At 46.3% G+C, this 57,051-nt stretch carries 55 protein-coding genes, 1 tRNA gene and 1 pseudogene (2 of these 57 only partly in view); 22 read left to right on the top strand and 35 right to left on the bottom strand.

Translation table 11 applies throughout. The features are described from left to right. From NIES593_RS01030 to NIES593_RS01015, 4 genes are all read right to left on the bottom strand, one after another. On the bottom strand, positions 1–132 hold the 5' end (the start) of the coding sequence (locus NIES593_RS01030) for an ABC transporter ATP-binding protein (protein WP_073597806.1). It extends 951 nt beyond the left edge of the window; 132 of the gene's 1,083 nt are visible here — the first part of the coding sequence; it begins with the start codon at positions 130–132; its stop codon lies beyond the left edge, outside the window. Between the two features lie 45 nt (positions 133–177). Beyond that, positions 178–1,290: a non-hydrolyzing UDP-N-acetylglucosamine 2-epimerase gene (gene wecB, locus NIES593_RS01025; RefSeq protein WP_073597805.1), complete on the bottom strand. Its 1,113-nt coding sequence runs from the start codon at positions 1,288–1,290 to the stop codon at positions 178–180. Between the two features lie 141 nt (positions 1,291–1,431). Continuing rightward, positions 1,432–1,806, bottom strand: coding sequence for a hypothetical protein (locus NIES593_RS01020; protein ID WP_015145943.1), 375 nt, complete (start codon positions 1,804–1,806; stop codon positions 1,432–1,434). Positions 1,807–2,184: 378 nt separating this feature from the next. Beyond that, positions 2,185–3,372: a TRC40/GET3/ArsA family transport-energizing ATPase gene (locus tag NIES593_RS01015; protein ID WP_073597804.1), complete on the bottom strand. Its 1,188-nt coding sequence runs from the start codon at positions 3,370–3,372 to the stop codon at positions 2,185–2,187. Between NIES593_RS01015 and NIES593_RS25040 the strand changes: the two genes are divergently transcribed. Next, positions 3,356–3,487 carry a hypothetical protein gene (locus NIES593_RS25040; RefSeq protein ID WP_281250687.1) on the top strand — a complete coding sequence of 44 codons (132 nt, stop codon included), beginning with the start codon at positions 3,356–3,358 and terminating at the stop codon, positions 3,485–3,487. The genes NIES593_RS01015 and NIES593_RS25040 overlap by 17 nt on opposite strands. Here NIES593_RS25040 and NIES593_RS01010 read toward each other — a convergent pair. The 3 genes from NIES593_RS01010 to NIES593_RS01000 all read right to left on the bottom strand — a co-directional run bounded on the left by NIES593_RS01010 (position 3,484) and on the right by NIES593_RS01000 (position 4,745). Then, positions 3,484–3,681, bottom strand: coding sequence for a hypothetical protein (locus tag NIES593_RS01010; RefSeq protein WP_073598037.1), 198 nt, complete (start codon positions 3,679–3,681; stop codon positions 3,484–3,486). The two genes, NIES593_RS25040 and NIES593_RS01010, sit on opposite strands and share 4 nt — an antisense overlap. 212 nt (positions 3,682–3,893) lie before the next feature. Continuing rightward, positions 3,894–4,292 (bottom strand): cupin domain-containing protein, encoded by a 399-nt coding sequence (locus NIES593_RS01005; protein WP_073597803.1) that lies wholly within the window; start codon positions 4,290–4,292, stop codon positions 3,894–3,896. Between the two features lie 72 nt (positions 4,293–4,364). Next, positions 4,365–4,745, bottom strand: coding sequence for a DUF4359 domain-containing protein (locus NIES593_RS01000; RefSeq protein ID WP_073598036.1), 381 nt, complete (start codon positions 4,743–4,745; stop codon positions 4,365–4,367). A 100-nt stretch (positions 4,746–4,845) separates the two neighbouring features. Between NIES593_RS01000 and NIES593_RS00995 the strand changes: the two genes are divergently transcribed. Together NIES593_RS00995 and NIES593_RS00990 are read left to right on the top strand one after the other, a co-directional pair. Beyond that, positions 4,846–4,918, top strand: a tRNA-His gene (locus tag NIES593_RS00995). Between the two features lie 153 nt (positions 4,919–5,071). Beyond that, on the top strand, positions 5,072–5,512 hold the full coding sequence (locus NIES593_RS00990) for a SufE family protein (RefSeq protein ID WP_073598035.1): 441 nt from the start codon (positions 5,072–5,074) through the stop codon (positions 5,510–5,512). A 126-nt stretch (positions 5,513–5,638) separates the two neighbouring features. Here NIES593_RS00990 and NIES593_RS00985 read toward each other — a convergent pair whose 3' ends face one another. The 3 genes from NIES593_RS00985 to NIES593_RS00975 all read right to left on the bottom strand — a co-directional run bounded on the left by NIES593_RS00985 (position 5,639) and on the right by NIES593_RS00975 (position 7,398). After that, a complete protein-coding gene (locus NIES593_RS00985; protein ID WP_015145937.1) occupies positions 5,639–6,181 on the bottom strand; it encodes a ferric uptake regulation protein in 543 nt (180 codons plus the stop codon). A 97-nt stretch (positions 6,182–6,278) separates the two neighbouring features. Beyond that, on the bottom strand, positions 6,279–6,515 hold the full coding sequence (locus tag NIES593_RS00980; protein ID WP_073597802.1) for a hypothetical protein: 237 nt from the start codon (positions 6,513–6,515) through the stop codon (positions 6,279–6,281). A 67-nt stretch (positions 6,516–6,582) separates the two neighbouring features. After that, positions 6,583–7,398: a spherulation-specific family 4 protein gene (locus tag NIES593_RS00975; RefSeq protein ID WP_073597801.1), complete on the bottom strand. Its 816-nt coding sequence runs from the start codon at positions 7,396–7,398 to the stop codon at positions 6,583–6,585. Positions 7,399–7,543: 145 nt separating this feature from the next. Here NIES593_RS00975 and ychF point away from each other — a divergent pair, with 145 nt between their 5' ends. After that, the gene (gene ychF / locus NIES593_RS00970) at positions 7,544–8,635 is read left to right on the top strand and encodes a redox-regulated ATPase YchF (protein WP_073597800.1); all 1,092 of its coding nucleotides are present in this window, start codon (positions 7,544–7,546) and stop codon (positions 8,633–8,635) included. Between the two features lie 225 nt (positions 8,636–8,860). After that, positions 8,861–9,322: an Hsp20/alpha crystallin family protein gene (locus NIES593_RS00965; protein ID WP_073597799.1), complete on the top strand. Its 462-nt coding sequence runs from the start codon at positions 8,861–8,863 to the stop codon at positions 9,320–9,322. 75 nt (positions 9,323–9,397) lie between these two features. Here the strand turns inward: NIES593_RS00965 and NIES593_RS00960 are convergent, their stop codons facing one another. Beyond that, a complete protein-coding gene (locus NIES593_RS00960) occupies positions 9,398–10,192 on the bottom strand; it encodes a phosphate/phosphite/phosphonate ABC transporter substrate-binding protein (protein ID WP_245817205.1) in 795 nt (264 codons plus the stop codon). 162 nt (positions 10,193–10,354) lie between these two features. Between NIES593_RS00960 and NIES593_RS00955 the strand changes: the two genes are divergently transcribed. Next, the gene (locus NIES593_RS00955; protein ID WP_073597797.1) at positions 10,355–11,296 is read left to right on the top strand and encodes a Tll0287-like domain-containing protein; all 942 of its coding nucleotides are present in this window, start codon (positions 10,355–10,357) and stop codon (positions 11,294–11,296) included. A gap of 30 nt (positions 11,297–11,326) precedes the next feature. Here NIES593_RS00955 and secA read toward each other — a convergent pair whose 3' ends face one another. Together secA and pdhA are read right to left on the bottom strand one after the other, a co-directional pair. After that, positions 11,327–14,137: a preprotein translocase subunit SecA gene (gene secA, locus NIES593_RS00950; protein ID WP_073597796.1), complete on the bottom strand. Its 2,811-nt coding sequence runs from the start codon at positions 14,135–14,137 to the stop codon at positions 11,327–11,329. Positions 14,138–14,513: 376 nt separating this feature from the next. Next, positions 14,514–15,548: a pyruvate dehydrogenase (acetyl-transferring) E1 component subunit alpha gene (gene pdhA, locus NIES593_RS00945; protein WP_073597795.1), complete on the bottom strand. Its 1,035-nt coding sequence runs from the start codon at positions 15,546–15,548 to the stop codon at positions 14,514–14,516. 425 nt (positions 15,549–15,973) lie between these two features. Between pdhA and NIES593_RS00940 the strand changes: the two genes are divergently transcribed. Next, positions 15,974–18,274: an IMS domain-containing protein gene (locus tag NIES593_RS00940; protein WP_073597794.1), complete on the top strand. Its 2,301-nt coding sequence runs from the start codon at positions 15,974–15,976 to the stop codon at positions 18,272–18,274. A gap of 75 nt (positions 18,275–18,349) precedes the next feature. Here NIES593_RS00940 and ruvC read toward each other — a convergent pair whose 3' ends face one another. Further along, positions 18,350–18,967 (bottom strand): crossover junction endodeoxyribonuclease RuvC, encoded by a 618-nt coding sequence (ruvC, locus tag NIES593_RS00935; RefSeq protein WP_083602258.1) that lies wholly within the window; start codon positions 18,965–18,967, stop codon positions 18,350–18,352. A 5-nt stretch (positions 18,968–18,972) separates the two neighbouring features. Between ruvC and NIES593_RS00930 the strand changes: the two genes are divergently transcribed. Both NIES593_RS00930 and tsaE read left to right on the top strand, forming a co-directional pair. Then, entirely contained in the window at positions 18,973–20,349 is a 1,377-nt protein-coding gene (locus NIES593_RS00930) for a gluconeogenesis factor YvcK family protein (RefSeq protein WP_073597793.1), read from the top strand. Between the two features lie 63 nt (positions 20,350–20,412). After that, positions 20,413–20,937 (top strand): tRNA (adenosine(37)-N6)-threonylcarbamoyltransferase complex ATPase subunit type 1 TsaE, encoded by a 525-nt coding sequence (gene tsaE / locus NIES593_RS00925; protein ID WP_073597792.1) that lies wholly within the window; start codon positions 20,413–20,415, stop codon positions 20,935–20,937. A gap of 48 nt (positions 20,938–20,985) precedes the next feature. Here tsaE and petG read toward each other — a convergent pair whose 3' ends face one another. After that, a complete protein-coding gene (gene petG, locus NIES593_RS00920) occupies positions 20,986–21,102 on the bottom strand; it encodes a cytochrome b6-f complex subunit V (RefSeq protein ID WP_015144708.1) in 117 nt (38 codons plus the stop codon). A gap of 285 nt (positions 21,103–21,387) precedes the next feature. Between petG and NIES593_RS00915 the strand changes: the two genes are divergently transcribed. Continuing rightward, positions 21,388–21,762 (top strand): c-type cytochrome, encoded by a 375-nt coding sequence (locus tag NIES593_RS00915; RefSeq protein WP_073597791.1) that lies wholly within the window; start codon positions 21,388–21,390, stop codon positions 21,760–21,762. 94 nt (positions 21,763–21,856) lie between these two features. On the opposite strand, the gene NIES593_RS00910 is transcribed toward NIES593_RS00915, so the two are convergent. After that, on the bottom strand, positions 21,857–22,630 hold the full coding sequence (locus NIES593_RS00910; protein WP_073597790.1) for a PEP-CTERM sorting domain-containing protein: 774 nt from the start codon (positions 22,628–22,630) through the stop codon (positions 21,857–21,859). Between the two features lie 295 nt (positions 22,631–22,925). On the opposite strand from NIES593_RS00910, the gene NIES593_RS00905 reads away from it, so the two are divergent. The 3 genes and pseudogenes from NIES593_RS00905 (at position 22,926) to NIES593_RS25720 (ending at position 25,860) form a co-directional block, all read left to right on the top strand. Then, positions 22,926–24,059, top strand: coding sequence for a quinone-dependent dihydroorotate dehydrogenase (locus NIES593_RS00905; RefSeq protein WP_073597789.1), 1,134 nt, complete (start codon positions 22,926–22,928; stop codon positions 24,057–24,059). Between the two features lie 268 nt (positions 24,060–24,327). Then, positions 24,328–25,257, top strand: coding sequence for a beta-carotene hydroxylase (gene crtR / locus NIES593_RS00900; RefSeq protein WP_073597788.1), 930 nt, complete (start codon positions 24,328–24,330; stop codon positions 25,255–25,257). Between the two features lie 70 nt (positions 25,258–25,327). After that, positions 25,328–25,860 (top strand): annotated as a pseudogene (locus NIES593_RS25720) (acyl carrier protein phosphodiesterase). 238 nt (positions 25,861–26,098) lie between these two features. Here NIES593_RS25720 and bioU read toward each other — a convergent pair. After that, positions 26,099–27,094, bottom strand: a complete 996-nt coding sequence (gene bioU, locus NIES593_RS00890) for a (S)-8-amino-7-oxononanoate synthase BioU (RefSeq protein ID WP_073597787.1) — start codon at positions 27,092–27,094, stop codon at positions 26,099–26,101. 294 nt (positions 27,095–27,388) lie between these two features. Here bioU and NIES593_RS00885 point away from each other — a divergent pair, with 294 nt between their 5' ends. From NIES593_RS00885 to NIES593_RS00875, 3 genes are read left to right on the top strand one after another with little or no spacing between them, the layout of a single operon-like run. Continuing rightward, on the top strand, positions 27,389–27,604 hold the full coding sequence (locus NIES593_RS00885; protein WP_073597786.1) for a DUF2997 domain-containing protein: 216 nt from the start codon (positions 27,389–27,391) through the stop codon (positions 27,602–27,604). 56 nt (positions 27,605–27,660) lie between these two features. Beyond that, positions 27,661–28,047: a DUF1257 domain-containing protein gene (locus tag NIES593_RS00880; RefSeq protein ID WP_073597785.1), complete on the top strand. Its 387-nt coding sequence runs from the start codon at positions 27,661–27,663 to the stop codon at positions 28,045–28,047. Beyond that, complete coding sequence (locus tag NIES593_RS00875) at positions 28,047–28,472, top strand: ferredoxin (protein ID WP_073597784.1); 426 nt, start codon at positions 28,047–28,049, stop codon at positions 28,470–28,472. Before NIES593_RS00880 ends, NIES593_RS00875 begins: the two co-directional genes overlap by 1 nt. 97 nt (positions 28,473–28,569) lie before the next feature. Here NIES593_RS00875 and NIES593_RS00870 read toward each other — a convergent pair whose 3' ends face one another. Next, positions 28,570–28,848, bottom strand: a complete 279-nt coding sequence (locus NIES593_RS00870; RefSeq protein WP_015144698.1) for a YiaA/YiaB family inner membrane protein — start codon at positions 28,846–28,848, stop codon at positions 28,570–28,572. A gap of 267 nt (positions 28,849–29,115) precedes the next feature. On the opposite strand from NIES593_RS00870, the gene NIES593_RS00865 reads away from it, so the two are divergent. The 4 genes from NIES593_RS00865 (at position 29,116) to NIES593_RS00850 (ending at position 32,640) form a co-directional block, all read left to right on the top strand. Further along, complete coding sequence (locus tag NIES593_RS00865) at positions 29,116–29,982, top strand: shikimate dehydrogenase (RefSeq protein WP_073597783.1); 867 nt, start codon at positions 29,116–29,118, stop codon at positions 29,980–29,982. Between the two features lie 76 nt (positions 29,983–30,058). After that, a complete protein-coding gene (locus NIES593_RS00860) occupies positions 30,059–31,267 on the top strand; it encodes a cysteine desulfurase family protein (protein WP_073597782.1) in 1,209 nt (402 codons plus the stop codon). A gap of 81 nt (positions 31,268–31,348) precedes the next feature. Further along, positions 31,349–32,098, top strand: coding sequence for a DUF1995 family protein (locus NIES593_RS00855; RefSeq protein WP_073597781.1), 750 nt, complete (start codon positions 31,349–31,351; stop codon positions 32,096–32,098). Between the two features lie 149 nt (positions 32,099–32,247). Next, positions 32,248–32,640 carry a metal-sensing transcriptional repressor gene (locus tag NIES593_RS00850; protein ID WP_073597780.1) on the top strand — a complete coding sequence of 131 codons (393 nt, stop codon included), beginning with the start codon at positions 32,248–32,250 and terminating at the stop codon, positions 32,638–32,640. A gap of 129 nt (positions 32,641–32,769) precedes the next feature. On the opposite strand, the gene NIES593_RS00845 is transcribed toward NIES593_RS00850, so the two are convergent. Further along, positions 32,770–33,201, bottom strand: coding sequence for a hypothetical protein (locus tag NIES593_RS00845; RefSeq protein WP_073598033.1), 432 nt, complete (start codon positions 33,199–33,201; stop codon positions 32,770–32,772). A gap of 142 nt (positions 33,202–33,343) precedes the next feature. Further along, entirely contained in the window at positions 33,344–34,348 is a 1,005-nt protein-coding gene (galE, locus tag NIES593_RS00840; RefSeq protein WP_073597779.1) for a UDP-glucose 4-epimerase GalE, read from the bottom strand. A 98-nt stretch (positions 34,349–34,446) separates the two neighbouring features. On the opposite strand from galE, the gene pap reads away from it, so the two are divergent. Next, positions 34,447–35,937: a polyphosphate:AMP phosphotransferase gene (pap, locus tag NIES593_RS00835; protein ID WP_073597778.1), complete on the top strand. Its 1,491-nt coding sequence runs from the start codon at positions 34,447–34,449 to the stop codon at positions 35,935–35,937. 15 nt (positions 35,938–35,952) lie between these two features. Here pap and NIES593_RS00830 read toward each other — a convergent pair whose 3' ends face one another. From NIES593_RS00830 to NIES593_RS00820, 3 genes are all read right to left on the bottom strand, one after another. Continuing rightward, complete coding sequence (locus NIES593_RS00830) at positions 35,953–36,324, bottom strand: HetP family heterocyst commitment protein (RefSeq protein WP_073597777.1); 372 nt, start codon at positions 36,322–36,324, stop codon at positions 35,953–35,955. A 34-nt stretch (positions 36,325–36,358) separates the two neighbouring features. Further along, a complete protein-coding gene (locus NIES593_RS00825; RefSeq protein WP_083602255.1) occupies positions 36,359–38,026 on the bottom strand; it encodes a beta-barrel domain-containing protein in 1,668 nt (555 codons plus the stop codon). Positions 38,027–38,666: 640 nt separating this feature from the next. Next, positions 38,667–41,780 (bottom strand): peptidase domain-containing ABC transporter, encoded by a 3,114-nt coding sequence (locus tag NIES593_RS00820; protein ID WP_073597776.1) that lies wholly within the window; start codon positions 41,778–41,780, stop codon positions 38,667–38,669. A 467-nt stretch (positions 41,781–42,247) separates the two neighbouring features. Between NIES593_RS00820 and NIES593_RS00815 the strand changes: the two genes are divergently transcribed. Beyond that, on the top strand, positions 42,248–43,765 hold the full coding sequence (locus tag NIES593_RS00815) for an ammonium transporter (protein WP_073597775.1): 1,518 nt from the start codon (positions 42,248–42,250) through the stop codon (positions 43,763–43,765). Positions 43,766–43,770: 5 nt separating this feature from the next. Here NIES593_RS00815 and NIES593_RS00810 read toward each other — a convergent pair whose 3' ends face one another. From NIES593_RS00810 to NIES593_RS00755, 12 genes are all read right to left on the bottom strand, one after another. Then, the gene (locus NIES593_RS00810) at positions 43,771–44,907 is read right to left on the bottom strand and encodes a roadblock/LC7 domain-containing protein (protein ID WP_073597774.1); all 1,137 of its coding nucleotides are present in this window, start codon (positions 44,905–44,907) and stop codon (positions 43,771–43,773) included. Between the two features lie 86 nt (positions 44,908–44,993). Beyond that, a complete protein-coding gene (locus NIES593_RS00805; RefSeq protein WP_073597773.1) occupies positions 44,994–45,776 on the bottom strand; it encodes a hypothetical protein in 783 nt (260 codons plus the stop codon). 152 nt (positions 45,777–45,928) lie between these two features. Further along, a complete protein-coding gene (locus NIES593_RS00800) occupies positions 45,929–47,056 on the bottom strand; it encodes a hybrid sensor histidine kinase/response regulator (RefSeq protein WP_245817197.1) in 1,128 nt (375 codons plus the stop codon). A gap of 241 nt (positions 47,057–47,297) precedes the next feature. Continuing rightward, entirely contained in the window at positions 47,298–47,897 is a 600-nt protein-coding gene (locus tag NIES593_RS00795; protein WP_073597771.1) for a low-complexity tail membrane protein, read from the bottom strand. Positions 47,898–48,056: 159 nt separating this feature from the next. Then, a complete protein-coding gene (gene infB / locus NIES593_RS00790; RefSeq protein ID WP_073597770.1) occupies positions 48,057–51,077 on the bottom strand; it encodes a translation initiation factor IF-2 in 3,021 nt (1,006 codons plus the stop codon). A gap of 190 nt (positions 51,078–51,267) precedes the next feature. Then, the gene (locus NIES593_RS00785) at positions 51,268–51,537 is read right to left on the bottom strand and encodes a YlxR family protein (RefSeq protein WP_073597769.1); all 270 of its coding nucleotides are present in this window, start codon (positions 51,535–51,537) and stop codon (positions 51,268–51,270) included. Positions 51,538–51,569: 32 nt separating this feature from the next. Then, the gene (nusA, locus tag NIES593_RS00780; protein ID WP_073597768.1) at positions 51,570–52,754 is read right to left on the bottom strand and encodes a transcription termination factor NusA; all 1,185 of its coding nucleotides are present in this window, start codon (positions 52,752–52,754) and stop codon (positions 51,570–51,572) included. 61 nt (positions 52,755–52,815) lie between these two features. Further along, the gene (gene rimP / locus NIES593_RS00775; protein ID WP_073598031.1) at positions 52,816–53,271 is read right to left on the bottom strand and encodes a ribosome maturation factor RimP; all 456 of its coding nucleotides are present in this window, start codon (positions 53,269–53,271) and stop codon (positions 52,816–52,818) included. 211 nt (positions 53,272–53,482) lie between these two features. Continuing rightward, positions 53,483–55,054, bottom strand: coding sequence for a hypothetical protein (locus NIES593_RS00770; protein ID WP_083602284.1), 1,572 nt, complete (start codon positions 55,052–55,054; stop codon positions 53,483–53,485). A gap of 67 nt (positions 55,055–55,121) precedes the next feature. Then, on the bottom strand, positions 55,122–55,808 hold the full coding sequence (locus NIES593_RS00765) for a response regulator transcription factor (RefSeq protein ID WP_073597767.1): 687 nt from the start codon (positions 55,806–55,808) through the stop codon (positions 55,122–55,124). Positions 55,809–56,001: 193 nt separating this feature from the next. After that, positions 56,002–56,724: a DUF4079 domain-containing protein gene (locus NIES593_RS00760; RefSeq protein ID WP_073597766.1), complete on the bottom strand. Its 723-nt coding sequence runs from the start codon at positions 56,722–56,724 to the stop codon at positions 56,002–56,004. Positions 56,725–56,930: 206 nt separating this feature from the next. Next, a protein-coding gene (locus tag NIES593_RS00755) for a hypothetical protein (protein ID WP_139253596.1) crosses the window boundary here: on the bottom strand, positions 56,931–57,051 show its final stretch. 548 nt of this gene lie beyond the right edge of the window; the window shows 121 of its 669 coding nt (coding positions 549–669); its start codon lies off the right edge, out of view; its stop codon occupies positions 56,931–56,933.

Here is a 57,051-nt window from a genome sequence, read left to right as displayed (position 1 = left end):
TGACTTGCCGCATCCAGATGGTCCCAGCAGAGTAAGAAACTCTCCATCCTCGACTTCAAGGCTGATATCTTTAACGGGGACAATATTATCTGCATACTGTTTGCGTAAATTGTGTAATTCGAGTTTAGCCATAATTGGTAGGGGCGCACGGCTGTACGCACATACAGTTATTTGTGGTTACATTAAATAATCTTTAACAATTTTCACAATTCTCTGAGAGGCTTTCCCATCGCCAAAGGGATTAATCGCATTCGCCATCTTCTGATAAGCCTCAAAATCGCTCAATAACTGACTAGCAGCCGCAGCAATATCGGACGGTCGAGTTCCTATCAGTTTAGCCGTTCCCGCTTCAACCGCTTCCGGTCGTTCGGTAGTTTCTCGCAATACCAATACGGGTTTTCCCAAACTAGGGGCTTCTTCCTGTATGCCGCCAGAATCCGTCAGCAGCAAGTAGCACCGTTGAATTGCTCCTACCAGTTGGGCATAATCTAGAGGTTCTGTTAAAAAGACTCTAGGATGGTTTCCTAAAGCATTTTGAATGGGTTCTCGAACGGTAGGATTGCGATGGAGGGGTAAAAGCAAAGCTGTATCGGGAAATTTATCTAAAATCAGGCGAAATCCTTCAATAATGTCTTTTAGTGGTTCTCCCCAGTTTTCTCGCCGATGCACGGTTGCTAATAGAACGCGATATTTTCCCCATTCCAATCCAGGAACGGGACATTCAGGGTTGCGGTGGGCAACCGTTAGTAAAGCATCGATAACTGTATTGCCCGTGTGATAAATTTCTCCTGTCACGCCGGAACGCTGGACATTCTCAAAAGCCCGTTTGGTAGGCGCAAAATGAAGTTGCGTCAGTTGGGAAATGAGGCGGCGATTGATTTCTTCTGGATAGGGATTATAAATATTGTCGGTGCGTAACCCCGCCTCTACATGACCGACGAGAATCTTTTGATAAAATGCAGCCAAAGCTGCTGCAAAAGCCGTAGTCGTATCGCCTTGAACGATAACGAGTTGGGGAGAGATTTGCTGAAATACTTTCTCTAATCCTTGCAAACTGCGACAGGTGATTTCTGTCAGACTTTGCTTGGGCTGCATGATTTTTAAGTCTTCATCAGCTTGCAACTCGAATAGTTGCATAACTTGGTCAACCATTTCTCGATGCTGTCCCGTCAACACTACATGAGTCCGAAACTCCGGTAATTTTTGAAACTGTTGGATGACTGGGGCAAGTTTAATGGCTTCGGGACGGGTGCCCAGCACGATGCAAATTGAAAGGGTTGATGGGTTCATTCGATTGCGGATTCGAGTTCTCCTTGTCTATGTTACAGATAATTATTAAAATTACTGGAAAAATTGTGATGAAAAAACCCGGTCGCAACCGGGCTGCACTAGCTTGATTTTATTAATTTTCTGAGTCAATTGTGTTAATTTTTACTGAGTCAGACCGCAGGTAAGCGGACAGGATGCATATACGGAAGTATGCGAAGGGCTTGCTTCGCCGTGCAGCCATGTAAGCCAACTGACTTCGGTTGGATGAATGCCATTAGCAGTCAGAATTGCAGCTCCTATAAATATCCCTAGAGCGTGTGCGCCGACTATGCCGCCCGCTACTAGCAAAACTGCGCTAACAGGCAAGAGGGATTGCAAGATAATTGATAAAAAAGCACCAACGGTAGCCATTAATACAACGACAGGAAATCCGACAACGAGCAAGCAAACCGTCAGCGTGAAACTCCAGATTAAAAAGCTTTTGGCTAGGGTAAATATATAGCTTTTTTCCCAACTTTGTTTTTGAGCTAATTCCATTTTTTTGTCTCCAGAGCAAACCACTTATCTTCCATAAAGGAAGAAAATATTAAAGATAAGTATAGGTAAGCTTAAGAAGATGAGAATCGCCTTTTAAAATAAATTCACATTAATTGGGGAAAGTTAGGTTGTTTGTATCGACTTGTTGCAATTGGGGGTGATTTTGGGTAGATAGCAAAGCAATAAATCTGTCTTATGATAGAGACAAGAAATAAACGATCTTCGTCGATCCCCAATTTAATCTATTTTTGAGCGAGAACAAGCGCCTCAATTGAGTAATACATTAAAATTCACTGCTTAATATTTTGAAATTTTAGGATCTGTAGTCGTTTAAACAGATGCGATCGCATTTTTATATTAAGCATTTATCCGCGAAAACTATACCTCAATCGCATCGGTAAAGCGAATTTTGAGATAATCCTCTTCTATCTTGGCGCCTGCTGGTTTGAGGGCAGCTAAGGCTTGCGGCAAAACTAAGTTGCGTCGATGGTTCCCGATTCTAATATTTAATTCGTCGCCCGTTTTATTTAACTGGATTTGTTCCTTAGGAACGCCAGGTAAATAGAGTTCTAAGCTATAGTTACGATCTTGTTGGAGAACTCGAATCGTGTTTTCTTTGTAATAGACTTGAGCTGGGTCTTCCTCTGGGTAGAGAGTTTCTTTGAGACGTTCTAGCGCAGCTAAACCGCACATCTCTTCGGAAAAAAGCGGAACTTCTTTAACGGGTAGGGGATGAAAATTCTCGTAAATTTCCTGTTTGTATAGCTTCTGATTGTCTTTCCAGTGTTGGAAAAAAGGATCGGTGACAGTCTCAGGAATAATCCGATTGGCAATGACGAGATCGGTAGAGACATTATACAAACTCAAATAAGAATGCGCTCGCAAGGATTCCTTAATAACCATCTTTTCGGGGTTGGTTACTAAGCGCACCGAAGTTTGAGTATTATCGGTTAAAACCTTTTCTAAGGCTTCGATCTTCTCGTAGAATTCGTAAGGAGCGTCCATGACCTCCTTGTCGGGTAAAGAAAAACCTGCGATCGGTCTAAAGATGGGTTCTACTATGGGCCGTAGCGCAGCCGACATTCCTTGTAACGGTTTGTAAAACTTTCTCATGTACCAACCGCCAACTTCGGGAAGACTCAAGAGTCGCAAAGCCGTTCCCGTAGGCGCGGAATCGATAATCAAAACATCATAGGCGCCTTCGTCATAGTGGCGTTTCATGCGCACCAAACCGAAGATTTCATCCATCCCCGGTAAAATTGCCAATTCTTCAGCTTGAACGCCTTCGAGTCCCCGCGCTTGCAAAACTTGAGTAATGTAGCGCTTAACCGATCCCCAATTGCCTTCGAGTTCCATCAGCGCGTCCAGTTCGGCTCCCCAGAGATTGGGACGCACTTGTCGCGGCTCGTGTCCCAATTCTAGGTCAAAACTGTCGGCAAGGGAATGGGCAGGGTCGGTACTCAGTACGAGAGTTTTATATCCTAATTCAGCGCAACGGAGTCCGGTAGCAGCAGCAACAGAAGTTTTGCCTACCCCTCCCTTACCAGTCATGAGAATTACACGCATCGATGCTCGGCTGTATATGAGAAAAATTTACATTACTTATACTTTAGCATTTCGGCACTCGATCGTCGTGACGCGCAATGTCTCTTCAAAATCAGGAGCGATCGGTGTATTTTAGCGATAAATAGCTTTTTGAGCTTGGGAAACTAGACCAACGCTGATAAAACGAGAGTAGTTGTCCAATCTTCCTTGTTGTGCGATTCTGTCCGGTTGGTTGTAAAGTTCGCTAACGAGTATGCCCATCATGGCGGCGGAAGCCAGAGCGAGGATATAATTGCGGATAGCAACTGATTCTTGGCTAGCTGAAAACATAACTAAAAATCTCCTAACTCTGTTGTTTTCTAAGAGTAATTGCGGAGTTTCAGTCATGTCAGTCCCACCCAAAAGGGAAATACTCTCTCTAGAAAGAAAATTGTATTACCCCTAAAGTAGAAAATAGTGGAATTGAAAAGGGATAGGGTTAGGAACCAGAAAATAAAAATTCCTAGTTCTCCGTACGAGCTTTTTGGCAAACTCGCTCCCAACTAAATTTCTGAAAAGCGAATGATGTCATCATCCCCCAAATACTCTCCGTTTTGGACTTCGATCATTACCAGTGGAATTACTCCTGGATTTTCAACGCGGTGAGGAGTATTCATGGGAACGTAAGTCGATTCCTTTTGCTTGAGTAACTTTTCCTCTCCATTACAAATAACTTTCGCCGTCCCAGAGACAACTATCCAGTGTTCGCTGCGATGATAGTGCATCTGGGTGCTAATATGATGCCCCGGTTTGACGACGATGCGATTGATGCGATAGCGAGATCCTTCTTCGAGTACGGTAACGGTTCCCCAAGGAGGAGTTCTAGTAATTTCTTCATGTTCGGATAATTGAAGGACTTCTTCGGTATCGCCGTTCTTAGGATTTTTCGAGTCTTTACTCATCAACTTTACCTTCCCTTCGAGACTTTACCTAGCAATTATTGCGATCGCTAATTAAATGCCATCACCATCAGTCTACAATTCCTCGACTTGGTAGGTATAAAAATTTTCTAAAGCACCAATAGTCTCAAAGTAGTAACCCGGTGCGGGGGCGGGAAGCGACAATTTGGTTTGATAAATACTAAACAACAGATAGTTCTGCCGTTTTGTCTGTTGTGCGATCAGTTGTTTGATTTGAGGTCGTGCCGTATCGACCAAAGATTTGCAAAAACTTTGTACGATCCCGTCTAATTTCTCTGATACTTGCGTACAACCCTCTTCTTTTAGGTAAAGCGTTAGTCTTTCCGTTGCGTACTGTTCATAGGTTTGATTGCTCGGATTGGTAACGACCAGCAATCCGCCCATGCCAACTATCGCAACTCCCCCAACCCAAATTAAGCGCTGCCCAATTTTCATCGTCATGCTCGCTATTGTTACGATCGCTGACTTCCAGATTAACTCAGTTTCCGTTCTCTTAAAATCGAACCTATAATATGCTATAATCATTTAATGAATGGCGAGCGTAGCCAAGCGGTCAAGGCAGTGGATTGTGGTTCCACCATTCGTGGGTTCGAATCCCATCGTTCGCCCTGAATCTAAATCCCTTAACCAAAACTTCGATCTTAATCAATCAGGAAAAGAAGAATGATTGTTCTTCTGGTTTCGAGTTAGCGGAATGTTAAAATTGAATGGGTGCAAGCTGGCAAAAAAAAGACGATTTCCCATCCCAACGCGAAGCGATTATGTCATCTCCCGAAACTTCCTTACCTCCTAACCTCGATCGCATCGTACAGCGTTTTAAGAGCCGCACGGATCCCAAAAAACGCTACGAGCAACTGCTTTGGTATGCCAAAAAACTACAGCCGATGCCGGAAGAAGAGAAAACGCCAGAAAATAAGGTTCATGGTTGTACTTCTCAAGTGTATATCGCTGCTGACTTGAAAGAGGGAAAGGTTTGGTATCGAGGCGATTCTGACGCACAGTTGGTCAAGGGATTGGTGGCATTATTAATTGAGGGACTCAATGGTTTGCCTCCCCAAGCAATCTTACAAGTCACCCCGGATTTTATCGAAGAAACGGGGCTGAAAGTCAGTTTAACTCCTTCCCGCGCCAATGGTTTTTACAATATTTTTAAAACCATGCAGAAGAAAGCCTTGGGATTGGAATTGGGAATGTCGGCTTAAACTGCATAACTGTTCAATTTTGTAAGGGCAGATTGCTTATCTGCCCTCAAGCCTAAATTTGAGCTTTTCCGTTCGCGATCGAATCCAATAAGGTTTAAAAAGCAATCTTTTATCCTTATTCTTTATCTATTCTTTATCTTCATCTTCTGCTACGAGGGATTTCAAGGTTTTGCCTTCAGAAATAGCACGAGTACAAGACCAATTGCTTGGTAAGGTAGAGGGCCATCCCATACGCAATGCTTCCGGACAAATTGTCATTACGGTAAGCTGGCAATCAATTAATTGAAATCCCTCTTTTTCACACTGTTTAAGACTCTGTTTTAAGATCGAATCGTTTTTAAACTCAATTGTTTTATTACACTGAATACAAACGAGATGATGGTGATGATGGGGATAGGGTTGATTGAGTTCGTAATGTTTGTGTCCTTCTGCTAGTTCTAATTCTCGAAGAATCCCCATCCGGGACATTAACTTGACACTGCGGTAAATAGTCGATAAACTAATCCCCTCTTCTCTTTGCTCTAAGAGAGAATAAAGTTCTTCCGCACTCAGATGATTCCCCCGTGGCAAATTCTGAAAAACGTGCAGGATCTTTTCTCTCTGCGGTGTCAAGCGCCAACCTCTAGCATTTAGTTCGGCTTTCAGCGATGTGGCAGTGTAAGGAGGCATACTAACTCCTTTCAAGAAACTCTATCTAATTGACAATGATAGACGCTCTTGCTGTTGATTTGCAACAAAAGCCAGTAATTGAAAATCAATGGCAAAATCATTTTGATGGCGAAGTCAATTCTAGATTATACCAATTCAAAAAATGTTTGCGACAGATAAGGCATTTAGGAGTCCGTTCAGCCAGGAGTTGAGGCAACTTGGTTCTCAGATGCTCCATTAAGATAATGTTGTGAATGTTTGGCGTACCTTCAGTTAACCCAAATGATAGCAAGCGAGCGGCTTCAGGCGCGCCAATGGCAGTATAGATCGAGAGATGGTCGAGTTCAAATGTCATAGCCAGTAACCCTGCCTAGTAACAGCGGACAGTCTTCTACTGTAAAGTCCCGAGCGGCGCTCGAGCGCTAAACCTTTTGATTGATAGATTGAATGTAGTTTACCTCTTCCTGCCAATAGGAAGGCAAACGATTCCAAGGATCGCGATCGCGATCGTCGGGGCTATCGTCGGTAATGTAGAGATATTGGATATTACGGGCTACTGCGATATCGATGTACTTTTTCATCGTTGCCGCATCGGGAACGGTGTGAATCAAACAGGAAAAATGCTTCGCACCGTGGCGCTTAAGGTAGGGTTGAGGTTGATACTTCTCCCAAGCTTTTGAGTAATTCTCAAAGATTACAATAGTGTCTGCTGCCGGACGAGTCAAATAGCCTTCATCAGTCTGAGTTCCTTGGTTGAGGACTACTTTACTTAAATTGGGTTTGGCTTTGATGTAGTTGTAGAGTTCTTGATAGTAATCCAGCTTATCAGCACCGCTAGCCGCTTCGTCGAAGAAAATCCCGTTGATATCGTAGTACTTATCATAGAGGTCGATCTCGGACTCTACCTCAGCCAGATTGCGCTTGCCATAACTGGTAAAAACATAACCCAACAGAGTAACGCCTGCTTTTCGCAAATCGTCGAGACCTCTGGCGTAATCTTTATTTGGCGCACCGGAATCAGGGCCATTATTAGGATTGATAACTGCGGTAATGGGCACTTGACTGGCAGCTTTTGCTACTCTAGTCCATGAATAGGTATCGGGATCGTACCAGGTTGGATAGGAGTAGAGTGGGATGAGAATTTGAAGCTGGGTAGCCTCGACGGGGAATTTCATAACACAAGCAATGAGAGATGCGGTTAATAGAGCAGTAGCAATAAATTTGGCAAGGCGGTACATGCAAGGTTAGTCTTCGATCGCGGTTAGTTTTCTGACTGGTATCAAAATAATCATATAGCGACTCGATCCTCGCCAATCGAGGCGACATTCGCGTTACTCTTAACAAAGATTAAAACTTAGCGATTGACTGATTATTTAACTGACTATGCTTACAGCCGGAATTGTTGGACTTCCCAACGTTGGTAAATCCACCTTATTCAATGCCTTGGTTGCCAATGCCAAAGCTGAGGCTGCCAACTTTCCCTTTTGTACCATCGAACCCAATGTTGGGGTTGTATCAGTCCCCGACGAACGTTTGCAAGTGTTGGCAAAACTCTCCCATTCCGAAAAAATTGTGCCAACGCGGATCGAATTTGTCGATATTGCGGGCTTAGTTAAAGGCGCAAGCAAAGGCGAAGGGCTGGGCAATCAATTTCTTGCCAACATTCGAGAAGTAGACGCGATCGTTCATGTAGTACGCTGTTTTGAAAACGACGATATCATTCACGTTTCTGGTTCTGTCGATCCCGTGCGGGATATCGAGGTAATTAATTTAGAGCTAGCTTTGGCAGATTTGGCGCAGGTAGAACGCCGCATCGATCGCACTCGCAAGCAAGCCAAGAATAGCAAAGAGGCGCAAATCGAACTAGGAGCCTTGGAAAAATTAAGCGCTGCTTTGAATGAAGGTAAATCCGCCCGTCAGGTTGACTTAAGCGAAGAAGAGGCAGAAGCCATTAAATCATTGGGACTGCTGACGGGTAAACCCATCATCTATGCGGCTAACGTATCCGAAGAAGATTTGGCACAGGGAAATGAGTGGGTAGAGAAAGTCAAACAAGTTGCCGCCGCAGAAGGCTCGAAAGTTGTCGTCGTCTCTGCTCAAGTCGAAGCAGAATTAGTCGATCTATCCGAAGAGGAGCGAGCGGATTATCTGGCTGCTCTTGGCGTGGAAGAAGGAGGGCTAAAATCCTTAATCAAGGCGACTTACGAACTATTAGGATTGCGCACTTATTTAACCACGGGCCCACAAGAATCTCGCGCTTGGACGATTCGTGCTGGTATGAAAGCACCGCAAGCGGCAGGGGTTATTCACTCCGATTTTGAGAAAAAGTTTATTCGCGCAGAAACGATTTCCTACGAGGATTTAGTCGCAGCAGGCAGCATGGCGGCAGCAAGAGAAAAAGGCTTAGTTCGCAGCGAAGGTAAAGATTATGTCGTACAGGAAGGGGATGTGATGTTATTCCGAACGGGGGCTTAATCCCCATTGGATTGGGGAATTCGATTGGAAGAATTTTGGTACGGAAATTGCGATCGCTGACGGTCACAAAACCGAACCTACGATACCTAGATTCTCTTGCTAGTTTTGAATTGGGGGCTTGAAAGCGAGCTTCCTGAAATTTAAAAACTTTACCAATTTCCTAGAAGCCAGGAAGTTTGAGATCGAGTCTCCTAAGACAAAAGCTCTAATCTTGGAGGTGTAGTTATGGCACTTATTCGTTGGGAACCTTTCCGGGAAATCGAACGTTGGGAACCCTGGCGGGAAATGGAAAGCTTACAACAGCGCATGAATCGCTTGTTTGAAAGATTGATGCCCGATGGAGAAAGAGCGCTTTCCTTTGGCGTTCCTGCTGCTGAAATGGAAGAAACGGACAGCGAGATTCACCTCAAACTAGAAGTCCCCGGTTTAGAAGCCAAAGATCTCAACGTTGAAGTGACCGCCGACTCGGTTTCGATTAGCGGCGAGCGCAAGTCTGAAACCAAGACTGAAGGAAAAGGAGTTACTCGCTCTGAATTCTACTATGGCAAGTTCGAGCGAACGATTCCGTTACCTGCCCACATCCAAACCGACAAAGTTCAAGCCGAATACAAAAACGGGATTTTAAACCTTACCTTGCCGAAAACCGAAGAAGAAAAACACAAAGTCGTCAAGGTTAATGTCGGTTAATAGATTTAGTTGAGTTAGCCACTCATTGCACCCAACAGGATTGGCAACATAAATTCCCTGCCGATCCTGTTGTAATTATTTTTGTTCGTATAGCGGTGCTGGCTTCTGTCTGATGCGTCCGGCAATGGGAACGACTCGATCGACGACTGCTATGAGATATTGGTAATCTGGGGGAGGAGCGTTGGTAATGTATCCCGCAGAAGATGCGATCGCGGGCGAAACTTTGGATAGCGCCTCGCGAATTTTGTCTTTTTGAGCCGGATCTAGGTCGGACGAGACTAAAACGGCTCCGCTTGGAACTATGTGAGAATCTGTATGGAGAATGCGAAAGCGAACGCCAGGAAACTTGGAGCGATATTGGTTGAATTCCGCTAGCGACATGGCTCCTGCTGCGACTTCTCGATTAGCAATTAATTCGAGGACGTTTTTTGGCGTTGCTGCCAAACGGACTTCGGCTAATGTCAACCCATACAAGTTGTAGATAGGTAAATAATATCCCGTCGCAGAACCCGGTTGACCCAAAGCAATTGTCTTTCCAGCTAGCCGATCGAGGTTTTCGATCGGATTCTCTTTGAGGACAATGATAACCGAACGAGTTTTTAATGCTCCTTCTGTCGGAAACAGAGGCACGTATTGCGCTTGAGAAATCGCGATCGCGGCTAATCCGGGCGGAGCAAAGACGATATCCCAGCGCTTGCGCTTGATTTGATCGAGGGCTTTGAGTTCGTTGTAGGCTGGCTCTAATTCAACTAAACTCCTCAGTGTGCTACCTAAATAATTTTGTAGCTCGGAGTATTGTTCGACCGAGCGATCGCTTTCTTCAAAACTAATGACTCCTATAGTCAATTGTCCCGATGAGGGGGGACTCATCGACCTACACCCTACCGCTAGCATCAGAACCGATAAAAGTAGGAAGCGCTTGAGCAACATATTTAACAAGCTTTAAGAAATGCGATCGGGTCTTTGCGTTTACAATTTTAGGCAGATTACAAATGAACTATTACAATTTTAATTTTTTTCAGGAGTTTATAAATGCTAAGACTTTTTAAGCTCGGTACAAAACTTAATATAGGAACTCAACTCAATCTAGGGACAAAACTCAATTTGCTTTTGGTATTTATCTTTTTTCTCGTCGTTTCTGTCAGCGGATTATTGTTATCGATAATTTTGAATCGAAATGCAGAACAAATTGTTACTGACAAAGCTTTTTTATTAATAGAAACGATGAGTTCGGTCAGGCACTACACTAGTACTCAGGTCAATCCAGAATTAGCTCCTAGACTAGAAACCGAAGACGAATTTTTGCCTCAAACCGTTCCTGCTTATTCGGCTCGCGAAGTTTTTGAACGCCTAAGAACTCGTAAAGAATATCAAGATTTTTTCTATAAAGAGGCGACGTTAAATCCTACAAATTTAAGAGATAAAGCCGACGAATTTGAAACTCAAATTGTGGAAACTTTTCGCACTCAACCCACTTTAAAAGAAAAGACGGGTTTTCGTTCCCTTCCCGGTGGCGATATCTTTTATATTGCTCGTCCTCTCGCTGTTTCTCAGGAGAGTTGTTTGCGGTGTCACAGTGCGCCAGAACTAGCTCCTCCAAGTCAAATTACTACCTACGGCGATAAGAATGGTTATGGCTGGAAATTAAACGAAATTGTAGGAGCGCAAATGATTTCAGTTCCTGCTAGCACAGTTTTTGAAGCGGCACGCCAATTACAGTTTTCGGTCATCGGTATTCTCAGCGTATTTCTGCTGCTAACGATTTTCCTGATTAACCTCTTCTTGAAAAAGACGGTGACTAACCCTCTCAAAAAAATGTCTCAAGTAGCCCAAAGAGTCAGTACCGGCGATTTATCTGGAGAGTTTAAACATCTAGCCGACGATGAAATCGGCATTCTTGCAGCTTCTCTCAACCGCATGAAAGTCAGTCTAGAAATTGCGATGAATATGCTCAATTCAGAGTCACAGCAGTAAGGGCGCACGGCAAGTACGCCCCGAAAGAAGTTATACCGTTTGCGGCTGACCTTGCGGCTGGAATTGGAACAGAGAATAGACGACGTTCCGGCGAATATCGATCATCATCTCTAGGAACATCTCATAGCCTTCTTGTTTGTACTCGATTAGGGGGTCTTTTTGTCCGTACCCACGCAATCCGATCGACTCGCGCAAGGCGTCCATTGCTTGTAAATGCTCGCGCCAGAGGGTATCGATTTGCTGCAAGATAAAGAAACGCTCCGCTTCGCGCATCAGTCCCGGACGAACTTTATCTACTTGGTCTTCCTTGATATCGTAGGCTTTGCGAACTTCTTCGTGCAGGAAGTTTTTGATCTCGCTGACGCTCATGTCAGCAATATCGGAAACCTCGACATCTTCCAAAAGATAGACAAACTCCTTGGCTTTATTTACCAGACCTTCTAAGTCCCATTCTTCGGGAGGAAGTTCGGGATTGACGTAAGCATCGACGATCTCGTCCATCGTCTTCTCGGCGTACTGGAGAACCTGTTCTTTGAGATCCAGTCCTTCCAACACTCGACGACGTTCGGCGTAAATTGCCCGACGCTGATTGTTCATTACCTCGTCGTACTCGAATACCTGTTTGCGGATGTCGTAGTAGTAGGTTTCTACTTTTTTCTGCGCCCCTTCCAGCGATCCGGTGAGCATCTTGGATTCGATGGGCATGTCTTCTTCGACTCGCAAGGCGGTCATCAAACCGGCAACGCGATCGCCGCCAAAGATCCTCAGCAAGTTGTCTTCCAAACTCAGGAAGAACCGCGTCGAACCGGGGTCGCCTTGTCGCGCCGCCCGGCCTCTTAATTGGTTGTCGATGCGGCGAGATTCGTGGCGTTCGGTTCCGATTACGTGCAGTCCGCCCAGTCCTACGACTTCGTCATGTTCTCTACTGGTATACTCTTCGTATTCTCGGCGAATGAGTTTGTATGCTTCCCGCAGTTTTTGAATGACGGGATCGTCGATGGGAGCGTTTTCAGCCGCGATCGCTACTTTTTCTTCGGCTTCCAGTTCCGTTAAACTCTGCTCTCCGTATTGGTCTACTGCAAACTTCACCACATCTTTGAGCAGCTTTTGGGCATCTTTAGATAGCTCGGTGGGAAAAATTTGAGGCGATGCCTTCCAGGTTTTGACTTTCTTGCCGGGAGCAAAGCCTTGAGGACGGTTGCGCCCGCCGACTCCGGGAACGCTAACCCCCAGGGCATCGTCGTCTTCCGGTCGGACAATCTTGGGCATTAAATATTCTCGGATCTTCAATCGCGCCATGTAGTCTGCGTTACCGCCCAAGATAATATCGGTACCTCGACCTGCCATGTTGGTAGCGATGGTGACAGCGCCTTTGCGTCCCGCTTGTGCCACAATTTCCGATTCCCGTTCCACGTTTTCAGGGCGAGCATTGAGCAGGTTGTGAGGAATTTTCTTTTCTTGGAGTAAACGAGAGAGCAATTCTGATTTTTCGACGCTGGTCGTTCCCACCAACACCGGACGACCTATTTTGTGCATTTCTTCGCATTCTTCTGCTACGGCTATCCACTTGCCCCGCTCGTTTTTGTAGACTACATCTGGCATATCGTAGCGTCTAGAAGGTCGGTTGGTCGGGATAACCGTCACCTGTAGGTTATAGACCTTTTCCAATTCAGTTTCTTCGGTTTTGGCAGTACCCGTCATCCCCGACAGTTTGGGATAGAGCAGGAAGAAGTTCTGATAGGTAATGGTTGCTAGGGTTTGAGTTTCCGGTTGAATCTCTACCCTTTCTTTGGCTTCGATCGCCTGGTGCAAGCCGTCGCTCCAACGTCGCCCTGGCAATACCCGTCCGGTGAATTCATCCACAATGACTACTTCTCCATTGCGGACGATATAGTTTACGTCTTTGATAAAGAGTTCTTTTGCCTTAATGGCGTTGAAAATGTAATGCGCCCAGGGATTATTTTGATCGTATAAGTCTTGAACTCCCAATAGTTGCTCGGCTTTTTCAAAACCCTCATCGGTCATGAGAATATTGCGGGCTTTTTCATCGACTTCGTAATCGCCCGGTTGACTTTCATCGACTTGTCTGACCAGTTGTTGGGCAATTTCTGCCGCCTTGAGATATTTTTCTGTCGGACGTTCTATCTGTCCGGAGATAATTAATGGCGTTCGGGCTTCGTCGATGAGAATCGAGTCTACTTCGTCGATGATGCAGTAGTTGAAGGGACGCTGCACCACTTCTGCCATCGACGGCGCCATATTGTCTCGCAGGTAGTCAAAGCCTAGTTCGCTGTTGGTGGTGTAGGTAATATCGCAGGCGTAGTTTCTCTTTTTCTCTTCTGGACTCATTCCCGCTTGGATTAAGCCTACGCTTAGCCCCAGAAAACGATGGACTTGTCCCATCCATTCAGCATCGCGGCGGGCGAGGTAGTCGTTCACCGTCACGATGTGTACGCCCTTCCCCGTCAAACCGTTGAGATAGGCAGGAAGGGTTGCTACTAGGGTTTTCCCTTCCCCGGTTTTCATCTCGGCAATTTGCCCTTTATGCAGGACGATACCCCCAAGTAACTGCACGTCAAAGTGACGCATTCCCAAAACGCGAACGGCAGCTTCTCGAACTACGGCAAAGGCTTCGGGGAGGATTTCGTCTAAGATGTCTTCTAGTTCGCGATCGCTTCTGGCTTTTTCTAGTTTTTGCTTAAACTCTGCCGTTTTCTGCTTGAGTTCTTCGTCAGAAAGCTTTTTAATGTCTTCTTCGAGAAGGTTAATGTCAGTCACCAGGGGCTGAAGTTTTTTGATCTTACGTGCGTTGGGGTCGCCTAATAAACTTTTTAATAGCATGGCAGTTTCTTATCGGGATGTCAGACCAATTAGCAATTGGCAAGGCTCAATTCACAATTACAATCGGCGAGCTTCTCGTCACCGATCTCGACCACTGAATCTTTGATTTCCGTAGGGACATACACCCTCTTGATGGGTGAATAGTAAATTGTGAATTGAGAATTGTTTTGGTCATTCGCGAGAATTGACCGATGACGGAGAATCAATAATTATGGTATCATTTTCTCCCTCTTTCAGGCTTTACGGAAACAGGCTTTACGGAAATCCCAACCTTCTACTAAGTCATCGCCAACGACAAGTAGGGGCGCAAAGCCTTGTACGCCTGCAACAATGCTATAAATTTTTGTCTTGCCTCCGCGATTCTTTCCTTGTCATTCTATTCGTCCTCAGCGAAGACATAGCGGTAAAGTTCGCTGGGGTCTGGTTCTGGGCTTTCTTGCGCGAATTGAACGGCATCGTCTATGATTGCCTGAACGCGACGCTCGATCTCCTTAAGTTCTTCATGCTCGGCTAAGTTATGCTCGAACAGATAGGCGGCAAATTTTTTAATCGGATCGCGTGCTCCCCAAAATTGTTTTTCATCGTGCGATCGCAATTCGTCGGGATCGGCAAGGGAGTGACCTCGGAAGCGATAGGTCAGCGCTTCGATTAGAGTGGGTCCTTCGCCGGCGCGGGCGCGGGCAATGGCTTCTTGAGCGACGCTGCGAACTGCCAAAACGTCCATCCCATCGACTTCTACTCCCGGCATTTGGAAGACGCTGGCTTTCTTATAAATTTCCGGTTGAGAGGTGGCGCGATCGTGCGCCATCCCAATTGCCCATTTATTATTCTCGACAACGTAGATAATCGGGAGTTTCCAAAGGGCAGCCATATTCAAACATTCAAAAAACTGACCGTTATTGCTTGCCCCATCGCCAAAGAAACAGACGGTGACGAGATCGGCGCTCTCATCTCCCATTACTTCTCGTCTATACTTCGATTGAAAGGCAGCGCCCGTCGCGACGGGAATGCCTTCGGCGACAAACGCATAGCCGCCTAAAAGTCGGTGTTGGGCAGAGAACAGGTGCATCGAGCCGCCGCGACCTTTGCTACAGCCAGTTTCTTTGCCAAACAACTCAGCCATGACCTCCCTAGCCGGAACTCCGCAACTAAGCGCGTGGACGTGATCGCGGTAGGTACTGCAAACATAATCTCGATCGCGGCGCAAAGCTCTGATAATTCCGGTCGAGATGGCTTCCTGTCCGTTGTAGAGGTGGACAAAACCAAACATTTTGCCCCGATAGTACATCTCAGCACATTTGTCTTCAAAAAAGCGTCCGAGAATCATGTCCTCGTAAAGAAGCAATCCTTCTTCTTTAGTAATCCGGACTGAAGCCGTATTAAATTCGGGTAGAATGCGTTCGGAAACCATAGAGCCTAAATCTTTAAATCCAGTTAGCGATTGCGATGTTTTTCTAGAATAGAAAGCCTAAAAAATTAAGTAAAGTAAATTCGCCATATTTTACCATGAACTTTATCACACTTTTTCGGATACGGCATCTAGCCCGAAGCATGAATCTATGGACTTTCCCAAAAACTTAGTCTGCGACTGAATCCGACCCAGTTTCGCGATAACAGCACTTTAAGATTAGATGAGGTTTGTTGCGATAGCAGCGGAGCCTTGCTGCCAATAGGATATAAATTTTTAAAGATTTTTTTACCAATCCCGAGTGTTTGAGCTAAAATTTTGCCAGATATTCTGAAATATTCTAAAGCTTGTCGGCTACAGAAACCAAGAAGGAGTAAAATTTTTGTGCAAATTAAATTTTTGATAACTCCCCTCTGAGGAAACTAACCGTGCGAATTCCGCTCGACTACTATAGAATTTTGGGAATACCGGTTCGGATGACGGACGAGCTATTGAATCAAGCTTACCGCGACCGTAACTTGCAGTTGCCCACAAGATGGGAATATAGCAGCATCGCGATCGCTGCTCGCAAACAATTGCTAGAGATGGCATATCAAGTTCTCTGCGATTCCCAAAAACGAGCTGAATACGAGGAAAATTTTCTAGAGAAAGAGAAAACCAACTCAGAAAAAGCGGAAGAAAAATCACCAGCGCAGCAAGATAACGAGTCATCTGTAAATAAGACGGACGAATCGCAAAAAAGTGTCCCCGAACGCCCTGCCCCCTCGATTGAAATTGCCCCGGAGCAATTTGTTGGAGCGCTACTGATCCTTCAAGACCTGGGGGAATACGAGCAAGTTCTCAATTTGGGCTATCCTTTTCTCAATAACCCCCAACAAGTCAGTCCCGACCCGGAAGACCCAAAGACGCTACAGGCAGTTAAGAGCGATATCGTCCTAACCCTAGCTTTAGCCCACTGGGAGTTGGGCAGAGAACATTGGCAGCGAGGAGAATACGAAACCGCAGCGGAATTGGGAAGCAAAGGGCTGGAACTGCTAGAGAAAGAACACCTTTTCCCAGGCGTATGGGCAGAAATTCGCACAGAGCTGTATAAGTTAAGACCCTATCGGATTTTAGAGTTACTAGCCCTTGACGAAGAGAGAACAGCAGAGAGAAACAAAGGGTTGAAACTCCTCAAAGACATGCTGCAAGAGCGCGGCGGAATTGACGGCAAAGGCGACGATCGCTCTGGGTTAGAAATCGATGACTGTCTGCGCTTTATCCAGCAAATCAGAATTTACTTAACCGCCCAAGAACAGCAAGACTTGTTTGAAGCGGAAGCTCAACGTCCTTCAACCGTCGGCAAATATCTCGCTATTTATGCCTTAATCGGGAGAGGATTTGCCGAAAAAAAACCCGCTCTAATCGTTCGGGCTAAAGACCTTCTCTGTGAGTTAAGCGAGCGGCAAGACGTTCATCTAGAGCAAGCCATGTGCGCCCTGCTGCTAGGTCAAACAGAAGAGGCGAGTCGAGCGCTAGAAGGCAGCAAGGAAGAAGAACCGCTAGCCTTTATTCGCGATCGCTCCCAAGGAGAACCCGATCTATTGCGAGGTTTATGCGTCTATGGAGAACGTTGGCTGCAAACCGAAGTCTTTTCCCATTTTCGAGACCTAGCAAACCAAAAAGCCTCTATAAAGCAATACTTTGCCGATAAAGAGGTACAAGAATATCTAGAGCAGTTACCAGCTAGCTCTGGCGAACAAGAGCAGCCCTCACAAGACAACCCTCAACACACATTAGGAGAAACAATGGCGAAAAATCAAGCTGGAAGACAACCGAACTTCCAGCAAAGAAGAACGAGAACCTCCAGATCGGTGCCCAGCCGCGATCGATATTATGGAGAAACGAAGACGCTTGCGCAAACCTCTGGCGGGCGAACGACTGCCGTGTTAGCAGCCAAACCCTCTACCTATGAAAGAGGGGGCTATGCAGAAGAGCCGTCAGAACTCTCCAGAGAGCGATGGGTCTTGACGACGGGTTATCGCCAGCCAACCCTAGAGCCACCCGCTCGTCGCAGAAGACGGTCGAGTCCTCCAAAAAAACGCGATCCAGAACGACAACGCCCGTCCCTTCGTTCTCCACGGCGCAGAAATCGCTCTCGGTTGTCTTCTCGAAGGCAGCGCTTGCTGTTGGGAGCAGCGGCAATTGTATTCGGAGTAGGAGCTTTTGGTTTGGTGTATCAGTGGTTTGAAGCGAGCAGTTCTCCTCTAAATGCTCTCAAAGGAGAACAATTATCGATCGCGCTCAATCGACCTCCAATCGCGATTCCGCCAGCAGACGCACAGGTGGTTATTCCCCCAGAAATTCTAACCCAGCAGGGAGCCGAGCAAGTTATCCAAACTTGGTTAACGGTTAAATCTCAAGCAATGGGGAGCCAGCACCAGGTAGAGAAATTGGACGAGATTTTAACGGGAACTTTGCTATCTCAGTGGCGCGATCGCGCGGCAAAACTAAAAGGAAGTAACAATTACTGGCACTATCAACACCAGATGCAAGTCCGTTCCCTCAAAACCGATACGCAAAACCCCGATCGCGCTACGGTAGAGGCATCGGTTAGAGAAATTGCCAACTACTATCAAAACGGACAGTTGAATCGCGGACAATCCGACGATTACAGCATACGGGTTCGTTATGAATTAATTCGCCAACAGGGTCGCTGGCTGATTCAAAGTAGCCAAGTTCTTAGATAGACAAGAAAATCGCTAGAAAAGCTAGAGAGCGAGACTTATCCGCTCGCGTACCGGGGTATGGGAAGGTCGCTCGCTTCAAAACTGGGAATGAAACCAAGCAGTTAAAGCGACAGCCAAAGCATCAGCAGCATCGTCGGGTTGAGGAATGACGGCTAAATTCAACTCTCGCGCCACGGCTGCCTGAACTTCGGACTTTTTGGCATTACCATGCCCGGTGAGAGCTTGTTTGACTTGAGCGGGAGTAAATTCCACATAGGGAATCTTTTCCATTGCCAGGGCTAGCAACAATACGCCTCGTGCCTGAGCAACGGCGATCGTATTGTTCATACGGTAAAAAAATAGTTTCTCGATCGCGACTAAATCGGGACGACTTTCTTTGAGGAGCGTGCGTAAATCTTCATAGATAGTTGCCAGACGCTCTCCATCCGGGGTGGCAGCAGGAGTCTCAATCGCTCCGAACTCTAATAATCGAACAGGTTCGGGGGAGGGGTGCCACGGTCGAATCTGTCGATTTCTAACGGCAATCGCCCAATTGTCTGCACTCTGACATACAATTGTGCCAAATCCAACAATTGCTATTCCCGGATCGAGTCCTAAAATTCGTTTTTTCATCAAGCCGATTGTTAAAAATACTTGAGAGATTGCTTCAGAGTCAGTTAGAGTCTTTTTGACGACGGTTTTCTCGTTAGTCATCGGTTATGTCAATCGGTCTATTAAAACACGCTTTGCGCAAACTTAAGTCAGATAGGGGAAAGTTGGCTGCTGTTGGCAAACGAACCCCCAAACAATTTAACCGATGGTTCAAGTGGCTATCGCCCGGATTATTGGTCAAGCGTTGGTTGGTCATCAGCGCTATTGGCGTTGTCCTCACCGCTTTAGGATTGGCAATTTGGATCAAGCTGACTCCCATTTATCGCTTGATTGAATTTGTCTCCGCAGTCTTAGGAACTATTACCAATACCGTTCCCAGCTATGTCTCCGGACCGTTTGCCCTCGCCTTGGGACTGTTTCTTATTTTCTGGGGACAAACCCGAACGGTTGGCTCGATTACGGAAGCGCTTCAGCCCGATAGCGATCGCGAACTGGTGGATGTTCTGCTCGCCCATCGTCGCTTGAATCGAGGACCAAAAATCGTTGCTATTGGCGGCGGAACGGGGCTTTCTACCTTGCTCAGGGGTCTGAAACACTATAGCGCCAATATTACCGCAATCGTCACTGTTGCCGATGACGGCGGCTCTTCCGGACGACTGCGACGGGAAATCGGCGTGCTGCCGCCCGGAGATATTCGCAACTGCATTGCTGCTTTGGCAGATGAGGAAAAGCTGCTCACGGAGTTGTTTCAATATCGCTTTCAGGCGGGCGACGGATTGAGCGGTCATAGTTTTGGCAATTTGTTTCTGACTGCTATGACTGAGATCGCAGGAGATCTAGAAAAAGCGATCGCCGCTAGTTCCCAAGTTTTGGCAGTGCGAGGCAAGGTGTTACCCGCTACTCTCAGCGACGTGAGTCTATGGGCTGAGTTGGCTGATGGGCGATTAATTCAAGGAGAGTCTAATATTACCAAAGCTAAAGGACAAATTCGTCAAATTGGCTGTCATCCAACCGATCCTCCAGCCTTACCCGCAGCCATTCGGGCGATCGAGGAAGCGGATTATATTATTATCGGACCGGGTAGCCTCTATACTAGCGTCATTCCCAATTTATTAGTACCGAGAATTCGAGAGGCGATCGCTAATGCTAAAGTGCCTCGCATCTACGTCTGCAATATTATGACCCAACCCGGAGAAACCGAAGGATATACCGTTGCCGAGCATATCCGAGCGATCGATCGCGTCTGCGGCAAACGAGTCTTTGATGCCGTCCTCGTCCAGCGACAATCCCCTTCTCCTCAATCTTTGCTACGCTACGCACAGGAAAATTGCTATCCCGTCTTCTTGGATCGAGAGGAGGTTACTAATTTAGGATGCCGCGTCGTGTTGGCTAACGTTATGGATGAAGATGAAGAAACGGGTTACGTGCGTCACGATCCCCATCGATTAGCTAGAGTCTTGTTGCGGTGGTACGGAGGCAGATAATTCGGCGTTCGGTTATCAGCTAAAGCCGTTATCTTTTGGTATTATCAAGACTAGAAGCACAATATGACTGTTCGGTCAGCGACAATTCTTTTGCCCGATCCTCAAACAACTCGACAGTTAGGCAAAATCTTAGGAGAGTCTTTGCCTGCTGGAAGTGTCGTTTTACTGAGAGGAGATTTAGGCGCTGGGAAAACGACTTTAGTTCAAGGTCTCGGAGAAGGATTAGGCATTAAAGACACCGTACTCAGTCCAACCTTTGCTCTCATTAACGAATATACCGAGGGGCGTTTGCCGCTGTATCATTTCGATTTATACCGCTTGCAGCCAAAAGAAGTTGAGGGACTCTATTTAGATGTCTATTGGGAAGGGATAGAGGTTGCGCCGGGAATTGTAGCGATCGAGTGGGCAGAACGTCTGCTCTACCATCCTCCCAACTATCTCGACATCGAACTAAGCTTTAGGGAAGATTTGCAGCGCCAAGCCAAGTTACGGTTGGTAGGAGAATTAGACTTTGACTTGTCGAGAATGTTGGCGCAGCGATCGCTCTCGAAGCAAATAACCATTAACTGCCAACTGAATGATGAATGATAGATTCTGAATTTTTGTAACTCATCATTCATCATTCACGAGGGATGATTAATCGATCCCAAGCTGATTGCCGCGCTTGTATTGCATATAGGCAGCAAAAAATAGACCAGCCAACGTGATAAAAATTAGACCTAAAACGATTCCCAAAAGCAAGGGTTCGATCACGGTATTTCTCCTTGTATCATAGTTATGCCTGTTTGTCTGTTTCTATCCTATCTGAGAATGTCGCCCAATTCTACTGCGACCTAGCAATCGGATAGTTTGGCGATCGCAGCGCCAATCATTTTGATTTCTTAATGCGATTCTGCGCGATCGCTCTCATAATCTTAAGTTATTTTTATAATATGCAAGACTTTGCTGTCAAACTGTTACATGTGTTTAATAAAAGTAGCATTTGACTCCTAAAACATTGCAAAATGTTAACAGAAGAGCGACCTGTTGAAATGACCAGTGGATAATCAGTTAGCACAACCTAAAGTTTTGGCACAGCGATTGATTTGGGTAGCAGTAGCTTTGGCTTTGCTAGTTATCGGGATCGCTCTGGGAATACACTTCAGCAGGGTTTCCGATCCCTACGTGCTAAAAGTTTTATCCCTTACTGGCGATCGAGATAGGGGTCACGCAATCTTTCAAATCAACTGTGCGGGATGTCATGGATTGCAAGCTGATGGTAATGTAGGACCGAGCTTGCACCACGTTCCCAAACGCAAATCTAAAGTTCGCTTGATCGAGCAAGTCATCAGTGGGAAAACCCCTCCTATGCCAAAATTTCAGCCAAGTACTCAGGAAATGGCAGATTTGCTGAGTTATTTAGAGCAACTCTAACTATTATCCTCTTACCAGCTCTTTTTTTGTAAAAGGCGGTAAGAGGTATGGCTGGTGAATTTTGTCATTGATTCATAGTCCAGATTATTTTTGTTTACTCGCAATTTTTTTTGCGTCTCAGTGCCGAAGTACCAACCCCAAGCGCGCCAACCGCAAGCAGACTTAATGTAGCCGTAGGTTCGGGGATCTCAACCTTGTCTATTTTTACTCTTCGGTTATTCTCCAAGGCAAGCGAAATATTTGCTCCATCTTGCGAATAGGCAGTCCAGGAATTTAAGTTCGTCCGGGCAGTGAAGCGAGCAAACATTGTCCAGTTGTCATTGAGAGAACCAATTGCAAAGCCATCTGTTTTACCAGGTTGCCAATTTTGGGTTGTGGTAAAAGTATCGCCTATTAAAGTCGAATTAGCGCCGTTTATAACGGTACCATTTACAAGATATGTATCGCTTGCATCGTCTCTCACCATAAACGAGGATTTGTTAGGATCTCCTAACAAATCAAATTGCATTCGTGCATTACCACCAGTTCTATCTGAGGCAGCTGGTGAATTATGAACTGAGAAAAGGGCTAAACCATCTTTTGCCTGAACTAAAAAGAGATGCGAGCGATCGTTGACAAGTTGAATATTAGAACCACCAAACGAGGAGTTTTTGTAATTGTAGTACTGGCTAACTGTTTGTGTCGTAACAAAAGGTTTAATATACCCCAAGAGATTGTAGTTGTCGCTGTTGACAGCAGTTTCTTGCGAAACTCTATACAGGGTAACTGCCTCGGCTGCTTTAGGAACAAGCAAACCAGCAATGGCGAAACCAGCCACAGAAATTGCTAGTCTTAGTTTAAATCTCCCTTTCATTTTTTGTTCGATCATTAATTTTAAAGCTGACTATTTTGTCTTAATTTTAGTTTGCCCAATCATTGTTATTATGTCATCCAAGAAAATCATTTTTTACTCAAAAAACATCTTGTCAATAGAAAGCATCGAGGAAATACTGAAAAGAAATCAATAAATTCGGAACGAGTCAATTATTTATCTCGAATATTTACTAAAATAAAAATAGTAAGATCTTAAAGACTTTATAAATCACTGGTTATTTCTACGGAAAAATCTGTGTGAGAATCAGTAAAATTACTAACGATCGATCTCATTTCTCAACTATTCTTCTATGTTTAATTTCGCGCAGCCCTTATATCCACTTATTCTCGCTGCTGCTAAAAACAATCCAGAGGGAGCGCATCAGCAACTCCTCAAAACTCTAAATTGGATAGAGCGATCGCGTCATTCTGTTTGGGGAGGCTGGGTGCTGAAACAATGCGAGCAATCCTTTGTCTACAGCGATCCGCGACTCTCACAAACCTTGTGGGGACTTAAATTTGATAATCCCGTCGGTTTGGCTCCAGGTTGCGATAAAGATGGGGTAGCCGCTGGAATCTGGAGTAGTTTGGGTTTTGGGTTTGCAGAATTAGGAGCAGTAACGCTTCACCCGCAACCTGGCAATCCTCGTCCTCGCTTGTTTCGCCTGCCGTTGGATCGAGCCGTCCTAAATCGCATGGGAGCAAACAATCAAGGGGCAGAAGCTATGTCCAAAACCCTTCGCCAAGCTTGGCAAAGACAGCCCCGTCGCATTCCTATCGGGATTAATCTGTGTAAGTCTAAAATAACTCCTTTAGAGGAAGCAGCAGAGGATTATGTGGAAAGTTTTCGCCATCTGAGGGATTGGGCTGATTATTTTGTCGCGAATGTGAGTTCTCCCAATACGCCAGGGTTGCGATCGCTCCAAGCAGAAAAACAACTCGAACCCATTTTGGCAGCATTGGTTGCAGAAAATCAGGGCAGTAAGCCGCTATTAATTAAGATCTCTCCCGACTTGAATTGGGATGCGATCGCGACTATCCTAGACTTAGCGAAAGCCTATAATTTAGCTGGTATTATTGCCACCAACACCACAACTCGACGGGACGGACTGAAAACCCAAATTCTCGAAGCGACAGGGAAAGATATTAAAGACGAAGCCGGAGGCATTAGCGGCACTCCCGTGCGCCAGCTCTCTACAGAGATAATCCGCTTTATTTGGCACAAAACCCAAGGTAAACTCCCAATTATTGGGGTTGGAGGTATTTTTACCCCCGATGATGCCTGGGAAAAAATTACGGCTGGTGCGAGTCTGCTACAAGTCTATACGGGTTGGATTTATGAAGGACCTTGGATGGTACGTCGCCTTCTAGAAGGATTGGTTACCAGATTAGAAGCACAAGGTTTTACGCATCTTTCGCAAGCAGTCGGCAGCGCGGAAGACTAGGGGAGGGGGAAGATAGGAAGAAACGAATAACCACTAACTACTAACTAATCCCCAATCCAAAATCCGCCGTTTTCCTTGAAGCGGTTCAAGGAGCGTGCGGCGGCTTCGTCAAAATCGAATGACAAAGAACAAATGACAATTAGTAACTTATTTATCTAGCTGCTACATATTAGATGAGATAATGTTACAAATCTTTATCTAATAGCCGTTGTATTGTAAACTACGCGAGGGAAGGATAAACAAAGGATAAAAAGGAGCAACAACAACGATGCAGTCGGCCCAGATGCTGCTGACGGTGCCCAAAGAGTTTCTAAAAGCGCCCGATGGATTAAATCCTACTGCGATCATGTTTTTAGCAGCTTTAGGGCTAATTGTTTTTTCAGTTTGTGGTTATTGGTTGTGGAATTGGTGGGATTGGTGCTGTTTTTGTTTTAATGTTCTGGCTTTGCATTTAGCAGGTACGGTCATTCATGATGCATCTCACAACAGCGCCCATCGAAACCGAATTCTTAATGCTATTCTGGGACACGGCAGCGCGCTGATGTTGGGATTTGCTTTTCCCGTATTTACCAGGGTACACTTGCAACACCACGCTCACGTCAACGATCCCGAAAACGATCCCGACCATTTTGTCTCTACTGGGGGACCTTTGTGGTTAATTGCAGCACGCTTTTTTTATCACGAAATCTTTTTCTTTAAGCGGCGTTTGTGGCGCAATTATGAGTTGCTTGAATGGTTTTTAAGCCGACTGTTTCTTATCACAGTTGTTTTTCTGGGATGCCACTATGGTTTTATTGGCTATATTATGAACTTTTGGTTCGTTCCAGCTTTAGTAGTAGGGTTAGCACTGGGGCTGTTTTTTGATTATCTACCCCATCGTCCTTTTCAAGAGCGCGATCGCTGGAAAAATGCGAGAGTCTATCCCAACTCTATTCTCAATCTTCTCATTCTCGGACAAAATTATCACCTCATTCATCATCTGTGGCCCTCGATCCCTTGGTATAAATATCAAGCTGCCTATTATGCTACCAAACCGCTTTTAGATGCCAAAGGATGCGATCAATCTCTGGGTTTACTGGAGAAAAAGAACTTTTGGAATTTCCTTTATGATGTGTTTTTAGGCATTCGTTTTCATCATAAAAATTCAAAAAAATTAGATGTAGAGACGCAAACCTTGTGCCCTAAAAAGAGTCAATAGACCTTAAATCAATGAATTATTTGGCTCATTTATTTCTAGCAGAAGATACACCAGAACTCGCATTGGCAATTTGCTTGGTGATTTTGTTAAAGGTTCTCTAGAAAGATACAGAACTCATTATAGTGAAAGCATACTCAAGGGAATTAGAACCCATCGACGAGTAGACTTTTTTACTGATACTCACTATTTTTTTAAAAAAAGTAAACAGCGCCTCAGCACAATTCATCGCCATTTTTCTGGTGTTATAATAGATATTTTTTACGACCATTTTCTGGCTAAAAACTGGTCGCAATTTTCAAAGGAAACTTTAGAAGAATTTGTCAATAAAATCTATAAAATCTTAGAAAAAAACGGAATATTTTACCCAAAACATTGCAAAAAAATATCCCCAGAATGATTTCTGAAAACTGGTTAATTTTGTATAAAGAAATCGAAGGGATCGATCTAGCTTGTCAGCGTTTGTCTCGACGGATTCAAAGAGCAAATAGTCTGGCACTAGCTCAAGACGAACTCTTGAAAAATTATGATGAAATCGAGCTAGATTTTCTGAGTTTCTTTCCAGAAATTATTAATTACGTTGAAACTAACCGCCCGTATTTTTAGGCGATCGCACATCTAACTCGATTTTTTCTTCATTAGAATAAATCCAATCGAACAACCGTAATTATAGTACGAGCGTCTTGCTTCGAGTGGGACGCATGCGCTTACGCGAACGCTACGAGAACGCACTACAGATTCGATCTTACCAGACCGAACCTTTAATTATTCTGTAAGTAGTGCAAGCTCCGAACAAGCATACCAGTGTTATGTCGGCGCTCCTAAAATCTAGGTGACTTTCCACTTACTTAACAAACTGAGGCATAACTTCTGCGGCGGTAAACAACCCGTAAATTCCGCGACGGTGCAAAGCAATGCCAGCTTTAAGATAGCCGAAAGCAGGACCGCAAACATTAGCTGCCATGCTGGTTTCGTCGCCTAGCGTAAAGGTATGGGTGGAAATTTTGCCCTCGAATGTCCGTCCCGTTACCTTAACATGGGTGCTGAGTGGCTTTTTGGGATTGCGGGTATCGACGACACCGCCAACCGAAACGCGATCGCGCGAACAAATTCCTGCTAACTCTAACATGATATCGTCGGCATGTTCCATGTTTTCTAGCGCCAGAATTCCATTGGTTTTTTCTAAGAGCATCTCTACCTCAGCATCGCTCATTGCCCTGGCTTTTTCTACGTTATAGCCTGGTAAATGGGCAATATCTTCGCGAATGGTTGCCCGATAAGCTTCCCAGTTAGCGATTCCTACCCCAAAGGTAATTTTAACGCTGTGAATTTCTGCATAACTTTGAGCGGCAAGCGCTGCTGCCGCCGTTAGCAGTCCTGGCGTTGCCCCGCATCCCGTCATGTAAGTAATGCCTGCTGCTTGTAGTTCGCCTCGCAACTGCAATAATTGTTCTACCGCACTGGTACGTTTGAGCGCATCTACCAACACGCCTCGCCAACCGGATTGAATAAACATCCTCGCCACATCTGCCATAAAAGTATTTGGGAGGTTGGGCAAAGCGAGGAAATAACCGTCTGTATTTGCCTTGGCTAGTAATTCTTGAATGCTATTGCTAGCGAGCATTCCGTAGGGTTGTACATATCCCACCGATCCTTTATCCCGACAGGCGGCAATACAAGCATCTCCATCCAAGCCCGTTTCATTGTAAGCATATCCCTTGCGATCGGCAACTGCTACCCATTTCATCTCTATCTTAGGTTCGAGAACTCTGGCAGCCGCTTGTCCTAATCCTCCAAACCCTAAAACCCCTACTCGGATAACTTTGTCTGTGCTCATCATTTCTCTTCTCGTTACCTAGACCGATTTTTATTATCTAAGGCTGCTGCTAGCTCGATCTGTATATTTTTGTTGCAGTCCACATTTTTGAGAATTTTTTGCTCTTGACTGAAATGAAAAGTTAAGCGAAACTTACAAACAATAAAAGTAGATGTCTCAGTAAATATTAAATTTTGCTAAAATCTGATTCATATTGCTACGGTTGCTCAAGATTATTGTATAGGGCTAAGCAAAGCAATATAGTCGTCTCCTAGAAAACAGCAGAGCTAAAAATAGAGGAGTAGGAAGGGATCGAACATGAATATGGAAACCTTAGAGTTCATTATCTATCCCGATGGTCGAGTGAAAGAAACTGTGACAGGCATCGTTGGGTCTTCTTGTCAAGAGGTGACTGCGGCGATCGAAACTCAACTCGGACAGGTGGTTTCCCAGGAGAACACTTCCGAATATTACTCCCAATCCGTCAACCAGTCAGCTAGAGCTACTAATCAGGCTAGTTTTAGCAACTGGTAATTTTTTTCTCAAATTTACCTTTTCTAAAATCCAATTCAATCAAATCGTCTAGGATTATGTCGCACTTTAGCAATATCAAAACCCAAATTCGTAACCTAACCTCCCTCAAAGCTGCCCTGACCGATCTGGGAATTGATTGGAAAGAGGGACCGACGACCGTCAGAGGATATCAAGGCCAAACCCGCACAGCTGAAATTGTAATCGAACAAGACAATAACCACGACATCGGTTTTAGCTGGAACGGAAACGAATATGAGTTGGTTGCCGATTTGCAATACTGGCAGCAACCTTTATCTGTGGAAGGTTTCTTGAGAAAAGTAACTCAGAGATATGCTTTCCATACCGTAGTAAGCGAATCTGTTAAGCAAGGATTCCAGATTGCAGAACAGCAAAAAAATGAAGATGGTTCTATTCGTTTAGTCGTCCAACGCTGGAGTGCCTAATGGCTGACTTTTCCCCAGCCCCCGAACGATCTGGGTTTGAGCCGGAGCTAGGGGGTATATTTCGAGAGGTCCCGGAACGATCTGGATTCGAGCCGGAACTAGGGGGTGCACTGCGGCAAAAAGGCGTTTACGTCGATGAAATCACCTGCATCGGCTGCAAACACTGCGCTCACGTTGCCCCAAATACGTTCTACATCGAATCGGAGTACGGGCGATCGCGAGTTTTTAATCAAGATGGCGATTTGGAAGAAATAATCCAAGAAGCTATCGATACCTGCCCGGTGGATTGCATTCACTGGGTCGATTACAGCAAACTAAAAGAGTTAGAAGAAGAACGAAAATACCAAGAGATCAAGCAACTTGGATTTCCTCAAAAGAATCGCGCGATCGCTGCTAAGAAACTCAAGAAACAAGCAAATCATTAAATTCAATCCATCAAATCGAACAAGATAAAAAAGGCTAATTTACATAGCTCTGCTATTCAAAAAATCCTCAATGGTTTATCTCCATTGAGGTTTTTTATTAAAGATTATTGTGTTCTGCTAATAGTTTTTCGACTTTGGCTTCCTCGATTCTAGACGTGATTTTTTTTGCTTCATGTAAATCTCTTTGAGTTTTTGCCAAACTAATTGTAGAGCCAACCGTAAAAGCTAATCCCATTCCCATAAAGCTTTTTGTCCAACCATCGACGGGTAAATAAATAATTCCAAGCGAGGTAGCAGTTACAGAAATAATAAAAGATAGCCAGGTTTGCATTACCCAAGCCGAACTGTGGTCTTGGACGATGTTATGTTTATTCATTGCTTCTTTGTCCTAAAAAATTCTGCTTGACCAAATTATTTCAATTTTATGAATGGCGGCTTGAGGGGGAAAGGATAAGAAGTGACAGTTTATTAACTGGATTGTTCGATCGATAATGCGATCGTTATTCAAAAGGATAAATAAAATCTTACGCAGAAGCGCTAAGAAAGTTATCTGGACGATGTATGAGTAGATTTTTGTTGTGTTTTTTTGTTGGTTTAGCAATACTAAGATTGTAAACATCTCCTGATGCTTAAATTAATTTAAATGCAACTAATTACAGGTAAAACTAAACTATTAGGAGTTATTGGCGATCCCGTCGAACATTCGCTGTCGCCAGTCATGCACAATGCAGCGATCGCGCATTTGAGGGTTAATTATGTCTATGTTCCTTTTCCAGTCAAAGGAAAGGATTTAGAAAAAGCGATCGCGGGTTTTGAGGCGATCGGAGTCGTTGGGTTTAACATTACTATCCCCCATAAACAAGCTATTATCCCTCTGCTATCGGAAGTTTCTGCGGCAGCGCAACTGGTAGGGGCAGTTAATACCGTTTGGCGCACGGAAACGGGTTGGTGCGGCACAAATACCGATGTAGAAGGGTTTTTAGCTCCTTTAAAAGAATTAGATCGCGATTGGACGCAAGTTACCCCGATTATTTTAGGCAATGGGGGTGCAGCGAGAGCTGTTGTGGTCGGATGTGCAGAGATAGGATGTCCAAAAATTCGCGTTGTAGGACGCGATCGCGCTAAGTTGGAAGAATTTAAACAAAGTTGGCAGAATTCAGCTCTCAAAGCCGACCTAGAAGTTCATGAATGGTCGGAATTAGCCGGACTGGTATCGGATACAAAGTTGTTAGTGAATACAACTCCTGTAGGAATGTATCCAAAAGTGAATGAATCTCCAGTAGATGCAGCGGTGATGGAAAAAATGCCAACCGATGCGATCGCTTACGATCTTATTTATACGCCTAACCCTACCCAATTTCTAGTACGAGCAAAAGAACGAGGCGCGAAAGCGATTGACGGATTAGAGATGTTAGTCGAGCAAGGTGCATCCGCCTTAAAAATTTGGTTGCAACAACCAGTTCCCGTCGATGTGATGCGGCGATCGCTGCGACAATATTTAGAACATTAACTAGAGATTTAACCAAGTTTGCTAAGTTATTAAATAAGACCTAGCGTTCTAGGGACGCGCCTCAAAGTGTAAAAAAATGCAAATTTATCTTGACTATAGTGCTACAACGCCTCCACGCTCGGAGGTGGTTGCCAAGATGCAAGAAGTCCTCGCGCAGCAGTGGGGAAATCCTTCCAGCTTGCACGCTTGGGGAGAGAGAGCAGCAACAATTATTGAAACCGCTAGAATTCAAGTCGCCAATCTCATCAACGCCCCCAACCCCGAATCCATTGTTTTTACCTCTGGTGGGACAGAAGCTGACAATCTCGCCATGATGGGCGTAGCGCGTCGCTATCAAACGCCTCAACATATGATTATTTCCAGCGCAGAACATTCGGCGATCGCACAACCAGCTAACTTGCTCGAAAAATGGGGCTGGCAAGTAACTCGACTGCCCGTCAATCGCTACGGCAGAGTAAATCCTCTCGATTTAAAAGCAGCCATACAGCCAAACACAGTTTTGGTGTCAATTATTTACGGGCAAAGCGAAGTAGGCACGCTACAACCGATTGAGGAACTCGCTCAAATTGTCCGCGATTGCGCTGGGCGCAGCGCCAAAGGCGATCGCAACGTACTATTTCATACCGATGCCGTTCAAGTAGCCGGACGAGTGCCTATCGACGTGCAGAGATTGCCAGTCGATCTGCTTTCTCTCTCCAGCCACAAAATCTATGGGGTTCAAGGGGCTGGGGCATTATACGTGCGCGAGGGTAGAGAATTAGTTCCCCTCTTCGGCGGTGGCGGACAAGAAAAAGGCTTGCGATCGGGAACGCAAGCCGTTCCCGCCATTGCCGCATTTGGCGTTGCTGCCGAATTGGCTGCCGCCGACATAGAAACAGAAGCCCGTCGGTTAATTGAATTGCGCGATCGCCTTTTCGATCGCTTAGCCGACTGTCCTTACCTCATTCCTACCGGAGACAGATTGTATCGCCTGCCGCACCACGTTAGCTTTATCGTCAGCGATCCTCACAATCGAGTCAGAGAAGAAAAAATTACGGGAAAAACCATAGTACGTCAGTTAAACCTAGCAGGAATTGGAATTAGTTCTGGTTCGGCTTGTCACAGCGGGAAACTATCTCCTAGCCCTATATTGCTAGCGATGGGTTTTACTCGAGAGGAAGCGTTAGGCGGAATTCGTCTGACTCTGGGGCGAGAAACTACCGAAGCCGATATCGATTGGACGGCAATGGTACTCAAACAAGTTCTCGATCGATTAATGCCTCAATTAGTAACGACTGGACATTAAGCAGTTATTCCTTGGCGACTAACATGCAGCGATCGCCACACCAGAAACCGAACGCTATAAACTGATAACTGATAACCGACTATGCCTCAAGTTCCATCAACCTTAGAAGAAGCTGTAGAACAAGCCAAAGAAGCGACTAAAGTGGCTCTAGAAGCCGGTTGCGGGCGCATCCAAGTAGAATTGGTCGTCCCAGAAATTGCCCTGCAAGCCCAATCGCTTGCCCTAGAATTTACTTCCCTTTTGGAAGACTATGGTTCTGGATTGAGGGTTTTATTTCCCGATACGGGTGCGGCAGCTTTGGCACGTCGCGATTGGGGAGAGACCGTTTTTCAAGTAAGCGACTTGGGGAGTCGTTTTATCCCGGTAGATATGAAGATATCGGAAGAAGATACGGCTTTCTTAGTCGTCTCTCCTTCGGCGATCGAAGTCAACTCGGTTGAGAAACTTTGCAATTTGGCAGGCGATCGCCCCGTCGTTCTCCTCATACCCCAACTAGAAGACGTTTCCGTTGTTGGAATTGGTTTGGCTGCCCGCCAACTGAGAGAACGCTTCCTTAGTACCTTAGAATCCTCTTACTACTTTAGACCTCTAGAAGGGGCTGTCGTGCTACGTTCTTATCCATCTTTGTGGCAAGTCTGGCTAGAGGGAGAGGAAGACTATCAGCTAATTGCCGAGGAACCCCAAAAACCCGCAGGAGAAAGGCTAGATTTACTTATCGCTGGCGCTGTAACGGGCAACAGCGATGAGAACGAGAATGCCCAGGCACCAAAACCGAAAAAACCCGGTTTACTAACTAATATGCAACGATTCTTCCGCGCTCTAAGTCAATAGCACAGACTATCTATCTACTAATCACTAATCGATCGCGAAAAAAAGCGGTTTGCCCCACAACAAAACAAAATTAATTTAGCCCCACTCCTACGATCTATGTCAGACTAGAATTTAGTAGCATGTCCGCTACACACCTTATCGAGTGAAGAATGGAAGCTAAGCCATTGACCAATTCAACTCATTCCAGTCCGCAGAAAATTTTGCATCCGTCAGAGAACGCTCATCAGCATGGCGATCGCGTCCACACTCATGAAGAGCAAGGCAAGCCTCACGTTCATAGCGAGGCTTCTCTGCGGCAGATTGTAAATCGACTGTCTCGTATAGAGGGACACATACGCGGGATTAAGACAATGGTGACAGAAAGCCGTCCGTGTCCTGAAGTATTAATCCAAATTGCCGCCGTTCGCGGCGCGATCGATCGCGTGGCGCGCCTGATTTTAGACGAACATCTGAGCGAGTGCATTGCCCGTGCTGCCGATGAGGGTAATATTGATGAAGAGATCGAACAGTTAAAAGCCGCCCTCGATCGCTTTTTGCCCTAAATTAGCGAGTAGTTAGTAGTTAGTGGTTGGTAGTTAATTGTCTCCCCGTCCCAAAAGTCTCCCCATACTCCCCACACTTCCCCTACTTCCTCGGCTTCCGACTTCCGACTTCTACTCTCCGTCCTTAGTTCAGTTTCCTTGGCAATAACTATTCATATTGCTGACTAATTCTTGTTCTTTTTTACCTATTTGTTGCACTCTTTTTTGAGTTAACTTTGCCTTGGCAATGTCTTTTTTTTGCAAGGCATCGACAAATTCGCGAGTTGCTTGAGCGTTACCGCGATATACTTCAGCAAAACCGATTTGATACTGCATTAGTTTTTCGTCTTGAATTCTGAGGTTCTTCATCTCTTCAGCTGTTTCTTCAAAAGTATCTGCCATTTGAAGAACTTTCTTTATATCGGTTGTTTGACGATTATTTTGGCTTTCTTTGGCAATATTTTTTGTAATTTCAATAATTTTTTGACATTGAGAAAATTTGGTTTCCACACAACCGAAGGTCGAGAAACCTACGGTCGCACTTAGACAGATCGTTAAAAATTTTTGCGCTAAATTAGCCATAACTAATCTCATTGTAGTGGCTCGCTCGTTACCAGCGATCGCTGGCAATTATGAATAATTTTGGCTTGAATTACCGTGCATAACAATCAATTGTCAATTGGGATTGTTTTAGTCATCGGTCATCAGCTATCCAATCTTTAGGTTAACTGTTTCCATGGCGCTTCTGATGCCATTGCCAAGCGTGACTGACAATGGTAGTCAAATCTGCATATTGAGGATTCCAGCCGAGAATTTCTCTGGCTTTTTGGGTGCTCCCCACTAGAATCGGCGCATCGCCAGCCCGACGAGGACTCTCGACGACGGGAATTTCTCGACTCGTTACTTTCCTTGCGGTATCTATTACTTCTCGCACGGAAAAACCATTGCCGTTGCCCAGATTAAAAACGTCGCTATTGCCGCCAGCCAATAGATATTCCAATCCTAAAACGTGTGCGTCGGCTAAATCGCTCACGTGAATGTAATCTCGAATAGCAGTTCCGTCGGGAGTAGGATAATCGGTGCCAAAAATCGATAGGGATTGTCGTTTTCCTAAAGCGGTTAATAAAGCCAAGGGAATGAGGTGAGTTTCTGGGTTGTGATCTTCCCCCAACAAACCGCTCGGATCGGCACCGGAGGCATTAAAATAGCGAAAAGCAACGGATTTTAAGCCATAAGCCCCATCGAAATCGGCGAGAATTCTTTCTACCATCTCCTTACTCGCTGCATAAGGACTGAGGGGATCGTGGGGATGAGTTTCGGTCATGGGAACTTCTTTCGGCATCCCATAAATGGCGCAAGTAGAAGAGAAGACAAACTTTTTGACTCCGGCAGCGAGCATGGCTTCCAGTAGGGTCAGGGTGCCAACAACGTTGTTATGATAGTATTTGGCAGGCTCGACTACCGATTCTCCAACGGCAATAAAAGCGGCAAAGTGCATTACGGCAGCGATTTCGCGGCTAGCAAAGAGATTGGCGAGCAAAGCGCGATCGCTCGTATCTCCAACAATGAGTTCTACTTTTAAAACCTCTTGTATTAATTCTGGATGACCGTAGGACAAGTTATCCAGAACAATGACTTCATAGCCTGCCTTTTGTAAGGCGAGGACGGCGTGAGAGCCGATATAACCCGCCCCGCCCGTAACGAGAATTGTTGGTTTAACTAATGACACCAGAACTCCTTTATTAATTATTAGTTATCCGCGATGGCTTAGAAATTTTACTTATACTGAATAATTCATCTCTACATTATCATCACGATCGCTGGAAAATGCTAGACACTCTCGATCTGGATCTTGCCTTAGATAAAGTTACCTATCAGTCTCAAATAGAAGACTTAATGCGTCAGTTGCGGGCGTTGCAAAAAGCCTGTTGGGATAAAAAATTACCCGTAATTGTCGTATTAGAAGGATGGGCGGCAGCCGGAAAAGGGTCATTAGTCAAAAAAATGGTGAATTATATGGATCCGCGCGGTTTTGCGGTTCATCCCATTTTCCCGCCTTCTCCCCAAGAGCAACGCTATCCTTTTCTATGGCGATTTTGGCACAAACTTCCCCCGAGAGGCAGTCTGGCGTTTTTCTATCACAGTTGGTACACTCACGTTCTCGAAGATCGGCTGTTCGATCGGGTTTCTAACACCCAAGTTCCTCTGCTAATGAGGGATATCAATGCTTTTGAGCGGCAGTTGGTCGATGATGGAACTGCGATTGCCAAATTTTGGATTCATCTGGGGCGCAAAGAACTCAAAAGCCGCATTAAAAAATATGCCTCTGACGAACTCGACTCCTGGCGAGTTCGTCCGGAAGACTGGCAGCAAGCAAAACGGTATGAAGAATATTCTGCCCTAGCAGAAGAAATGCTCACCTATACCAGTACTGGCGCTGCTCCTTGGACGTTGGTAGAAGGAAACTGTAAGCGCTGGGCAAGGGTCAAAGTGCTGACTCAATTAGTGGCTACCATTACCCAAGCTTTAGATCGACTCCAGATCCCTCAGGTAGAGACACCCAGATTGCAGCCGCAAGAGCATCTGTTACCCACTGAACCCGATTTTCTAGCCAAGGTCGATTTAAGCCTGAAACTCGACAAAAACGAATACAAAAAACGATTGCGCGAGGCACAAGTCGAGTTGCGCAAGCTTCAGTTAAAAATCCACCAAATCAATCTCCCAGTTTTGATTATTTTTGAAGGCTGGGATGCAGCTGGAAAGGGAGGTGCAATCAAGCGACTGACTGACATTTTAGATCCCCGCAGTTACAAAGTTAATGCCTTTGCTGCGCCTACGGACGAGGAAAAGCGCCATCACTATCTCTGGCGTTTTTGGCGTAGAATTCCTGGCGGTGGAACGATCGCTATTTTCGATCGTAGCTGGTACGGGCGCGTGCTAGTTGAGAGAATCGAAGGTTTTGCTACAGAAGCCGAATGGCGACGCGCCTATCAGGAGATTAACGAGTTCGAAGCCCAATTGACCAATGGCGGCTATGTTTTAGTGAAGTTCTGGATGCATATCAGCCCAGAAGAACAACTAAGACGCTTTCAAGAACGCCAAAATAATCCCTTTAAACTCTACAAACTTACCGAAGAAGATTGGCGCAACCGCGATAAATGGAATCTCTATGCAGTTGCGATCGATCAAGCGATCGCGCGTACCAGTACTCCATCTGCCCCTTGGACGCTAGTTGCAGGCAACGATAAGTACTATGCCCGCGTCAAGGTTATCGAAACGGTTATTGAGGCGATTAAAGCCGAATTGAAAAAGCGATAATGAGTTGATGTGCCCTTAAAACAACCAAAAATTCTGAAAAATTCCCATGCCCATGCCGCCTCTAACTTTCGTACTGTCGCGATCGACTTGTTCGGTATGATTGAGATCCTCGATTTGCGTGACTCGCCCTTGGGAGAAACCTTGGCTGGGTTTGACGACTGAGGGAGCTTCTTGAGTTGATTTACTCTGCAAGCAGTTGTCCTTGAGCAATCGATTGTAAGTACGGTAGGGAATGTAATGAAGGGGATTGTATCCAGCGAAGCGTAGAATGAGAACGCAAGCCCAAGAATATTTTCCAGCCATAATAGCTTCGACGATTTGCTCGAACTGCTCGTTCGTCATAGCCTTGGTTTGCTTGGATTGGCTGTAGGCGAATGGTTGGTTCATTGTCGTGTTTTCTCCTCAACGATGTCAGTTAGTTCTAAAGATCCATGCCGTCTTTCTGAAGCTGCCGAATTGGATCTAATAAAACATCCGCGATCCGGCGGCGACGAATGACGATATCGGCGGTGGCAGTTTGGCCGGCTTTGAATTGGACTTTGTGCTGGTTGTCAGTCACGTAGTCGCGCTCTAGTTTGACTTCTACCGTATAAACCGGACCGAGTTGTTCGTTGGGTTTAGCATCTGCCGAGATAACGGTCACTTCACCGGGAATAACCCCATAGTCCTGATAGGGATAGGCGTCCAACTTAACGTGTACCGGCATTCCGGTCTTAATTAAGCCCGCTTCTCTGTTTGGGATGACGGCTGAGAGAACGAGAGGAACTCCGTGGGGAGCAATCTCGGCAACAGTTTGCCCCGGTTGGAGTACTTCGCCGGGATTTTTGAGATTGAGAGACAGAACCACGCCATCGACGGGAGCCTTGAGATAGTTGTCTTTGAGTTTAGCTTGGGCAGCCGCTATTTGATTTCTGGTATCTGCAATCTTAGCTTTTGTCTGGGCAATTTCTAGTTCGAGCTGCTTGATTTTCTGTTGGGCTTGGATTTGAATAGTGTTGGCTTCTGCTTGCTTTTGTGCCAGTTGAGCCTCAAGTTGTTCGACTTCTTTGTTTCTCGTCACCAGTGCGCCTTGGTTTTCGGTTAGGCGAGATGCCAAATCGCGCAGCGATTGGTCGGCATCAAATAGCTTTTCGCTGACGTTGGTCACTTCTTGCAGCCTAGTTTGGGTGATGCGCTGCTCGATTTCTCTTATTTCCCGTTCTGCTTGAAAAACGAACTCTTTGGAAACCGCACCTTCATTTTCTAAAGTCTTTAACCGATCTAGCCTTTCCTGATTGCTCGTCAGCTCATTCTTGAGTTGATCGAGATACTCTTGAGACGTACTTGAAATTGGTTGTAGGTGATATCTTCTACTTTGATAGGCTCGTAGTTCTGACTGTTGCTGAGCGATCAGTTGGCGGGTAGTTAATGCTTTTTCTCTGGCTAGGGCGATCGCCGATCGCTGGGATAGTTGTTCGGCTGCGGATATCTCGGCACGAGTTTTGGCTTCCATCTCTGCTTGTAAGAGCAAGCTTTGTTTTTGAGTAACTTCGTTTTGATAGGAAGAGAGTGCTTCCTTAAGTCGTTCGAGTTCTTTTTGAGCCAAATCTGTATCGAGTTCGGCAACGATTTGTCCGGCTTTGATTTCTTGCCCTTCTTTGACGACAATACGACTGACTTTCCCGGAACCTACAGGTTGAACTTTGTAGGTTGCCCCCTCTGGCACCAGCTTTCCTGTTGCTTTGCCGACTTCTTCGATCGTGCCGAACCAAGCCCAAGCACCGAAAGCCACAAAAAATGCTACTCCCCCCAAAATAAAGCGCAAGGGCAGGTTGGCGGGTGGTTGGTCTAACACCGACTGTACCGAAGGTGACCAACGACCGGATTTGGTATCCGCCGTCGATGAGGGATTAGGACTTGGCGAACTAGTGGGACCTGGAAGCCTAGCGACTGGAATAGACCCAGCTACTCCTCCATAGAGCGATGTGGATTCCTGTCGAGAAGCTACTTTTTGTTCAACCGACAGATCGGGAGGAAGCTTGGGATCGCTGCTATTTGAGATTTCAGCAGGAGTTTGGCTCGTGCCAGATGATTTGGGGGGAAATTTCATAGTTCCTACTAACCTTATTAATTGACTTCACTAGCCCGCTCTAAAAATGGATGTCATGCCGAGTAGAAAAGCCACTATACCTCAGTTCATTCCTGTCTTTTGCTTAAGAGCATGTCAATTAACCTTTTAGTTTGTAGTCGGTCGGGTTTCGGTTTAGCTTTATGGATGAAGAGGATTTTGTCGCTCTTTTCTACTTCCATCTGAGAAAAAACTTATCCTATTGTTGATTTCAGACAGATTTTTTAGAGATTTTTTTACATTGAGTTTTTATAGATTTTTTAGAGTCTTTTACCTTCTTTGCTTATTTATACTAATTTTTTCGCCTTCAGTCAAGCAAATTTCCGTATATTCGCGGAAGCTTCTATACAGAAAATGATATACAATTTATCCAAAATTGTCTGCCAAGTTGGCAGTTTTTCATAACGAAATTGTTAATATTCATAAATAGCCAAATTAAATAAAAAAGCTTTTTCTCTAAAAATATCAGTCGAGATATTTTCAGTTTTTCGCGTTCAATCGTCGTTATTTTTTAGTAAAAATTAAAATCTAACTTACATAATCACTGGCGTTCGATATCTTTGTTTATTGTTTCTCCTCTTTTACTCTAATCGGTTAATTAAACTAACAGCAAATGCAGTTATTAAAGATCGAGTTGCTGTTGTGCCAAGTGATAGTAAAGCCCTTGCTGCTTCATCAACTCTTCGTGGTTTCCTTGCTCGACTAGAATGCCTCGATCGAGTACCAAAATGCAATCGGCGTTACGCACGGTCGAGAGACGGTGGGCGATAATAAAAGTCGTGCGATTGCGGCACAGACGAACGAGATTTTGTTGAAAGCGCCTCTCCGACTCCGTATCGAGAGCGCTGGTCGCCTCATCGAGCAGGAGAATTCTCGGTTCTCCAAGCAGTGCGCGGGCGATCGCGACTCGTTGGCGCTGTCCGCCGGACAGATTTGCCCCACGCTCTCCGACTTTGGTGTTATATCCCAAAGGCATCGATTGAATAAAAGCATGGGCTTCCGCGAGTTTAGCGACTTCGACCGCCTGTTCCAAACTATATTCCGGTCGATAGAGAGTAATATTTTCCAAAATCGTTCCAGAGAAGAGGAAACATTCCTGCGGCACGACACCGAGTTGCGATCGCAGCGATTGGGGAGAAACGTGACGGATATCGTGTCCGTCGATCGAGATATGCCCGCTGTTGGGATGATATAAACCTTGCAGTAGCTTGACTAAGGTACTTTTGCCCGAACCGCTGCGCCCAACGATCGCGATCGTCTGTCCGGGCTTGACCGTGAAGGTAATATTTTGCAGAATGTTGCGATCGTCGTCTTCGTTATAGCGGAAGGTGACATTTTCAAAGCGCACTTCGCCTTTAATAGTCGGCAGAGGCAATAAGGGGTTTTCCGAACTTTCTTCCGGTTCGGCAGAAAAGACATCGTTGAGTCGTTCTACCGAGATCAGAACTTCTTGCAGTTCATCCCAGAGATTGGTCAGCGAGAGTACGGGACTGAGGACTTTACCGATGAGCATGTTGAAGGCAACAAACTGACCGATCGTCAGTTGGTCTTGAATGACCAACATCGCTCCATACCACAGCAAAGCGGTATTGCCGATGGAATTTATCAATCCGCCAGCCGTTTGTAAATTAATTCCCAGTTTTTGAGCGCGAAATTGAGCATTCAAGAAACCCGTTAAATGTTCTTCCCAGCGCCAGCGCAACTCCCGTTCCGAAGCGGTGGTCTTGACCGTTCCGATTCCAGTAATCGTTTCCACTAGAGAAGAGTTCTGTTCGGCGGATTTATTAAAGACTTCCCGCGAAACCTTGCGCAACAGGGGAGTAGCGACTAAGGTCAAAATAACGATCGGGGGAACGAGACCTATCACTAGCAAAGCCAATTGCCAGTTGTAGTACAACATCAACCCCAAATAGAGAAATCCCGTCAGAAAATCCAACCACGCCAAGACGACTTGGCTGATGAGAAAGCGTTGGATTTTCTGGTTTTCCTGAACCCGCGTAATGATATCTCCCACGTGGCGGTCTTCAAAAAACCGTAGCGGTAGCATCAGAGCATGACGAATAAAGCCGCCGATCATGCTCAGATCGAGGCGATTGGAGAGATAGCTTACCAAATACTGCCGAATGCCGGAGAGAATGATTCCCCAGATCCCAAACAGCAGCGCGCCGATCGAAAAAACGTGGAGCGTCGTCAGCGTTTTGTTGACAACCACTTGGTCGAGAATGATTTGGGTAAACAGGGGCGTGACAATGCCGAAGATCTGGATTAGTAGAGATGCAAAAATGATTTGGAAGGCAACCGAGCGATAGGGAACTAATAATCCCAAAAATCTCCCCAGCGAGGGTTTTTCGTTTTTGAGCTGCTCCAGGTGCTCGGTCGGATCTAGCAGCAAGGCATATCCGGTCCAGCCTCTGAGAAACTCTTGGCGGTTCAAAGAGAGCCTACCTCTGGCGGGGTCGGAAACCAGAACGCGATCGCTGCCGATACGGTAAACGACAATATAGTGATCGCCTTGCCAGTGGGCGATCCAAGGATTTTTTTGTGAGGCGAGGCTGTTGAGACTTGCTCGCACGGGTCGCGCGTGGTATCCGAGGCTCTCAGCCGCTTTAGCCAAGTTTTTCAGGGAAGCTCCCGATCGCCCGACTCCCGTTAAATCGCGCAGAAAATTGAGGTTGAGGCGTTTTCCCCAGTACTGGCTAATCGTTTTCAAGCAAGTTGCCCCGCAGTCGGCAGCGCTTTGCTGATCGTTATGGGGATAGCGATTCCAGGCGCGGAAACGACGCTGCAACGGTTTGGGGAATTCGACTTTTGACGGTTTTGGCTGGGGCTTCAAGCGAGGAGCGTTTTCATCGGTAGATGATGGCGCTGGCGCGACGTTGCCGTCACTCGGACTAGAGGCGGCAATCGCTCCCGGAGCAAAAGCTTTTGCGCCTGCGGGTTTGTCTTTGGAGGTAACGATCGCGCGAACCGTTTCCCAATGTTCGAGAGGGAGATGATAGGCTAGCAAATCGGTTCTGGCAAATGCACCGTCTGGCGTATGGTCTGGATGTCCCCAGGAACTGCCGACCTCTAGCGTCGGATTCTCAACCCGACCGCCAAGCAGCCAAAAACGACCTGCCTGCGCGGGAGCGACTTTAGCGAGGGATTCTCCAGCGGCAATCTTTTTTTGGGTCAAGTAGGAAAAAATGTGTTGTAGTCGGTGGCTGGAGAGCGATCGCCATTCGGTTAGGGTTCTGAAGAAGATGAGAGCTTGCCGTTTTTTTGCCTCGCTCGACCAATTTTCTTTCAGTTCGGGCAATTGTTCCAGCCAAGGCAAAAGTTTGTCAGCTGCAATTTTGGCCACTCGCAGGGAATTCGTCGCCGCGATCGCTCGATAGGGAAAAACCACCTCGCTAAAAAGAGAGTCAGTTCCGAAGGTTTCTCCTTCTGCTAACAACTGAGTCGGGACTTCTCGTTTTTTGTGAGGATCGAAACTCAGCAACCTCACTCGTCCTTGACAAATTAAATATAAATCTTTAGTCTTTTGCTCGTTAGTAGCAGTAGGTTTCTCATTCCCTGCTATGTTCTCAACGTTATCTCCTAGCTGAAAGTCACGAATCTCAAAGTTTTTACTTAACTCGGGAATTGACGTAGCGGTATGGCTGTGACCTTTGACTTGCTGTAGAAGTAGCGGCAGAATCGCCGCAGTACTATCAAGCGATGGCTTTGGCTGTTGTATTTCCGAATGCGGTTTCATCATTGTCAAGTCTCTTCGTCACAGTTGGTAAACCATTGATAAAAGCAAATTATTTTTTGTTTACATTTTTTCTCCTAATCGACCGATTAATTGAAATCAATAACCTCTGATTTGAATCTTGACATTTTTTCAAAAAAGTCTATTTAGACTTAGTATTAATGAATTTGCAACTGAACTGTCAAGAGGCGGTAGGTAATTTGCGGCTCTCTTTACCGAATCTTTAAACAGGATTAAAACTAGCTTAAAAAAACTGTTAAATTTACTCATGAAGCAACGTCTTGTATCAGCGCGTTTTAGTTTCTCTGTTCAACTCAGCTTTTGCAACCGAAGTGTGAAATTTTCAACCCAAACGAGGTCAAGCGCTTTAAGATGAGTTATAGTTCCTACTACAGTAGCACTGGCTAGATTTCCGGATGCAAACTGATAAAATCCCGCGTATTTAGACGAAAGCAAGACGAGTTAACGAATTGAAGCTCTCAAACAATCGATTACCTCTAAGTTGGCAAGCTTGCTTGTTGTTAGTAACCTTATTCTGGTCGATCGGCATAGCAAGTGCTGCCGCTCAATCGCTAAATTCTGCAAACCTAGAAGCAAGTCTGCGAGAGTGGAAAGTTGGACTAGACACGATCTGGGTAATCTTTACAGGGTGTCTCGTCTTCTTTATGAATGCTGGCTTTGCTATGCTCGAATCCGGGTTTTGCCGTCAAAAGAATGCGGTGAACCTTTTGGCGAAAAATTTTATCGTTTTTGCTTTGTCTACCGTTGCATTTTGGGCAGTTGGCTTTGGCGTGATGTTCGGCGATGGCAATCCGATTGTTGGCACGAGCGGATTTTTTTTAAGCGGTTCTGATAATAGCCCCAGAACAGAAATTTCCTATCAAGGCGTATACAGTTCTTTGGCTTGGGCGGGAATACCGCTGCAAGCCAAATTTTTCTTTCATTTGGGGTTTGTTGGAATAGCAACAACTATCGTATCTGGTGCGGTTGCCGAACGGATCAAATTTTTGGCATTTTTTGTGTTCAGTCTTTTTTTAGCTGGCATTGGCTATCCCATCGCCGGACACTGGATTTGGGGCAACGGTTGGTTGCATCGACTCGGATTTTGGGATTTTGCAGGGTCTACAGTCGTTCATTCCGTAGGGGGTTGGGCGGCTTTAGTCGGGGCAGTTTTGCTCGGGCCGCGAATCGGCAAATACCAAAATGGAAACTCTCTAGCACTGCCCGGTCACAACCTCACGACAGCGACGCTAGGCGGCTTGATTCTCTGGCTGGGTTGGTTTGGTTTCAATGCAGGTTCCACCCTAGCAGTCGAACCTCATGTCATTACCCACGTTCTCTTAACCACCAATATGGCTGCTGCGACGGGAGGAATTGCTGCTACCGTCACCTCTTGGTGGTATTTCGGCAAGCCCGATTTGTCGGTAACGATTAATGGGGTTTTGTCGGGCTTAGTTGGAATTACCGCCTCTTGTCGCTTTGTCACTATCGGCTGGGCAGGAGTCATCGGTCTCGTTGCCGGCGTGGTGGTAGTTTTTGCCGTGGACTTTTTCGACAAGTTGCAAATCGACGATCCCGTGGGAGCGATTGCGGTGCATTTAGTAGGAGGGATCTGGGGAACGCTCGCCGTTGCCCTATTTGCTCTCGGACCCGGCGTTAACCTCAATCCCAATTTCATTCTCTATGAAGAGGGACCAGCGAGGGGATTGTTAATCGGAGGCGGTCTTGCCGGTCTGAGACAATTGTTTGTGCAACTGCTGGGAATCGCCTCTATCAGTCTTCTGACGACGATTTTGAGCTGGCTTGCTTGGTCGTCGATCAAATGGATAGTCGGGATGAGAGTTTCCTTTGACGCAGAACTGAAGGGATTGGATATTAGCGAGCACGGACTCCACGCTTATAACGATTTCTTGGTCAAGCAAGATTTACCGCCCAGATCGCTGCGTACTTTGCTAACTCGACGCATGCCGCCACCGCCTGGTTCTTAATTGACTCATAGGTTCGTCCGACGGCCTCTGTATCTAACTTCGTCGTCGTTGGCTGGCGAGGCTTCAGCATTGAATTCGTATAAAACCTCGTCGATTTTCGGCAAGACTTCTGACGGCAATTGCGGCAGCGCTTCGGGTTGTGCTCGAACTGGAGAATCTTGAAGGGGTTGCAGGGCGACTCTGAGTTTTTCTACCGTGCGGTTGATTTCGCCATCTAAAAGGCCGCTCAATGCTTTACCCGCCTTAACGAGTAGAAAAACGTCGGGATGGCAGTAAGCGAGAATAACATGACCTTCTTGGGCGCGAACGGCAATCGTCTCAATTCCCTGCCAATGAAATTCGTCCTGGGTGCTTTTGGCTAAATAAAGCATGCTACCAGCCATAATTAAGGAGCTATTTTTATCCATGCCAATGGTCGGGATGATGGGCTGTCCTTCGGCAGAAACCAAGGCAACTCCCTGAATGCCGATGGGTTTTGCCATCAACTCTTGTAAGATTCTCTCAATGTTGGAGGGGTTCATCGACTGCCCCTCGACCAAGGCCAGTTCCGAACTTGCTGGCGATAAGGCTTTTATGGGGAGACTTGCCTCGCGATTAATGGCGCGATCGCGAGAGGCTGCTTTTTCCATTTCATCGCAACTAACGAACAAATTGAGCAATTTTTTTTGCAACAGGTCTTTATGGGTTTGCTTGCGCATGTCTGAGGAAATTGCCACTCCACTGCGAGCGGGTTGATAGTTGCATAAATCGGGAATGATAATATTCTCTAAACTCGCTGGCGGATTGTGGCGATCGACGCTCGTTACCGGACCGATATCCAAGCATGTCAAAATGTTTTCTAGTTGAACGGTACTTAAAAGCCCTGCTAGATAATAGCCAATGCAATAGGGAATATTCGACCTTCCCAGTTCGTCCGTTCCTTCATTATACAGCCAGCCAAATAGAGTCTTATCTGCGGAGAATTGATACAAATAAGTCGCTTTATAGCCTGCTTTTGGCGGGTTGTAAGTATCCCAGTGCTTGTAAACTACTTGTTGAATAAACGCTTGTTGAATGTCTAAAGGAATTTGTTGACTGACAAGGGATTTAAATCCTATTCCAGGAAAGCTAGTGTAAACGATTTGACCGACGAGCAAAGGCATGATTTATATAGATGATTAACGAGTTGCGCTTAAGATTTTTTAACAACCAAATAGTCTGGTTCTAGCTAAAAAATTATGAATGAAGATTAGATTACTGAATTTATAATGTCGCCATTCAAACTGAAAATTTCTGTGTTTCTCAGTTTGGAGATTAGCCAAAGAATGGGCTTTGCCGTTTCTGAGGTTTTGAGGTCAAATCCATCATCGCCTGCAACGATTGGAATTGAGGAATAAAAGATTTGATAGTTAATTTTAAGGTTCTCTAAAAAGGCTTGCAGTGGCTGAATCCCTCGATCGAGGATCTGACCGTCTTGCGAGTCGAGCCGAAGCCGATCGCATTTGGTTAAAACAATAGCTAGGGGATGCTCTAAATTATTGCTATGGAGCACCTCGGCGATCGACTTCACTAGCTCGAAACTCTGGGCTAATGCTTTGGGGTCATTGGCTCGCTCGACGAGGTTATAGGCGTCGATAAAGGCGCAGTAACCGTCCGAGTTTAAAACCATCATTAAAAAGGCTGGATTATAAATTTGACAGGATTCTCCAGGAGGGTCCCACCAGCGAAATTGGCATAGGGTTTTATTTCCCCATAGGGAGCGCAGCTTAAGAGAGAAGTCAAAGTTGGTAATTTTCATCGTTGCTGACGGATATTGACCCGTTTGAGTCGTCTGGCGGAGAATGCTTTCAAAAGTTTGCTGAATTTCCGGCTCTTCACAATCGAACCATATTTGCTGACCGTTCTCTTGATATTGGTTGGTGTAGAGTTCCGTACAGCTACCGATCAGAAAAACTGTCTTACCTACTCCTCGTTGACCAATACTGAGCAAGCTATAAATTTTTGGATCGTTTTTGGTTGAGCTATTGGTCATTGCTGTATTTTGTTTTAGTTGAACGACTGATGCGGAGTTATTGGTAAAGATCTACAAGCTAATTAAAAATCGTTCCCGAAACGGCTATCTTCCTGACGAAATAATAATTTCTAGAAATTGTTCGCGTCGCGATCGCCAAGGGAATGCTTGGTCTAAGTTATTGCAGGTAGGCGAACGATAAAGATACTACCCCGTCCCGGTTCGGAACTGACTTCGATCGTTCCCTGGTGGGTTTCCACGATCTGGCGAGACAAGTGAAGTCCCAGACCGCTTCCAGATCGTCTGTGTTTTCCGACGCGATAGCGATCGAAGAGGAACTGCTGCTCTTGAGCGGAGATGCCGGGTCCGGTATCCTCGACGGTCACGATCGCCCAAGCCTTAGCTACCTCGTCTGAATTCGATCGCTTTGGCGACTGGTACAGGCGCACTCGAACCGAGCCGCGATCGGTAAATTTGATGCTGTTGTCAATTAAGTTGGTCAACAATCGGCGCAGTTCCAGGCGATCGCCGAGAACTTGAAGGTTGGAGGGCGATCGGTCTTTGCTGTCTAACTCCAAGGTTAGGGAGAGTCCCTTTTCGTTGGCTAAGGGGGTCAACTCTCGAACCACTTCTTCGGCTAAGGTTCCCAGATCGACTCGAACAAAGTCCAACGCTTTTTGAGCGAATTCATAGCGATAAACTTCCAGTAACGTGTTGACCATCTCCAGTAAATTACGGTTGCTACGAGCTAATATGGCGATCGCTTCTAGAACGGGAGGCGATAGGTCTCCGAAAGCTCCCTGCTTCAATAAGCCTAGCACGCGCTCGGCAGCGAATAAAGGCGCACGTAGGTCGTGGGCTAGGCGAGACATGTAGTCCTCGCGTACCTTTACCATCTGTTCTTGCCGATCGACGCTGTGCTTGAGCCGCAGCAGCGATCGCACTCGCGCTAGCAGTTCGTCTACATCGACGGGTTTGCGAATGAAATCGTCTGCCCCCATGTCTAACCCTTTCACTGCGCTCGGTCGGTCGTGAACCGTGATCAGCAAAATGGGAATATAGGGCAGGCTGGGATCTTCTCGAATGCGCCTGGTCACTTCAAAGCCATCCATGCCGGGCATCATTACGTCTAGCAAGATGAGGTGAGGGGCAAATTGTTTGACCAGAGCGAGGGCAGCCCATCCATCTTTGGCTGGGAAGATTTCATACCCCTCTTGTTGCAAAATACTCTCCACCAGCAATAAATTTTCTGGAGAGTCATCGACAACGAGAATCTTATCTTTACGAGCGGATTGACTCACTTGAGGGATCCTTCGGATTTGCCAGTCGCTCGTGGGGAGCCATTGCGTTGCGGAGGGACTATCCGTTGTAGCAAGTGGCGCCCAAATCCAATCTCCTCTGGCGACGCTGGCTCATAAGCGACCAGTGAGCGGTGAATAGATTTAGAGGCATCAAACCTAAATTTATCGAGTCCCAATCGTTCTGGTTGCTAAATATTTATCATATCGGTTTTAGCTTAGCGTATTGCGAGCTTAACGATTGCTAATCTAGGGCTAAGGTCGGTAAAATTTTGTCTACTTTAAACCCGGGAACGGTAAATTGTTGGGGAATTTGTTCGCTTGGAAACGGTTCTGTGGCGCTAAGCTGTTGCTCGCTGGTTGCCAGAACTCCTAAAACGCTGACAGGAACTTGGACGAACAGGTTGCTTGCCAAAAAAGCCAAGCCCGCGATTGACAATCCCAGAATGCGCCACTGAGGCAAAGCGGCGGCAGCGATCGCGGCTAGGGGGGCAAGTCGATAGAGTTGCCACAGCACCCAGAACATTCCTAGAGCGACGACCAGACTCAAGATTCGCTGTTTGTTGGTTTTTAGTTGGCTCAAGATTTGTCGCTGCTGTTGGGACAAGGTTTCTGGTTTGAGGGCCACGAGCAGAAGGCTAAAAATATCAAAAGGACGCTGCCATTGCATCCAAAATACGGGGACGATGCCGACAATGGTGAGAAACAGCAACTCCAGCCAAACGAAGGGCAGGGGATCGCCCACTGCCAATCCCAACCAAACGATTTGTAAAAGTAGGGGCGCGATCGCAATCCCTGCTAAATGAACCCACAAAAATGGTTCGCAGCGAAATGATTTTGTCATTTGTCCTTTGTCATTTGAAGGAAGAAGTAGGAGAGAAAAAGATTTTTTCCTTCTGGGGAGGCTAAGTCTGCCGTGCGATGGCAGACCGCCGTTTTCTTGGAGAAGGTTCCGAGAGCGGGCGACGGCTTCGCTTGCTTTGAATGCCTCATCCTTGTGCTTTTACACCGAAAGGGTGCGGCGCTTCATGACTTTTTCATAGACTTCGATGATGTCGCCTTGCTTCCAATCATTGAACTTAGCTGTGCCGATACCGCACTCGTAACCAGCAGCCACTTCTCTGGCATCTTCGGTAAATCGCTTGAGCGAATCTACCATGCCTTCGTGAATGACTTGACCGCCGCGACGAACCCTCAGATAGCGGTTGCGAATAATTTTACCCGACTGCACGTAGCAGCCAGCCACCATACCGCGCCCAGCGGGGAAGACGGCTCGGACTTCGGCTTGTCCGAGGGGAGATTCGATCTCTTCTGGTTCGAGCAGACCTTCCATCGCCCCTTGAACGTCATCTAAGAGCTTGTAGATGATGTCGTACTCGCGAATATCGACCCCTTCTCGATCGGCAGCCGCTCTCGCACCGCTAGCCAAGGTTGTGTTGAAGCCGATAATGACGGCACCGCTTGCAGCCGCGAGATCGACATCCGTCTCGGTGATCTCTCCTGGAGCCGCTAGCAAGACGCGAATTTGCACTTCTTTTTGCGGCAGTTGCTGGAGCGCTCCTAGAATGGCTTCTACGGAACCTTGAACGTCTGCTTTGAGAATGAGGTTGAGTTCTTTGAGTTCGCCTTCCTGAGCCTGAGCCGAGATGTCAGCCAGGGTTACCCGTCGAGACGACATCGCTTGTTGCAGGCGAGACTGGCGTTTTTCTTCCGCTCGCCGTTCGGCAAGGGTGCGAGCTTCTTTTTCGTTCTCGAAAACCTCAAATTCATCTCCGGCAGCGGGTACGTCGTTGAGACCGAGAACCTCTACTGCGAACGAGGGAGTAGCGACTTCGACTTTTTCGCCGCGATCGTCGATCATGGCGCGGATCTTGCCGAATACCGATCCGGCGACAATGATATCTCCGACTCTGAGCGTTCCATTTTGGACTAGCAGGGTAGCTACCGGACCTCTAGTGCGATCTAGGTTGGCTTCGATGACGGTTCCCTTAGCGGGACGATCGGGATTAGCCGAGAGTTCTTCGAGTTCGGATACTAGCAGAATCATCTCTAGCAAACCATCGAGGTTTTCTCCCTTGAGAGCGCTCACGGGTACCATAATTGTGTCGCCGCCCCATTCTTCGGGAACCAACCCCAGTTCCGAAAGCTCTTGCTTGACGCGATCGGGATTGGCTTCTGGTTTGTCAATCTTGTTGACGGCAACGACGATCGGCACTCCAGCGGCTCTAGCGTGAGAAATCGCCTCTCTCGTCTGCGGTTGAACGCCGTCGTCAGCCGCGACGACGAGCACGGCAATATCGGTCACTCGCGCTCCCCTCGCCCGCATTGCCGTAAAGGCTTCGTGACCGGGCGTGTCTAAAAAGACGATTTGCTCTTGCTTGCCATCGTGTTCTACATCCACGTGGTAGGCACCGATGTGCTGGGTAATGCCGCCAGCTTCGCCTTGGGCTACTTTGGTTTTGCGAATCGAGTCGAGCAGGGTTGTTTTGCCGTGATCGACGTGACCCATAATCGTGACAACGGGCGGACGGCGTTGGAGATTTTCTAGGTCTGCCACGTCGATCATTTCGGTACTTTTGGCAGCCAACGCTTCTTCGGGTGCGGTTTCTACGGTCGTACCCAGTTCTTCAGCAACTAAGCGAGCCGTTTCTAGGTCGAGGGTTTGGGTAATATTAATGGGAATTCCTTTAAGGAAGAGATTTTTGATAATTTCGGTTTCTGGTACGACTAATAGTTGAGCCAGTTCTCTGACCGTCAAGCTACTGGTAAGAACGATTTTATCGGGACGCTGAACGACTTCTTTGCGATCGCGCCGTTCTGCTTTGGCTTTTACTGCACTGCTATCTGCTTTGGGAGCAGCTTTTCTGGCTTTAGCGCCAGTAGCGGCTGCCGATTCGAGAGATTTAGGTTTGGGCGGACGAGCTGTTGACAGGCTGATGCTACTGGGAATAACCGTTGACTCCAGTTCGTCTTCAAGGTCTTCCTCGTCTAGATCGTCAACGATGACGGGACGGCGCTTGCCCTTGCCGCTAACTTTACCGACTTTGCTAACCGTTTCGCGTTGTTCTTCTTCTTCCTCCTCCTCCCAAGCATGACTTTTAGCGCTGCGAGGCAGCGTCGGGCGCTTCAATTTTTGCTTTGGTTTTTTGGAGAGGTCGAGCAGTTCTTCGCCTTCTAGTCTTGCTGTCTCTAAAGGTTCGGCTTCTAGTTCGACGGTTGCTTCAACTGATTCCTCCAGAACGGGTTTGCGCTCCTGAGGTCTTTGAGGAGGTCGTTTTAATTCTAGTTGGATGGGCGTTTGCCGTTTTTCTGCTGGTTTTTCCGCCATCGCTCGAACGCCAGGTTCGGACAACGCCTTTTCTGTTTTCCTGGGAACCTGCTGTATGGGCTGCGCGGTTGCTGCTTGGGTCGCTTGAGCCGATTCGGCACTTGGCTGCCTGCCTGCTTCTTTTTCTCTGGCGACGGTTGGCTGAGTCAGTCGCATCGGAGGTTTGAGCATTTGGGGAGCTTCTGCTCGAGCTGCGGTTGTTGTTGGTTCTTCTGTTTGGGGCGGTTGGGATTTTGATGGTTGTTTGGGAGCTTCTGCTTGGCTAGTAGCAACCGCCAGGGAAGGCGCGGTTGCGGGACGGCTTGCTTGTGGGGAAGTCGGGGGAGTGGGCGGTTGCGATTTGACCGGAGGACGCGGAGGAGTAGCTAACTGAGCCGAGGCTTGAGCGTCGGCTGTTGCACTCGGACGATCTTGCTTGTGATGAATGGCTAAGATTTGCTGTTTGCGCTCGCTTTTGGCAGTTGGCGACGAGCGATCGCTCCCCTTGTCTTGGGCGGCTCCGTGACTTTTCCTGGCAGCTTGGCTGGGCGTATATTTTTCTGCCATGACCTTAATTCGTCCCGCTTCTGTTTCTGTAATCGTGCTACTGTGGCTTTTGACGGCAATATTGAGCCGATCGCAAATTTCTAAAATGTCTTTGTTATCCAAGTTCAATTCTTTTGATAATTCGTAAATTCTAACTTTTCCGTTGTTCATCCACTATCCCCCTGACTAGATCCTAGTTGTCGCGATGCCCCTGACTACGGGCTGTTGTAGTTTGGCATGGTTAATCCTTTCGGTAAAATTGAGCGCTATGCTATTTCAACAATGAAAGCTTTTCTCCTATGCTAGCGAGAATGACCAATGACGACATCTACAACCTCTAGAGCTTAAACAGCTTCGGGTTTTAGATGTCTTCCCGACCAGAAACAGTCGCCAAACGCTCCCACAAGCTCTCATAAATGCGATCGGGTATAGGGGCTTTTAGCGCTCGTCCCAGTCGATTTTTCTGGCAAGCTGCTGTCAGACAACTAGCTTGAGGGCAGATATAGGCAGAACGCCCCATCCCCCGATCTAATTGTACCTGTCGCGAGGGGTAGACTCTGACGATTCTCCAAAATGATTCTTTTGGCGCTACCTTGCGGCAACTAATACAACGTCTGTAGTTTTTCTGCATTAATCGTTTCAGCGATTGGTTATTCTTTCCGGTTACGAGTCGCTGGCATCTGCGGTGACGGGTTCTGGTTGTTGTTCGGTTTCGGTTTTGTAGCTCGCTATATCCTTGATATCGATTTTCCAACCTGTCAGACGAGCAGCTAGGCGAACGTTTTGTCCTTCTTTGCCGATGGCTAAGCTCAGTTGATCTTCTGCCACTAAAACCAAGGCTTGACGTTCGTCTGGATTGACTAAAATGACTTTATCTACCCGTGCGGGACTGAGGGCGTTGGCAATGTAAGTAGCCGGGTCGGGCGACCAGCGAATCACGTCGATTTTCTCGCCTCGCAGTTCGTTGACCACGGCTTGGATTCGAGACCCTCTCGCGCCGATACAAGCCCCGACGGGATCGACATCTCGCTCTAAAGTATCCACCGCAATTTTGGTACGGGGACCGACATGGCGAGACGGCGGATTCGCCTCTCTAGAAACGGCGACGATGCGGACGACTTCTTCTTCGATTTCAGGAACTTCAACGGTAAACAGTTCGACAACTAAACCAGCCGCCGCTCTGGAGACGATCAGTTGAGGACCTCGGTGAGATCCTTCTCGCACTTTTTTGAGATAGACCTTAAAGGTGGCGTTGGCGCGATAGTTGTCGTTGGGCAGCTGCTCTCGCTTGGGAAGTTCGGCTTCGACTTCTGGCTGACCGAAGGCACTCTGTACTGCCATGATAACAGCTTGCCGCTCGAACCGCAGGACTCTGGCTTGGAGGACGGTGTTTTCTAGGTCTTGGAATTCTTCTTGAATGAGCTTTCGCTGCTGGTCGCGCAGTTTTTGCAGCAGCACCTGTTTGGTTTGAATGGCTGCCATGCGACCGAATTCTTTTTGATCGGGAGTAACGTCTAAAACTACCTCGTCTCCTAGTTGGGCTTCTGCGGCTACTTTTTGAACGTCTTCGAGCGAAATATCGCGATCGCTGTTGCTGACGGTTTCGACGATGGTTTTGGTCGCGAGAACGCGAAAGCCTTCTTCTTCGGTGTCTAGTTCGACTTCAAAATTGTCGAAATAGTCGTCGTGAAACTGATGGCGGTCTAGGCTCTGAGAACGGCGATAGCGTTCGTAACCTTTTAGTAAGGCTTCGCGCAAGGCTTCTTGAACGGCGGATTTGGGTAAGTTGTGTCTTTGACTAATTTCTTCAATCATGTCCCGTAGACCGGGCAGGTTAACCAGTGACATGCACTAAACTCCTATATAATTTTCTAATGATTGGCTATCCTAGGGGCGATCGGTCGCGTCTTTACCCCTCTAGTCGGACTGTGGCAACGAGCTGACGAGGAATTGCGATCGCGCGTCCTTTTTGATTGATGTAAACGGCTCCTTCATCCCGTCCTTGTAGCTTGCCTCGCCATTCCTGTCGATCTTCATAGGGGGTGTGGGTTGTTACGATGACAGAAAATCCTTTAAAAGCTGCGAATTCTCTATCCGTAATTAATTGTCGCGAGATTCCCGGACTAGAAATCTCTAAGACATAAGACCCCGCAATGATTTCTGTTGTATCTAAGATGGCTTCTAGGGAGCGGCTCATGCGTTCGCAATCATCTATACTCGTATCGCTGCTGGGATTGCGAATATCTAAGCGCAGAATTGGCGGTCGCTTATTGGTTTGAAAAACGACTTCTACGACTTCTAATCCCAGTTCTTCGGCAATGGGAGTCGCTAATTCTAGAATTTTGGGAATGAGCGGATGAGTCATCGGAATAGGGCAACAAAAAAAGCGGGCAAGACCCACTTCTTACATAATTAGGATGAATTAATCCGGCGATCGCAACTCTCGCCAGAAATGTGTCCTACATCTCTAGTTTATCAAAAAAGTAACAAGAGAGGGTTGACCGAGTCTTTTTCCTGACCCCATATGCTTTCTAACCCTGCCTCGAATGGGGCGGTACCCAGACCCCCTTCTGATTTCATTTAGATGTCTGTGTCACTTGGCGGATTGCCCTGGTTTGTTCGAGAATCTTTTCTATATCTTCTTGCGATAATCGTTGAATGTAATTGATCTTGATTTCTTCTAAAAGATCGATTAGTAAAGTCTCAATTTTTTCTAGGCTATCCTCTGTCTGAAATTCAGATCTAACAATCTGACTAAAATTCGCGATCGATCGTTCTAAGAGTTTATCGAAGGCGGGATCTTCTTTCAAAAGAAGGGTCATTGCCTTCCAGAAACCTTGGTAAATTTGTTTGGTCAATTGTTCGGTTAAATTAGTTTGTAGTCTTTCCAATCCCGGTAGCAAGCGTATGCTTTCGTAAGCAGGCGATTGCGCGATCGCTTTTTTGATGTTGTATTGCAGTAGCGCTTCTAGATCGGGTCGAATTTTTGGCAAGACTTGGTAAACTATCGTATTCATTGCCAATTTAATGATTTCTGTGGTTTCATTGACCTGATTGAGGTCGATGTATTTTCGGACATTCCGTCTAGAAACTAGATTGGCAATTTCTCCTTGGCGAATAGTAGATTGGAGCTGGTCGATAATTTGAACGACAACTACTTCGGTAATATCTTCGGCAATATTGGCAACAAATCCCTGTCTTGCTTGCTTTTGAATGGCATGAAGGTCGATTAATTTCGCTTGGTTTAAGCGGATAGTGACGGGAATAACGCGCAACCAGCGAAAAAGAGGGATTAGCAAAAAAACATCGTACCAGCGCCATAGCATGGCATCGAACCAACTTACTCCCGTATGACGGCGACCGATCAAAAAAGTTCTTAGCAAAAAATCGAACAAGAAGACCAGAAAAAATGGGAAATCAAGGAGACCAAAATTATCTACAGGTTCTCCATTTTCTCCAACTGGACGATAGTAGTTACTTTCTATTAGCGGTTTAATTTCTCTGTCAAAAAAATTCAGTTCTTGTCGAAATCCTTTTTCTCTTAAATACTCTCTGCTCCAAAATCTATAAAAAGCTTCCTTAGAAGAAACATTTTTCGTCCCAAAAACTCGCTCTCGAATTTGATTTTTAATTCTTTCTAGCGTCCCCGTTTTATTAGCAATTAGAAAGGGATTGGTATCAACCATTTCTGCGGAGCGATCGCGCAATTCTTTTAGAATTCTATCGACAGTTTCAGCTTCGACTCGGTTAGGATTTTGCCTTGGTGAATTCAAAGTTGGCAAGGCCACCCGATTAATCTTCTGATTGAGTTCTTCTACGAGTTGTAAATATTGTTCCGTGTCTCGATGGGGTTCAATTCCTTTGACCCAGTCATACCAATCCGAGACGCGAAACGGAAGAATTCTTAAAGGAGGATCGGGAAATTCGCGCTCAAACGGACCAATTTTCAGAAAAAGTTGAACCCTTCCTTGTAACCAAAAATCTCGTAGAGGAATGTAAGTTAGATCGAACAGCACTAAAATCAAATTGGCGAGAGCTAAAAGTGCGATTCCTTTATCCCACCAAGCTCCTAAGCGAGAAAAAAACTTTTTTCGAGGTAGCTGTAGTTGTTGTTTGACAAAAGTCACGATCGCATCACCAAGCAGCATTTTGAAGGACATTCCCTAACTCGTTTGGCTGAGATTAGGGACTGAGAGCCTAAGTATAAAATAAACTTCAACCAGAAGTTTTAGGCTTCTCCAGCCAATCGAGAAATGTATTAGCAACAAGCGCCGCTTGAGTGCGATCGCGTACATTTAGTCGAGCTAGAATGTGAGAGATATGATTTCTGACCGTCCCTTCTGAGAGGAACAGTGCCTGGGCTATTTCCCGATTGCTCGCACCAGCTGCAATCAAGCGCAAAACCTCGCGCTCTCTAGCGGTCAACTCCAGTAGCTCTGGCGGTGGATCTTTGGGCTTTTCTGACTCGATTGCCGACACCTGCGCGATCGCCCGCTCCAGAATTCCCGGGCCAAACTGGGTATAGCCTTGGTAAATCGAGCGAATCGCTTTTGCCAGTTCCTCAGCAGGCGTATCTTTTAACAAATACCCCTTCGCCCCAAAACGCAACGCCTCGGAGACGTACTGAGTATCGTTAAAGGTCGTGAGGATGAGAATCTTTGTTCCTGGAAACTGCTGGCAAATCAATCGGGTAGCTTCTACCCCATCCATCACGGGCATGCGAATGTCCATTACTACCACGTCCGGCAGTTGCGAGACTGCCTGCCACGCTTCTAGCTGTTCGATCGCTCTTTGTCCGTTATCTGCTTCGCCCACTATTTGAAGGTCGGGCTTGGTTCCTAACAAGGTCTTTAAGCCCCGACGGACAATCTCTTGGTCTTCTACGAGCAACACTCGAATCATGTTATACCATTTTGGATTTTGGATGAAAGGATTGGGAAACCCTTTCTACGATTGAATTTTGTCAATTCATCTGTCGCCTTCTTATTTCAAATTGGTATTAATATGGCTTGGTATTAATATGGCGACTCTTTTGAATCGACGAAACATAGGTAGTAAGGACATTCCCCTTGAAATTCTCCCCGCTACTCTCAAGCTAGGGACAAATTTTATTTGTGAAATCGCACTTGTAGAGATGGGTTTCTTGCCAGCCCAAGGGAATTTCTAGCAAATCTCGCGTCCCCGTCATGCCTTGCCCGATAAACAGGAGTAAGGCAAAGCAATTCAAAAAAATATGGATGTAGCGCCAGCGATTTGAACGATCTTGGTAAATTTCTTTGACGATCGCCAGGGAAAAAATCATCAGTAGGGTAACGGTGATGCCGTAATAGAAATGGGAATACTGCCACTCGTAATCCCGCCGGAAAATCCAGCCCAAACCCTCTCGACGTAGGATAATATCCTGAAAGCCGATGACTAAAACGCCGAGGCTACTAAGAAATGCAAAGATAGCTCGCCAGAGTCTAGGCTGCGCTTTGTATAAAAAGACGAGAGAAGCGATCGTTGCCGCAAACATCAGGATGAGAAAAACCATTTCTCCTGGTTGCTTAGTAAAGGCTTGATTTTCAATCGCCTTGCTAAATGTCGGGTAAGCCATTCCTAGCAGACATACCCCAACAACAGCACCCGTTAACCATTTTCCCAGTTTTAAGTGTTCTTGCCCGACGATTGGGGGAATTTTGCTTTTTCCCTCCCCGACAGACTGTAGCCGTCGCTGACGAGTCTGCCAAGCAAAATTGACAACCATCCCGATAATGGGAAAGACAAACGCTACCGCGATCGCGGGATGGATTAAAGCAGCATAATCGGTGGGGTTCATAGCGCTACTGAAACTAGGTAAAAGTAAGCGAGTACATCGGGAGTTTAGCAATGCGAGCCTGCCCGATAGGGGTTAAGATAATCAGCTTCCCTTATATTAAATATTAAGCTGAGAAAATGGACTGTAGAGTGAAATAAATAATAAAGAGATTTTAATTCCCGCTTCTTTCTTCTTTGGGTATCAATTTCCCCTGACCGTTGCGACTTTTATTGTAGTGATTCGCTCGACGATTCGGAAGTTTCCGGTGCTGGTGGAGGGGAGGACGATTCTAAAAATTTTTTTCCCCAAATCTGAATGATTTCCTTATCGCTTGCTGCCATTTTCTGA

This window comes from Hydrococcus rivularis NIES-593 (assembly GCF_001904635.1).
Lineage (GTDB): Bacteria > Cyanobacteriota > Cyanobacteriia > Cyanobacteriales > Microcystaceae > Hydrococcus > Hydrococcus rivularis.
This window is presented reverse-complemented; position numbering and strand designations above follow the sequence as displayed.

Excerpts from the sequence above, each read along its gene's own strand:
- wecB (WP_073597805.1), bottom strand. The coding sequence starts at position 1,290 with ATGAACCCATCAACCCTTTCAATTTGCATCGTGCTGGGCACCCGTCCC.
- NIES593_RS01020 (WP_015145943.1), bottom strand. The coding sequence starts at position 1,806 with ATGGAATTAGCTCAAAAACAAAGTTGGGAAAAAAGCTATATATTTACC.
- NIES593_RS25040 (WP_281250687.1), top strand. The coding sequence starts at position 3,356 with ATGAGAATTACACGCATCGATGCTCGGCTGTATATGAGAAAAATTTAC.
- NIES593_RS01015 (WP_073597804.1), bottom strand. The coding sequence starts at position 3,372 with ATGCGTGTAATTCTCATGACTGGTAAGGGAGGGGTAGGCAAAACTTCT.
- NIES593_RS01010 (WP_073598037.1), bottom strand. The coding sequence starts at position 3,681 with ATGTTTTCAGCTAGCCAAGAATCAGTTGCTATCCGCAATTATATCCTC.
- NIES593_RS01005 (WP_073597803.1), bottom strand. The coding sequence starts at position 4,292 with ATGAGTAAAGACTCGAAAAATCCTAAGAACGGCGATACCGAAGAAGTC.
- NIES593_RS01000 (WP_073598036.1), bottom strand. The coding sequence starts at position 4,745 with ATGAAAATTGGGCAGCGCTTAATTTGGGTTGGGGGAGTTGCGATAGTT.
- NIES593_RS00990 (WP_073598035.1), top strand. The coding sequence starts at position 5,072 with ATGTCATCTCCCGAAACTTCCTTACCTCCTAACCTCGATCGCATCGTA.
- NIES593_RS00985 (WP_015145937.1), bottom strand. The coding sequence starts at position 6,181 with ATGCCTCCTTACACTGCCACATCGCTGAAAGCCGAACTAAATGCTAGA.
- NIES593_RS00980 (WP_073597802.1), bottom strand. The coding sequence starts at position 6,515 with ATGACATTTGAACTCGACCATCTCTCGATCTATACTGCCATTGGCGCG.
- NIES593_RS00975 (WP_073597801.1), bottom strand. The coding sequence starts at position 7,398 with ATGTACCGCCTTGCCAAATTTATTGCTACTGCTCTATTAACCGCATCT.
- ychF (WP_073597800.1), top strand. The coding sequence starts at position 7,544 with ATGCTTACAGCCGGAATTGTTGGACTTCCCAACGTTGGTAAATCCACC.
- NIES593_RS00965 (WP_073597799.1), top strand. The coding sequence starts at position 8,861 with ATGGCACTTATTCGTTGGGAACCTTTCCGGGAAATCGAACGTTGGGAA.
- NIES593_RS00960 (WP_245817205.1), bottom strand. The coding sequence starts at position 10,192 with ATGAGTCCCCCCTCATCGGGACAATTGACTATAGGAGTCATTAGTTTT.
- NIES593_RS00955 (WP_073597797.1), top strand. The coding sequence starts at position 10,355 with ATGCTAAGACTTTTTAAGCTCGGTACAAAACTTAATATAGGAACTCAA.
- secA (WP_073597796.1), bottom strand. The coding sequence starts at position 14,137 with ATGCTATTAAAAAGTTTATTAGGCGACCCCAACGCACGTAAGATCAAA.
- pdhA (WP_073597795.1), bottom strand. The coding sequence starts at position 15,548 with ATGGTTTCCGAACGCATTCTACCCGAATTTAATACGGCTTCAGTCCGG.
- ruvC (WP_083602258.1), bottom strand. The coding sequence starts at position 18,967 with ATGACTAACGAGAAAACCGTCGTCAAAAAGACTCTAACTGACTCTGAA.
- NIES593_RS00930 (WP_073597793.1), top strand. The coding sequence starts at position 18,973 with ATGTCAATCGGTCTATTAAAACACGCTTTGCGCAAACTTAAGTCAGAT.
- tsaE (WP_073597792.1), top strand. The coding sequence starts at position 20,413 with ATGACTGTTCGGTCAGCGACAATTCTTTTGCCCGATCCTCAAACAACT.
- NIES593_RS00910 (WP_073597790.1), bottom strand. The coding sequence starts at position 22,630 with ATGATCGAACAAAAAATGAAAGGGAGATTTAAACTAAGACTAGCAATT.
- NIES593_RS00905 (WP_073597789.1), top strand. The coding sequence starts at position 22,926 with ATGTTTAATTTCGCGCAGCCCTTATATCCACTTATTCTCGCTGCTGCT.
- crtR (WP_073597788.1), top strand. The coding sequence starts at position 24,328 with ATGCAGTCGGCCCAGATGCTGCTGACGGTGCCCAAAGAGTTTCTAAAA.
- bioU (WP_073597787.1), bottom strand. The coding sequence starts at position 27,094 with ATGATGAGCACAGACAAAGTTATCCGAGTAGGGGTTTTAGGGTTTGGA.
- NIES593_RS00885 (WP_073597786.1), top strand. The coding sequence starts at position 27,389 with ATGAATATGGAAACCTTAGAGTTCATTATCTATCCCGATGGTCGAGTG.
- NIES593_RS00880 (WP_073597785.1), top strand. The coding sequence starts at position 27,661 with ATGTCGCACTTTAGCAATATCAAAACCCAAATTCGTAACCTAACCTCC.
- NIES593_RS00875 (WP_073597784.1), top strand. The coding sequence starts at position 28,047 with ATGGCTGACTTTTCCCCAGCCCCCGAACGATCTGGGTTTGAGCCGGAG.
- NIES593_RS00870 (WP_015144698.1), bottom strand. The coding sequence starts at position 28,848 with ATGAATAAACATAACATCGTCCAAGACCACAGTTCGGCTTGGGTAATG.
- NIES593_RS00865 (WP_073597783.1), top strand. The coding sequence starts at position 29,116 with ATGCAACTAATTACAGGTAAAACTAAACTATTAGGAGTTATTGGCGAT.
- NIES593_RS00860 (WP_073597782.1), top strand. The coding sequence starts at position 30,059 with ATGCAAATTTATCTTGACTATAGTGCTACAACGCCTCCACGCTCGGAG.
- NIES593_RS00855 (WP_073597781.1), top strand. The coding sequence starts at position 31,349 with ATGCCTCAAGTTCCATCAACCTTAGAAGAAGCTGTAGAACAAGCCAAA.
- NIES593_RS00850 (WP_073597780.1), top strand. The coding sequence starts at position 32,248 with ATGGAAGCTAAGCCATTGACCAATTCAACTCATTCCAGTCCGCAGAAA.
- NIES593_RS00845 (WP_073598033.1), bottom strand. The coding sequence starts at position 33,201 with ATGGCTAATTTAGCGCAAAAATTTTTAACGATCTGTCTAAGTGCGACC.
- pap (WP_073597778.1), top strand. The coding sequence starts at position 34,447 with ATGCTAGACACTCTCGATCTGGATCTTGCCTTAGATAAAGTTACCTAT.
- NIES593_RS00830 (WP_073597777.1), bottom strand. The coding sequence starts at position 36,324 with ATGAACCAACCATTCGCCTACAGCCAATCCAAGCAAACCAAGGCTATG.
- NIES593_RS00825 (WP_083602255.1), bottom strand. The coding sequence starts at position 38,026 with ATGAAATTTCCCCCCAAATCATCTGGCACGAGCCAAACTCCTGCTGAA.
- NIES593_RS00820 (WP_073597776.1), bottom strand. The coding sequence starts at position 41,780 with ATGAAACCGCATTCGGAAATACAACAGCCAAAGCCATCGCTTGATAGT.
- NIES593_RS00810 (WP_073597774.1), bottom strand. The coding sequence starts at position 44,907 with ATGCCTTTGCTCGTCGGTCAAATCGTTTACACTAGCTTTCCTGGAATA.
- NIES593_RS00805 (WP_073597773.1), bottom strand. The coding sequence starts at position 45,776 with ATGACCAATAGCTCAACCAAAAACGATCCAAAAATTTATAGCTTGCTC.
- NIES593_RS00795 (WP_073597771.1), bottom strand. The coding sequence starts at position 47,897 with ATGACAAAATCATTTCGCTGCGAACCATTTTTGTGGGTTCATTTAGCA.
- infB (WP_073597770.1), bottom strand. The coding sequence starts at position 51,077 with ATGAACAACGGAAAAGTTAGAATTTACGAATTATCAAAAGAATTGAAC.
- NIES593_RS00785 (WP_073597769.1), bottom strand. The coding sequence starts at position 51,537 with ATGCAGAAAAACTACAGACGTTGTATTAGTTGCCGCAAGGTAGCGCCA.
- nusA (WP_073597768.1), bottom strand. The coding sequence starts at position 52,754 with ATGTCACTGGTTAACCTGCCCGGTCTACGGGACATGATTGAAGAAATT.
- rimP (WP_073598031.1), bottom strand. The coding sequence starts at position 53,271 with ATGACTCATCCGCTCATTCCCAAAATTCTAGAATTAGCGACTCCCATT.
- NIES593_RS00770 (WP_083602284.1), bottom strand. The coding sequence starts at position 55,054 with ATGCTGCTTGGTGATGCGATCGTGACTTTTGTCAAACAACAACTACAG.
- NIES593_RS00765 (WP_073597767.1), bottom strand. The coding sequence starts at position 55,808 with ATGATTCGAGTGTTGCTCGTAGAAGACCAAGAGATTGTCCGTCGGGGC.
- NIES593_RS00760 (WP_073597766.1), bottom strand. The coding sequence starts at position 56,724 with ATGAACCCCACCGATTATGCTGCTTTAATCCATCCCGCGATCGCGGTA.